This window comes from Actinokineospora inagensis DSM 44258, assembly GCF_000482865.1.
Lineage (GTDB): Bacteria > Actinomycetota > Actinomycetes > Mycobacteriales > Pseudonocardiaceae > Actinokineospora > Actinokineospora inagensis.
This window is the reverse complement of record NZ_AXWW01000061.1, coordinates 1-44,019: the sequence shown is the minus strand read 5'-3', so window position 1 is coordinate 44,019 and position 44,019 is coordinate 1. Positions and strand designations below refer to the sequence as shown.

40 protein-coding genes are annotated in these 44,019 nt (G+C 71.3%); 16 read left to right on the top strand and 24 right to left on the bottom strand.

Features of this window, described 5'->3' with window-relative positions; genetic code table 11:
* Positions 1 to 488: 488 nt before the first annotated feature.
* Positions 489 to 1,751 carry a hypothetical protein gene (locus H504_RS0121905; protein ID WP_035305288.1) on the bottom strand — a complete coding sequence of 421 codons (1,263 nt, stop codon included), beginning with the start codon at positions 1,749 to 1,751 and terminating at the stop codon, positions 489 to 491.
* Positions 1,752 to 2,003: 252 nt separating this feature from the next.
* Here H504_RS0121905 and H504_RS0121900 point away from each other — a divergent pair, with 252 nt between their 5' ends.
* A complete protein-coding gene (locus tag H504_RS0121900) occupies positions 2,004 to 3,110 on the top strand; it encodes an adenosine deaminase (protein WP_026424527.1) in 1,107 nt (368 codons plus the stop codon).
* Positions 3,111 to 3,174: 64 nt separating this feature from the next.
* On the opposite strand, the gene H504_RS0121895 is transcribed toward H504_RS0121900, so the two are convergent.
* Entirely contained in the window at positions 3,175 to 4,470 is a 1,296-nt protein-coding gene (locus tag H504_RS0121895; RefSeq protein WP_026424526.1) for a hypothetical protein, read from the bottom strand.
* A 442-nt stretch (positions 4,471 to 4,912) separates the two neighbouring features.
* Between H504_RS0121895 and H504_RS0121890 the strand changes: the two genes are divergently transcribed.
* On the top strand, positions 4,913 to 5,506 hold the full coding sequence (locus tag H504_RS0121890) for a Panacea domain-containing protein (RefSeq protein WP_026424525.1): 594 nt from the start codon (positions 4,913 to 4,915) through the stop codon (positions 5,504 to 5,506).
* A gap of 101 nt (positions 5,507 to 5,607) precedes the next feature.
* Positions 5,608 to 6,186 (top strand): Fic/DOC family protein, encoded by a 579-nt coding sequence (locus tag H504_RS0121885; RefSeq protein ID WP_026424524.1) that lies wholly within the window; start codon positions 5,608 to 5,610, stop codon positions 6,184 to 6,186.
* Positions 6,187 to 6,292: 106 nt separating this feature from the next.
* On the opposite strand, the gene H504_RS0121880 is transcribed toward H504_RS0121885, so the two are convergent.
* The 6 genes from H504_RS0121880 to H504_RS0121850 all read right to left on the bottom strand — a co-directional run bounded on the left by H504_RS0121880 (position 6,293) and on the right by H504_RS0121850 (position 14,105).
* Positions 6,293 to 7,213: a dioxygenase family protein gene (locus H504_RS0121880; protein ID WP_051386118.1), complete on the bottom strand. Its 921-nt coding sequence runs from the start codon at positions 7,211 to 7,213 to the stop codon at positions 6,293 to 6,295.
* A gap of 143 nt (positions 7,214 to 7,356) precedes the next feature.
* Positions 7,357 to 8,253, bottom strand: coding sequence for a helix-turn-helix transcriptional regulator (locus tag H504_RS0121875; protein WP_026424522.1), 897 nt, complete (start codon positions 8,251 to 8,253; stop codon positions 7,357 to 7,359).
* 108 nt (positions 8,254 to 8,361) lie between these two features.
* The gene (locus H504_RS0121870) at positions 8,362 to 9,228 is read right to left on the bottom strand and encodes an aldehyde dehydrogenase family protein (RefSeq protein WP_026424521.1); all 867 of its coding nucleotides are present in this window, start codon (positions 9,226 to 9,228) and stop codon (positions 8,362 to 8,364) included.
* Positions 9,221 to 10,651: an aldehyde dehydrogenase family protein gene (locus H504_RS0121865; protein ID WP_026424520.1), complete on the bottom strand. Its 1,431-nt coding sequence runs from the start codon at positions 10,649 to 10,651 to the stop codon at positions 9,221 to 9,223. The genes H504_RS0121870 and H504_RS0121865 overlap by 8 nt, the downstream gene beginning before the upstream one ends.
* Before the next feature lie 22 nt (positions 10,652 to 10,673).
* Positions 10,674 to 11,609, bottom strand: coding sequence for a deoxyribose-phosphate aldolase (deoC, locus tag H504_RS0121860; RefSeq protein ID WP_026424519.1), 936 nt, complete (start codon positions 11,607 to 11,609; stop codon positions 10,674 to 10,676).
* Between the two features lie 717 nt (positions 11,610 to 12,326).
* Positions 12,327 to 14,105 (bottom strand): glycerol-3-phosphate dehydrogenase/oxidase, encoded by a 1,779-nt coding sequence (locus H504_RS0121850; RefSeq protein WP_084468002.1) that lies wholly within the window; start codon positions 14,103 to 14,105, stop codon positions 12,327 to 12,329.
* A gap of 196 nt (positions 14,106 to 14,301) precedes the next feature.
* On the opposite strand from H504_RS0121850, the gene H504_RS0121845 reads away from it, so the two are divergent.
* Together H504_RS0121845 and glpK are read left to right on the top strand one after the other, a co-directional pair.
* On the top strand, positions 14,302 to 15,042 hold the full coding sequence (locus tag H504_RS0121845; protein WP_026424517.1) for an MIP/aquaporin family protein: 741 nt from the start codon (positions 14,302 to 14,304) through the stop codon (positions 15,040 to 15,042).
* A gap of 15 nt (positions 15,043 to 15,057) precedes the next feature.
* Positions 15,058 to 16,578 (top strand): glycerol kinase GlpK, encoded by a 1,521-nt coding sequence (glpK, locus tag H504_RS0121840; protein WP_026424516.1) that lies wholly within the window; start codon positions 15,058 to 15,060, stop codon positions 16,576 to 16,578.
* Between the two features lie 21 nt (positions 16,579 to 16,599).
* Here glpK and H504_RS0121835 read toward each other — a convergent pair whose 3' ends face one another.
* The 3 genes from H504_RS0121835 to H504_RS0121830 all read right to left on the bottom strand — a co-directional run bounded on the left by H504_RS0121835 (position 16,600) and on the right by H504_RS0121830 (position 18,991).
* Positions 16,600 to 17,106, bottom strand: coding sequence for a DUF4190 domain-containing protein (locus H504_RS0121835; RefSeq protein ID WP_157440557.1), 507 nt, complete (start codon positions 17,104 to 17,106; stop codon positions 16,600 to 16,602).
* A gap of 96 nt (positions 17,107 to 17,202) precedes the next feature.
* Positions 17,203 to 17,361, bottom strand: a complete 159-nt coding sequence (locus tag H504_RS41490) for a hypothetical protein (protein WP_157440556.1) — start codon at positions 17,359 to 17,361, stop codon at positions 17,203 to 17,205.
* Positions 17,362 to 17,590: 229 nt separating this feature from the next.
* Positions 17,591 to 18,991: an NAD(P)H-quinone dehydrogenase gene (locus H504_RS0121830; protein ID WP_026424514.1), complete on the bottom strand. Its 1,401-nt coding sequence runs from the start codon at positions 18,989 to 18,991 to the stop codon at positions 17,591 to 17,593.
* A gap of 139 nt (positions 18,992 to 19,130) precedes the next feature.
* On the opposite strand from H504_RS0121830, the gene H504_RS0121825 reads away from it, so the two are divergent.
* The 3 genes from H504_RS0121825 to H504_RS0121815 all read left to right on the top strand — a co-directional run bounded on the left by H504_RS0121825 (position 19,131) and on the right by H504_RS0121815 (position 20,778).
* Entirely contained in the window at positions 19,131 to 19,592 is a 462-nt protein-coding gene (locus tag H504_RS0121825) for a gamma-glutamylcyclotransferase (RefSeq protein WP_084468006.1), read from the top strand.
* A gap of 95 nt (positions 19,593 to 19,687) precedes the next feature.
* Entirely contained in the window at positions 19,688 to 20,227 is a 540-nt protein-coding gene (locus H504_RS0121820) for an AMIN-like domain-containing (lipo)protein (RefSeq protein ID WP_026424512.1), read from the top strand.
* A gap of 14 nt (positions 20,228 to 20,241) precedes the next feature.
* Complete coding sequence (locus H504_RS0121815; protein WP_026424511.1) at positions 20,242 to 20,778, top strand: AMIN-like domain-containing (lipo)protein; 537 nt, start codon at positions 20,242 to 20,244, stop codon at positions 20,776 to 20,778.
* Between the two features lie 676 nt (positions 20,779 to 21,454).
* Here H504_RS0121815 and H504_RS0121810 read toward each other — a convergent pair.
* From H504_RS0121810 to H504_RS0121790, 5 genes are all read right to left on the bottom strand, one after another.
* Complete coding sequence (locus tag H504_RS0121810) at positions 21,455 to 22,768, bottom strand: M20 family metallopeptidase (RefSeq protein ID WP_026424510.1); 1,314 nt, start codon at positions 22,766 to 22,768, stop codon at positions 21,455 to 21,457.
* Positions 22,769 to 22,954: 186 nt separating this feature from the next.
* Positions 22,955 to 23,296 carry a hypothetical protein gene (locus H504_RS0121805; RefSeq protein ID WP_157440555.1) on the bottom strand — a complete coding sequence of 114 codons (342 nt, stop codon included), beginning with the start codon at positions 23,294 to 23,296 and terminating at the stop codon, positions 22,955 to 22,957.
* A gap of 75 nt (positions 23,297 to 23,371) precedes the next feature.
* Positions 23,372 to 24,370 carry a methylmalonyl Co-A mutase-associated GTPase MeaB gene (meaB, locus tag H504_RS0121800; protein WP_026424508.1) on the bottom strand — a complete coding sequence of 333 codons (999 nt, stop codon included), beginning with the start codon at positions 24,368 to 24,370 and terminating at the stop codon, positions 23,372 to 23,374.
* The gene (scpA, locus tag H504_RS0121795) at positions 24,363 to 26,543 is read right to left on the bottom strand and encodes a methylmalonyl-CoA mutase (protein WP_026424507.1); all 2,181 of its coding nucleotides are present in this window, start codon (positions 26,541 to 26,543) and stop codon (positions 24,363 to 24,365) included. The genes meaB and scpA overlap by 8 nt, the downstream gene beginning before the upstream one ends.
* Positions 26,540 to 28,369 carry a methylmalonyl-CoA mutase family protein gene (locus H504_RS0121790; RefSeq protein ID WP_026424506.1) on the bottom strand — a complete coding sequence of 610 codons (1,830 nt, stop codon included), beginning with the start codon at positions 28,367 to 28,369 and terminating at the stop codon, positions 26,540 to 26,542. Before H504_RS0121790 ends, scpA begins: the two co-directional genes overlap by 4 nt.
* A 140-nt stretch (positions 28,370 to 28,509) precedes the next feature.
* Between H504_RS0121790 and H504_RS0121785 the strand changes: the two genes are divergently transcribed.
* Positions 28,510 to 30,186 carry a serine/threonine-protein kinase gene (locus H504_RS0121785; protein WP_425394069.1) on the top strand — a complete coding sequence of 559 codons (1,677 nt, stop codon included), beginning with the start codon at positions 28,510 to 28,512 and terminating at the stop codon, positions 30,184 to 30,186.
* On the opposite strand, the gene H504_RS36300 is transcribed toward H504_RS0121785, so the two are convergent.
* A complete protein-coding gene (locus tag H504_RS36300) occupies positions 30,139 to 30,813 on the bottom strand; it encodes a MerR family transcriptional regulator (RefSeq protein ID WP_051386115.1) in 675 nt (224 codons plus the stop codon). The two genes, H504_RS0121785 and H504_RS36300, sit on opposite strands and share 48 nt — an antisense overlap.
* A 96-nt stretch (positions 30,814 to 30,909) precedes the next feature.
* On the opposite strand from H504_RS36300, the gene H504_RS0121775 reads away from it, so the two are divergent.
* The 5 genes from H504_RS0121775 to H504_RS38900 all read left to right on the top strand — a co-directional run bounded on the left by H504_RS0121775 (position 30,910) and on the right by H504_RS38900 (position 36,473).
* Positions 30,910 to 31,812 (top strand): hypothetical protein, encoded by a 903-nt coding sequence (locus H504_RS0121775; protein WP_051386114.1) that lies wholly within the window; start codon positions 30,910 to 30,912, stop codon positions 31,810 to 31,812.
* Positions 31,809 to 32,255, top strand: a complete 447-nt coding sequence (locus H504_RS0121770) for an ABA4-like family protein (RefSeq protein ID WP_026424503.1) — start codon at positions 31,809 to 31,811, stop codon at positions 32,253 to 32,255. The genes H504_RS0121775 and H504_RS0121770 overlap by 4 nt, the downstream gene beginning before the upstream one ends.
* Positions 32,252 to 33,064, top strand: a complete 813-nt coding sequence (locus H504_RS0121765) for a purine-nucleoside phosphorylase (RefSeq protein WP_026424502.1) — start codon at positions 32,252 to 32,254, stop codon at positions 33,062 to 33,064. Before H504_RS0121770 ends, H504_RS0121765 begins: the two co-directional genes overlap by 4 nt.
* On the top strand, positions 33,061 to 34,683 hold the full coding sequence (locus H504_RS0121760; protein WP_026424501.1) for a phospho-sugar mutase: 1,623 nt from the start codon (positions 33,061 to 33,063) through the stop codon (positions 34,681 to 34,683). The genes H504_RS0121765 and H504_RS0121760 overlap by 4 nt, the downstream gene beginning before the upstream one ends.
* A gap of 254 nt (positions 34,684 to 34,937) precedes the next feature.
* Positions 34,938 to 36,473, top strand: a complete 1,536-nt coding sequence (locus tag H504_RS38900) for an FG-GAP-like repeat-containing protein (RefSeq protein WP_051386113.1) — start codon at positions 34,938 to 34,940, stop codon at positions 36,471 to 36,473.
* Between the two features lie 106 nt (positions 36,474 to 36,579).
* Here the strand turns inward: H504_RS38900 and H504_RS0121750 are convergent, their stop codons facing one another.
* From H504_RS0121750 to H504_RS0121740, 3 genes are read right to left on the bottom strand one after another with little or no spacing between them, the layout of a single operon-like run.
* Entirely contained in the window at positions 36,580 to 37,581 is a 1,002-nt protein-coding gene (locus H504_RS0121750; RefSeq protein ID WP_026424500.1) for an aldo/keto reductase, read from the bottom strand.
* A gap of 15 nt (positions 37,582 to 37,596) precedes the next feature.
* Positions 37,597 to 38,577 carry an aldo/keto reductase gene (locus H504_RS0121745; RefSeq protein ID WP_026424499.1) on the bottom strand — a complete coding sequence of 327 codons (981 nt, stop codon included), beginning with the start codon at positions 38,575 to 38,577 and terminating at the stop codon, positions 37,597 to 37,599.
* Positions 38,574 to 38,957 carry a MerR family transcriptional regulator gene (locus H504_RS0121740; RefSeq protein WP_026424498.1) on the bottom strand — a complete coding sequence of 128 codons (384 nt, stop codon included), beginning with the start codon at positions 38,955 to 38,957 and terminating at the stop codon, positions 38,574 to 38,576. Before H504_RS0121740 ends, H504_RS0121745 begins: the two co-directional genes overlap by 4 nt.
* A gap of 135 nt (positions 38,958 to 39,092) precedes the next feature.
* Here H504_RS0121740 and H504_RS36290 point away from each other — a divergent pair, with 135 nt between their 5' ends.
* The gene (locus H504_RS36290; protein WP_051386112.1) at positions 39,093 to 39,728 is read left to right on the top strand and encodes a TetR/AcrR family transcriptional regulator; all 636 of its coding nucleotides are present in this window, start codon (positions 39,093 to 39,095) and stop codon (positions 39,726 to 39,728) included.
* Here H504_RS36290 and upp read toward each other — a convergent pair.
* The gene (upp, locus tag H504_RS0121730) at positions 39,725 to 40,348 is read right to left on the bottom strand and encodes a uracil phosphoribosyltransferase (RefSeq protein ID WP_026424497.1); all 624 of its coding nucleotides are present in this window, start codon (positions 40,346 to 40,348) and stop codon (positions 39,725 to 39,727) included. The genes H504_RS36290 and upp overlap by 4 nt on opposite strands.
* A gap of 93 nt (positions 40,349 to 40,441) precedes the next feature.
* Here upp and H504_RS0121725 point away from each other — a divergent pair, with 93 nt between their 5' ends.
* Complete coding sequence (locus H504_RS0121725; protein ID WP_035305278.1) at positions 40,442 to 41,113, top strand: DUF1707 SHOCT-like domain-containing protein; 672 nt, start codon at positions 40,442 to 40,444, stop codon at positions 41,111 to 41,113.
* 59 nt (positions 41,114 to 41,172) lie between these two features.
* Here H504_RS0121725 and H504_RS38895 read toward each other — a convergent pair whose 3' ends face one another.
* From H504_RS38895 to H504_RS0121710, 3 genes are all read right to left on the bottom strand, one after another.
* Complete coding sequence (locus H504_RS38895) at positions 41,173 to 42,531, bottom strand: PPE domain-containing protein (protein WP_026424495.1); 1,359 nt, start codon at positions 42,529 to 42,531, stop codon at positions 41,173 to 41,175.
* A complete protein-coding gene (locus H504_RS36280) occupies positions 42,528 to 42,905 on the bottom strand; it encodes a transcriptional regulator (protein WP_157440554.1) in 378 nt (125 codons plus the stop codon). The genes H504_RS38895 and H504_RS36280 overlap by 4 nt, the downstream gene beginning before the upstream one ends.
* A 159-nt stretch (positions 42,906 to 43,064) precedes the next feature.
* Positions 43,065 to 43,601 (bottom strand): GNAT family N-acetyltransferase, encoded by a 537-nt coding sequence (locus tag H504_RS0121710; RefSeq protein WP_026424494.1) that lies wholly within the window; start codon positions 43,599 to 43,601, stop codon positions 43,065 to 43,067.
* Positions 43,602 to 44,019: the final 418 nt, after the last annotated feature.

Below are 44,019 nucleotides of genomic sequence, written 5' to 3'. Positions count from 1 at the left end.
CTCGCTGCGCTCGGGTTTCGGCCTTGTCGCCTTCGGCGACGCCGGCCCCGGGCGCCAGATTAAAGCTGAAGTGCCCGTTGTGGTGAAGTTGTTTTGTTTGGGGCCCCTAGCGGCAGCCTGGGTAAGGCAAAAAGGCGGGGCCACTGGAAAGCGTGGCCTTACCCGCCCGCCGGCTTAGGCCACCGCTCCCCCCAAACAAAACAACTCCACCACAACGGGCAGTTGGCATCGGCGGGTCCCGAGGCGCGCGGGGCGAGAGTGTTGTGGTGCTTTGGCCCGGCAGGCGGTGGGTGTCGGTGGGTTTCGAGGCGCGCGGGGCGAGAATGGCGCTTCGTCGATATGGGGGTTGGTTTCGAGGTGCGTGGTGCGGGAGTGGGGCTTTGTCGATGAGGGGTGTTGGGAGCTGTTTCTATTGGCGTCAAGTAGTTGAGATAGGGGAAACCCCGCCTTCCTGGTGGGAGGGCGGGGCTTCGGCGGTACAGGTGGTGTTAGGCGCCTGCGGCGATGTCGGAGTCTTCGGGGTTGTCGTCGCGGGACTTGTCTGAGGACTGGGGGGCCGTTTTGGTGGTCGGGCGGCGGCGGGTGCCCTGGCGGGGGAGGGTGGTGGGTGGGGGCGGGGTGGGCTGGGAGCCGCCGAGCATGAGTTCGGCGAAGGTGGCCATGGCCTCGTCCAGGTGGCCGCCGATGCGGCGGACGGACTCGTCGTTGCTGCGGCGGACCAACGTTTCCACCGAGTCGGAGTCGGGGCGGTTGGAGAGGGTGCCTTCGACCTTGTTCAGGCCGCGTTCGAGTGAGCCGCCGAGGTCGGCGAGGCGGGCGGTGAAGCCGTCCTCCACCGTGTCGAGGCGGGTGGCCATCTCGTCGAGGCGGGTGGTGACCTTCTCCAGGCGCTGCGCCAGGGACTCCAGGCGGTCGCTGGCGTCGACCGTTTCCTTGGTCTCGCGCAGGGCGTCCTGCAGGGCGTCGGTGGCCTCGTCGAGGCGGCTGTAAACGGCGTCGCGGGAGTCGTTGACGGCGGTCTTGACCTCGGACAGGGTGCTGGAGGCGGTGTCGTGCTTGGCGTGCAGGGCGTCCGAGGTTTCGGTCAACCGGCCGTGCAGGGCGTTGGTCGACTCGGTGAGCACGCCGCGGACGGCGTCGGTGGCCTCGCCGACGGTGCGGGCCAGGGTGTCCTTGGTGCCGTCGAGGTGCTCGTGCACGCCCTCGTCGACCTCGTCGATGCGGCCGCGCAGGGCGGTCTCCAGGATCTCGATGCGCTCGCGGACCGGGCCGTGCACCGAGCCGGGCACCTGCTCGATCTTGTTGTCCTGCTTGTCCAGGTGGCCGTCGAGCTCGTCGATGCGGCGGTGGATGCTGGCCAGCTTGTCCTCCAGGCCGTCCATCCGGCCCGCGACACCCTCGAACCGGCCCGCCACCCCGTCCAGGCGGCCGTCGAGCTGGGCGAACGGGGTGGCGAGCTTGTCCACGATGCTCTCCACCGCGCGGCCGATGGCGGCGATCGCGGCGTCCTGCGCGTCCAGCTTGGTCATCGCCGCGTCCAGCCGCTCGGCCAGCACGCCGACCTCGGTGCGGTCGGGCATCTCGGAGAGCCGCTTGCGCACCGAGCCGATGGACTCCAGCGGGGACAGCCGCGCGTGGATCTCGTCCAGGGCGTCGAAGATCTGCTGCTGTTCGCTCTCACGGATCTCGGCCGCGCGGGTGAGCATGTTGCGCATCCGGTCGAACGACACCGTGGGGTTGTTTTCGTTCACGGAGGTGACCTTCGTCCTGGGGGAGGGAGAGTGAGCGGGGACGGGAAGAGACGTTGGGGCGGACGCAGGGGAGCCTAGCCAGTCCCAGAAGGCGTCCATACACCACCCGTTGGTCGTACGTCGGGCTCGACCCGCGGGTTTAACCCGTTTGGTCGACGGCCATCCAGCGGTATCCGGACGGTTGGACACACCTTACGTGACCAGTCGGCTACCTGATCGGGTGGCGCCGAGGGGGTCGGTACCGTGACCGGCATGGCCACGCCAACCCCCGCGCCGCTGACCGCCGAGACCCTGCGCGCGGCGCCGAAAGTGCTGCTGCACGACCACCTCGACGGCGGGCTGCGGCCCGCGACGGTGGTCGACCTCGCCGCTCGGACGGGGTACGACGCGCTGCCCACCACCGACCCGGACGCGCTCGGCCGGTGGTTCCGGGACGCGGCCGACTCCGGGTCACTGGTCCGGTACCTGGAGACCTTCGCGCACACCTGCGGTGTCATGCAGGACCAAGAAGCACTCGTTCGGGTGGCAGCCGAATGCGCGGAGGACCTTGCTGCGGATGGAGTCGTGTACGCCGAGGTGCGGTACGCGCCCGAGCTGTTCACCGAACGCGGACTGGACCTCGACACCATCGTGGCGGCCGTGCAGGCCGGGTTCCGCGAGGGCGAGCGGCGGGCCGCCGCAGCGGGTCGGGTGATCCGGGTCGGCACCCTGCTGTGCGCCATGCGGCAGAACGCGCGGTCGCTGGAAATCGCCGAACTCGCCGTGCGCCACCGGGACACCGGGGTCGTCGGGTTCGACATCGCCGGGCCGGAGGCCGGGTTCCCGCCCACCCGCAACCTCGACGCGTTCGAGTACCTCCGGCAGCAGAACGCGCACTTCACCATCCACGCGGGCGAGGCGTTCGGGCTGCCGTCGATCTGGGAGGCCATCCAGCACTGCGGCGCCGAGCGGCTCGGCCACGGGGTGCGCATCGTGGACGACATCTCGGTCGACCCGGACGGCACCGTCCGGCTCGGACCGCTGGCGTCCTACGTGCGCGACCGGCGCATCCCGCTGGAGCTGTGCCCCACGTCGAACCTGCAGACCGGGGCGGCGGCCTCGATCGCCGAGCACCCCATCGGGTTGCTGACCGAGCTGCGCTTCCGGGTGACGGTCAACACGGACAACCGGCTGATGAGCGGGTGCACGGTGAGCAGCGAGCTGGCGGCGCTGGTCAAGGCGTTCGGCTACGGCTGGGCCGACCTGCGCTGGTTCACCATCAACGCGATGAAGTCGGCGTTCCTCGACTTCGAACACCGCCTGGAGATCATCGACACGGTGATCAAACCGGGTTACGCCAGGCTGCTCGGCGCGGGCTGACCGTCCACAAGGGCCACCCGGACGGGTGGCCCTCGCGCGTGATCCGGTGGTCAGTATCCGGCGGTCAGTGGGTGACGAGCCGGTCCTCGAAGTCCTGCACCAACTGGTTCCACGACGCCGACTCGGCGGTGAACGGCGCGCTCGGCGCCATCCGGGTCGGGTCCGGGGCCAGGATGAAGCTGACCAGCCAGCCCAGCGCCTCGGACTGGTTGAACGCCTCGGCCACCTTGTCGTCGCCCGCCCAGTCGGCGGCGTCGGTGAGCAGTTCGACGGCCAGGTCCAACTGCACCGGGTCGACCGCGTCCACGCCCTCGCCCAGGTCGTCGCCGAGGCCCTGCAGCACGTAGGTGTTGTCGGTGTCGACGGTGATCTCCAGGCTGCCGTCGTTCGCCTTGTTCGACACCTCGTCCCAGGTGGAGACCTCGGCCAGGTCGTTGTCGGCCAGGTCGGCGGTGGCCAGGTACTTGGCCAGCGCGCGCGGCGTGGTCGCCACGTCGATCTTGCCGTCGGTGCCGAGGAAGACCGGCTCGTCGTCGAGGTAGCAGCGCAGCGTGTAGTACTCGCTGCCGTCGCTGATGATCTTGATGGGGTCGATGCCGACCTCGGCCCAGAACCCGACCGGCTCGTCCTCGACCTCCTCGGCGTCTTCGCTGCCCTCGGCGTCCACGGCCGCGGTGTTGTCCGCGGTGTCTGTGTCGTCCTCGGTGTCCTCGACCGGCTCGATGTCGTCCTCGTCGGCGGCGGCCTCGGCGGCCTCCGCGTGGAACGCGACCAGCTCCTCGGCACTCTTCTCCAGCGCGGTCTCGTCCACGTCCGGCACGGTCACCACCGAGTCCAGCGCGTCGAGCACCTCGTCCCAGCGCTCGGAGATGGTCTCCGCCAGGTCGGTCCACAGCCGCTCGCCGTCGCGGCCGGTGAACGGGAACGTGCCCTGCTCCAGCACGGCGAACCCGTCGGCGGCGTTGAGGACCTCGTGCACCTCGTCCAGCTCGCACACGTCGGCCAGCGCGCGCACGATCCCGATGATGTCGGCCAGCTCGCCGATGGTCCAGGTGTCCGGCTCCTCCGCCACCAGCTCCGGCACGCCGACCAGGTCGAACTGGTGCGCCTCGTCGGGCATCAGCTCGGCCACCGACAGCGCGGGCACCAGGTGCCAGGCCGGGTGGTCGGACAGGTCGTGCTCCTCGGTGGTCCGCACGAACGCGGCCAGGTGCGCGGCGTCCGGGAAGGCGTAGAGGTCGTCCTCGTGGCCGAGGAACGCCTCCCACTCCTCACCGTCTTCCCGCCACCGCGGCGCCCACAGCGTGACGACGTCACCCTGCGGCAACCCCAGCTCGATCGGGACGATGTCCTGGGCCATTGGAGGTCCTCCTGGTCGCGCAGCCATCGGCGTACGGTGCGCGCGCGAAAACCGCGCGACGCGTCGGCAGCCTACGGGGTGCGGATCACCGATCGGAACATAGGGAGTGCAGGTCGAACGGGAGCGGGTTCACCGGGGTGAAACCGCCGTCGACCCCGACCGCCCCGCCGCCCGGTCCGCACCCGCCCGGGTGCCCGCGTCGACCGCCGGATGTGCTTGTCCGCCAATGGTTCCCGCATCCCGTTCGGACTGTCCACTCGAGCCCGTGGCCGGGTCGGGAGCGATCCCGGTTCACGTGCATCCGCTCATCCGCCGCCGCCGGGGCGTCCCCTGCCGGGCCCGGCAGGGGACAAACCACCGATTCGGGGGCGAAGTCGGGCCCATCCCCTGGTCGGAGCCGATATCATGGTGGGGTACCGGCTCGGGGCAGTGAGGAGTGGACGTGGCGTCAGTGCACGACGTGGTGGCCGCGATCCTGGACCGCACCGGCCCGGAGTCGCCGATGAAGCTGCAGAAACTGCTCTACTACACCCAGGGCTGGCACCTGGGCGGCACCGGCGAGCCGCTGTTCCCGGACGCCATCGAGGCGTGGACGGCCGGACCGGTGGTCCCGGCGGTCTACCGCAGGCACGAGGGCACCCGCGAGGTCGGGTGTTGGCCGGAGGGCGACGGCGGCAGGTTGACCGCCGAGGACGCGAAACTGGTTGACACCGTGGTGGGTCGCTATGGCAAGTTCGACCGGCACCAGCTCAGCGCCATGACGCACGAGGAAGAACCCTGGCGGGCCGCCCGCGGCGACCTGCCGGACTCGGCCCCGAGCACCGCGCGGCTGTCCGAGTCGGTGATGGCCCGGTTCTTCGGTCGGATGATCAGCGACCCGGCCACCGCGGTCGCCGAGGCCGCGGCCAGCGTCCACCTGGAGGGGATGGCGGTCTCCGAGTGCGCGGTCGCCGCCGCGGGCGCGGTCGCCGAGGGGGAGACCAGCACCGACGAGGCCGTCCGGCGGCGGTTGCGCCACCTGCTCGACGCCAGGTAGTCCACAGCCGGGCAGCCCACAGCACTCCACAACAGCAGTCCACAACAGCACAAGGAAGTTCCCCGGGTGTTATCCCACCCGCGCGCGTCCGGGCGGCGCCCGTGACCGATCCGTACGTCGACCCCGACACCGGGGTGCTGCGCAACATCCACGGTTTCACCGATCCCGTGTCCCTCGCCGAGGCCGAGCGCGATGTCGCCTTCCTGCGCGACGAGGAGCTCAAGCGGTTCCCGCTACCCGGCTCTTACGACACCGCGCACCTGTTCGCGTTCCACCGCCACCTGTTCGGCGACATCTATCCCTGGGCCGGGCGACCGCGGCAGGTGGACTTGTTCCGCGGCGGTTCCCCTTTCGCGCACTGGCGGCATGTGGAACCGGCGTTGGAAGACCTCTTCGCGAAGCTGCGCGCGGAGCAGTTCCTCGGTTCGGCGGACCGCGTGGAATTCCTCGAGCGCTTCACCTATTACTTCGCCGAAGTAAACGTCGTGCACCCTTTCCGCGAGGGCAATGGCCGCGCGCAAAGGGCGTTCTTCCGCCAGTTGGCCCTGTTCGCGGGCTGGCGGGTGGACTTCGCCAGGGTGGACCGCGAGCGCTACCTGGTCGGCTGCGTCGCGGCCATGGTCGGCCACCTCGACCCGCTCGCCGACCAGTTCGCCGCGGCCTTGGTCGGACCCGCCTAGCCACCGGCCGCTGAACACACGGATGCCCCGGTAGCAGGCCTACCGGGGCATCCGCGTCACGTCCTCAGCACAGGGCTACCGGGGACGAGGGGTGGAACGTGGGGACTCAGCCGACGCGCCACAGGGCGGGCACGTTCGGCGGCTCCCAACCGGCCTGGGCCAGGTGGCCCTGCAGGCAGGTGTAGCTGACGCCGCCGTAGGTCACCTTGGCGCCCGCCGCGTAGTTGGTGCCCGCCGCCCAGGTGCCCCCGGGGGCCGTGGTGGTGGTCGTCGGGTTGCTGGTGCTGCTGGTGGGCTTGGTGGTGGTGGTGTTGGTCGGCCGGGTGGTCGTGGTGGTGGGCGGGGTGCCGACCACGTTGAGCACGAAGTCGTACGACCCGGTCTTGCCGTTGCCCACGGTCTGCACGTTCATCAGCAGCCGGGGGTCGTAGATGGTGTCGGTGTTGTTGCGCGGCTCACCGGGGAAGTAGAGCTGGGTGGTGACCACGCGGCCGCCGGGGTTCTGCAGCTTGACGTGGATGTGCCGGGTGCGGCCGGGGTAGAGGCCGGGCACGATCGTGGTCAGGGAGAACTTGCCCGACGCGTCGGTGTACTGGTGGCCGCGGTAGCGGTAGGTGGTGTTGTCGTAGTTGCCACCGTTGTCGGCCTGCCAGAAGTCCATCAGCACGTTGGCCAGCGGCTGGCAGTTCCGGCCGAACACGTAGCCGCTGACGACCAGCGCGGTGCCCGGGTAGCCCTGCTCCACGATGTTGGTGCGCTCGGGCGAACCGGGCTTGAAGTACGGGCCCTCGGTCTGCTCGATGGTCGGCGAGTCGCCGTCGTTGCAGTCGGGGGTCAGTTCCAGCAGCGCGCCGTTGGCGGCGTCCTCGGACCGGGTGCGCGCGAGGGCGGGAACGCCGACGAGCGCGATGGGGGCGGCGACACCGGCGGCGAGCGCCGCGCGGAGCACCGCTTTCCGGCTGACCTGCTTGCCCGCCGGGGGTTGTACCTCGTTCGTGCTGTCGTCGCCGTGCAGGGGCGCGTCCATGCCTAGCTCCTTTGGGTGGGGGCGCCGGGGAATGAACACGAACCTACGTACCCGGTCGGACCGCGACGATGGACTGGCGCGGTCGGACGTGGTGTATCCGAGGGTGTCTGTTACCACTGTTGACGATATTCACATGTTGGTCGTTAACGGGACTCGCCGTTTCTCCGGAAATCGCCGGGACTGACCCCGGCCTCCCGTCGGAAGAAGCGGCAGAAATAGGCGGCGTCGGCGAATCCGACCCGGCCCGCCACTTGACGGACGGTCAGATCTGTGCGGGCCAACAACCGTTTCGCCTCGGCCGCGCGGGCCTGCCGGACCAGTTCCGACGGGGTTCGCCCGGTTGCCGCCTTGACCGCCTCGGTGAGGTAGCCGGGGGTGACGCCGATGTGCTCGGCGTAGGCGCGCACCGACCACAGGTCGAGGTCCACCCGGTTGGTGAGCTGGGTGAACTCCTCGGCGACGGAGCCCGCGCGGGCTGGCGCGGGCGGCGCGGCGGCGGGGGTCTCCGGCAGCCGACCGGCGCGCACCACCAGGACGTGCAGCAGTGCCCGCAGGGTGGTGTGCGCGCCGTCGCCGCCGGAGCGGTACTCGTCGACCAGTTCGGCGAGCAGCCGCTCGGTCTGCCCGTGCGCGCGGGGGTCGAGGGTGGACCACGGCCGATCGGCGAGCCTGCGCAGCCGGTCCCGGTCGGCCGGGTGGTCGAGCAGGAAGTCGTCGGTGAACAGCACGACGGTGCCGTTGAGGTCGTGCGCGTCCGCCCAGTGGTGCACCTGGCCGGGGGTGATCACGCCGAGGTGCGGTGGCCGCACCTCCCAGTGCGCCAGGTCGACGACGTGGGTGCCGCTGCCCGCGGTGATGTGCACGATCTCGTAGAAGGTGTGCCGGTGCGGGAACGCGGCCCGGGAGAGCGGGCCGACCTGGTCGAACGTGCCGACCACGAACGGCGGGGCGTTGTCCGGCACCTCCAGCCGGTGCATCGGCAGCTCACCCGACCGCGGCCGCAGGTCGGGTGTTCCCGGTAAGACAGTGGTCCCGCGCACGTCCCGATCCCCTCGCTCACCCGGACATAGGTCCAGACCAATGATCGCGAGTGACACCATGGCACGCCCCGCGCCCGCGTGGAACCGACCCGGACATCCCAGCCGGTACTAGACACCCATGGGATGCCACACGGTTTTCGTCTCCAGCAGTGGTCGCAACCGGCGGATGTCCGGCCGCTCCTGCCAATCCGGTTCGGTCGACGGCGCGCGCAGCACCCGCTTCACCGTGCCCGCCGCCGCCCGCTCCAGGTCCGCCCGCAGCTCGGCGGGCGCCCCGGTCAGGTCGAGCGCGTTGACGTCGGCGTGCGCGGCCAGCCACGGCGCCAACTCGGCGGTGTGGCCGGTCAGCAGGTTCACCACGCCGCCGGGCACGTCCGAGGTGGCCAGCACCTCGGACAGCGTGATCGCGGGCAGCGGTCGGTCCTGGCTGGTCACCACCACCGCCGTCGCGCCGACGGCGAGCACCGGCGCCAGCACGCTGACCAGGCCCAACAGCGACGAGCGCTGCGGCGCCAGCACCCCGACCACCCCGGTCGGCTCCGGCACCGAGAACGAGAAGTACGGCCCGGCGACCGGGTTCGCCCCGCCCAGCACGGCGGCGATCTTGTCCGTCCAGCCCGCGTACCAGACCAGCCGGTCCACCGCTGTGTCCACAAGGGACTCCGCGCGCCTGCTCGGCACGCCCTCGCCCGCGGCCACCTCGGCGGCGAACTGCTCCCGCCTGCCCTCCAGCAGCTCGGCCACCCGGTAGATCACCTGGCCGCGGTTGTACGCGGTCGCGCCGGACCACCCGCCGAACGCCCCGCGCGCGGCGACCACCGCGTCCCGCAGGTCCTTGCGGGAGCCCTGTGCCGCGTTGGCCAGGAACCGGCCCTTCGCGTCGGACACCGGGTAGGTGCGGCCGGACTCCGAGCGGGGGAACGCCCCGCCCAGGTACAGCTTGTAGGTCTTGGACACCGGCACGCGGTCAGACATCGAGGTACGCCTCCAGCCCGGCGCGGCCGCCCTCGCGGCCGAAGCCCGACTCCTGGTAGCCGCCGAACGGGGCGGTCGGGTCGAAGCGGTTGAACGTGTTGGCCCACACCACGCCCGCGCGCAGCTTGTCGGCCAGCCACAGGATGCGCGAGCCCTTCTCCGTCCACACCCCGGCGGAGAGCCCGTACGGGGTGTTGTTGGCCTTGGCCAGCGCCTCCTCCGGGGTGCGGAAGGTGAGCACGGACAGCACCGGCCCGAAGATCTCCTCCCGGGCGATCCGCATGGACTGGGTGACGCCGGCGAACACGGTCGGCGCGAAGTAGAAGCCCTTGTCCGGCAGCGGGCACGGGCTGGTCCACCGCTGCGCGCCCTCCTGCTCGCCCGCCGCGACCAGCTCGGTGATCTTGGTGAGCTGCTCGCGGGAGTTGATCGCGCCGATGTCGGTGTTCTTGTCCAGCGGGTCGCCCAGCCGCAGCGTGCTCACCCTGGCGCGCAGCCGGTCCAGCAGCTCCTCGGCGATCGACTCCTGCACCAGCAGCCGGGACCCGGCGCAGCACACGTGGCCCTGGTTGAAGAAGATGCCGTTGACGATCCCCTCGACGGCCTGGTCGAGCGGGGCGTCGTCGAACACGATGTTCGCCGCCTTGCCGCCCAGCTCCAGGGTCAGCTTCTTCCCGGTGCCCGCCAGCGACGCCTGGATGACCTTGCCGACCTCGGTGGACCCGGTGAACGCCACCTTGTTCACCCCGGGGTGGTTCACCAGCTCCGCGCCGACGTCGCCCGCCCCCGGGATGATGTTGACCACGCCCGGCGGCAGCTCGGCCTGCTGGATGATCTCGGCCAGCACCAGCGCGGTCAGCGGGGTCGTCTCGGCTGGCTTGAGCACCACGGTGTTCCCGCAGGCCAGCGCGGGCGCGATCTTCCACGCCGCCATCAGCAGCGGGAAGTTCCACGGGATCACCTGGCCCGCCACGCCGAGCGGCCTCGGGTCGGGGCCGTAGCCCGCGTACTCCAGCTTGTCGGCCCAGCCCGCGTGGTAGAAGAAGTGCGCGGCGGCGGTGGGCACGTCGGTGTCCCGCGACTCCCGGATCGGCTTGCCGTTGTCCAGGCTCTCCAGCACCGCCAGCTCGCGCGCCCGCTCCGCGATCATCCGGGCGATCCGGAAGATGTACTTGGCCCGCTCGGCGCCCGGCATCCGCCCCCACGTCTTGTCGTAGGCGCGGTGCGCGGCCTTCACCGCCTTGTCGACATCGGCCGCGCTCGCCGTGCTGACCTCGGCCAACACCTCCTCGGTGGCCGGGTTGACGCTCTTGAGCGGCTCGCCGGTGCCGTCGACGAACTCGCCGTCGACGAACATCCGGTAACCCGGCTTGAGGTTGGCGATGGCCCGCGACTCCGGCGCGGGCGCGTACTCCCAGGTCATCGGCGCGTGCTCCCTGGTCATCTCAGTCCACCGTCACGTAGTCCGGGCCGCTGTAGTGGCCGTCGAGTTGGGTCCGCCGCTGCATGAGCAGGTCGTTGAGCAGGCTGGACGCGCCGAAGCGGAACAGGTCCGGGGTCAGCCACTCCGGTCCGGCGACCTCGTTGACCGCGACCAGGTGCCGGATGGCGTCCTTCGTCGTGCGGATGCCGCCCGCGGGTTTGACGCCGCGGAGCTCGCCGGTGACGCCGTGCCAGTCGCGCACGGCCTGGAGCATCACGTTGGTCACCGGGAGCGTCGCGGCGGGGGAGACCTTGCCGGTGGAGGTCTTGATGAAGTCGCCACCGGCGAGCAGCGCCAGCCAGGACGCGCGGCGCACGTTGTCGTAGGTCGCGAGCTCACCGGTCTCCAGGATGACCTTGAGGTGCGCGCTCCCCGCCGCCGCCTTGACCGCCTGGATCTCCTCGAAGACCTGGCCGTAGCGGCCGGACAGGAACGCGCCCCGGTCGATCACCATGTCCACCTCGGTCGCGCCCTGGGCCACCGCGAACTCCGTGTCGGCGAGCTTCACCTGCCTGCTCGACCGCCCGGACGGGAACGCCGTCGCCACACTCGCGATCCGCACCGGCGCCCCATCGAGGGCTTCCTTCGCCGTCGCCACCAGATCCGGGTAGACACAGACAGCGGCAACGTGCGAAACCCCCGCTTCGGGCCGCTTCGCCTTGGCGCACAGGGAGCGGATCTTGCCGTGCGTGTCCGCGCCCTCAAGGGTGGTCAGATCGACCATGGAGATGGCCAACTCGATCGCCCGCAGCTTGCTGGCCTTCTTGATGCTGCGGGTGGCGAGCCCGGCACTGCGCTGCTCGATCCCCACCGCGTCCACCCCGGGCAGCCCGTGCAGGAACCGCCGCAACGCCCCCTCATCCCGCGTGACGTCGGTCAGCTCTGTCGTCCCGGCCATGCCCAGGAGTCTATGCCTGAAGCAGTCGCTGCCCTACCCGACGGTAAGGGCGCCACAGCCGCACGGCGAGGACGACCAGCCACACCGACCAGAGGATGTAGCCGACGAAGTTGACGAGGGTGGGCATCCCCAGTGGCGCGAAGACGCCAGTGGCGATGAGGGTGGCGGCGGCCAGGTGGCGGTGAGGGCGTAGTTGGGGGTTTCGCCGATGGCAGTACCGAGCACTGTGGACAGTGCCGTGAACGTGCCGGGATCGTGCACGAAGGGGACCTCGACCAGTACCCCTGACCAGCCAAACCCTCGCCACCGCGGCCACTTGCAACACCGAAGACCAATTCCGCTGGTCCCTGCACACCCTGCACACCCTGCTCAACCGCCGCGTCGGCTGACCGTCGCTCGATCGAGTGAAAGGGCTGTCGAACCGGTGGCGCGCAGCAGAACCGCCCGGCGCTGCTGGGGGAACGGCTCCCAGCGGGTACATCCCCGTCCCTGTTCTTCCCCGTGCTGCGGCTGCTCGCCCGGCAGAACCCGACGGGCCTGCTGGACCACGACAACGCGCGGAACCTGCGGTACGTCGAGCCCGCCACTGCACGACGCGCTGGACATCGAGGCGCACGACCACAACATCGCCGTGCCGGCCCCGTTCTTCGCGTTCCTCGGCACCAGTGAGCGGACCACCGACCCGATCATGGACAAGGGGAAGGAACGCGACCTCGGCTAGCCGGGCAGCAGCGGCTCGATCAGGTGTGGTCGGGCTTCTGGGGCGTCTGCGCGGGTGGTGTCGGCGGCTGTGTCGTCCGGTTTGGTCTGGGAGGAGCGTTCGGCGTTGACGCGGGACTGGTAGGTGGTGATCTCGTGGGTGATCCGGTCGGCGTCCCAGGAGAGGACTTCGGCCATCAACGCCGCGACCTGGTCGGCGCAGGCGGTGCCGCGGTGGGGGTATTCGATGGAGATGCGGGTGCGGCGGGTCAGCGCGTCTTCCAGGTGCAGGGCGCCTTCGGCGGCGGCGGCGTACACGATCTCGACCTGGAGGTAGTCCGGGGCGGCGTCGAGGGGTTTGAGCAGGTCCGGGCGGGTGGCGTGGGCGAGGACCTCGTGCACCAGGGAGCCGTAGCGGTCGAGGAGGTGGCGGACGCGGTAGGGGTGCAGACCCCAGCGGGCGCCCAGCAGGTCGGCCTGGTTCACCAAGGCGTGGTAGCCGTCCGCGCCCAGGAGGGGGACTTGGTCCGTAATGGACGGTTGTAGTCGTCCGGGCAGGTCGACCCCGGCGGCGTCGACCGCGTCCGCCGCCATCACCCGGTAGGTCGTGTACTTGCCGCCCGCGATCGCGACCAGGCCGGGGGCGACCCGGGCGACGGCGTGTTCCCGGGACAGCTTCGAGGATTCCTCGCTCTCGCCGGCCAGCAGCGGTCGCAGACCCGCGTACACGCCTTCGATGTCGGCGTGCGTCAACGGCGTCGCCAGCACCGAGTTGACGTGGTCGAGGATGTAGTCGATGTCCTTTTCGGTCGCCGACGGGTGGGCGAGGTCCAGGTGCCAGTCCGTGTCGGTGGTGCCGATGATCCAGTGGTTGCGCCACGGGATGACGAACAGGACCGACTTCTCGGTGCGCAGGATCAGGCCGCTCTCCGCCACGATCCGGTCGCGCGGGACGACGATGTGCACGCCTTTGCTGGCGCGGACCCGGAACCGGCCGCGGCTGCCGGACAGCCGCTGCAGCTCGTCGGTCCACACCCCGGTGCAGTTGATCACCACATCGGCCCGGACGTCCACCTCCGCGCCGGTCTCGGCGTCGCGCACCCGCACGCCGCTGACCCGGTCCGCCTCGCGGTGGAACCGGACGACCTGGGTCGACGTGCGGACCACGGCGCCGTAGTGCGCGGCGGTGCGGGCGACGGTCATGGTGTGCCGGGCGTCGTCGGACTGCGCGTCGTAGTAGCGGATCCCGCCGATGAGCGCCGACCGGCGCAGGGCCGGGACCATCCGCAGGGCGCCGGCGCGGGTCAGGTGCTTCTGGCCGGGGACCGAGCGCGCGCCGCCCATCGTGTCGTAGAGCAGCAGACCGGACGCGGTGTAGGGCCGTTCCCAGAACCGGTGCCGCAGCGGGTAGAGGAAGCTCACCGGCTTGACCAGGTGCGGCGCGAGCCGGGTGAGCATCAGCTCCCGTTCCCGCAGCGCCTCCCGGACCAGCCCGAACTCCAGTTGCTCCAGGTAGCGCAGGCCGCCGTGGAACAGCTTGCTGGACCGGCTGGACGTGCCGGACGCCAGGTCGCGCGCCTCGACCAGGGCGACCCGCAGGCCCCGGGTGGCCGCGTCCAGGGCGACCCCGGCGCCGACCACGCCGCCGCCGACGACCACCACGTCGAACGGCTCGGCGGCCAGCCGCGCCCAGGTCCGGTCCCGGTCGGCCGGTCCGAGCACACCGCCAGAAGCGTCCGATGTGGACTGTGCGATCGATGGGGTCGATGGGGTCCGGCCGGGTCTGCGGCTGGTCATGGCTCGCCTCCCTGCGGTGCGCCGAAGGTCCTCACCCACGCTACCCGGCCGCGGCGACTCGGGCAGGCGACCCGTGGACAGTCGAGCGAACCGGCGGTAACGTCCAGGATCACTCAGGGTGGGCACCGCCGCCGAATCCCCGTCCCCCAGGCCCCGGGCGCCTACCCCTCGCCACCGGCACCGCGAGGGAGGCACCATGGGCTTCTGGTCGATCGTGCTCTGGGAACTGCTCGGCACCGCGACCCTGATCCTGCTCGGCACCGGCGTGGTGGCCAACACGACGCTGCGCGGCTCGCTCGGCCAGGGCGGCGGCTGGCTGCTGGTCAACATCGGCTGGGGGTTCGCGGTCTTCGTCGGCGCCAGCATCGCCGCGCCCAGCAAGGCCCACCTCAACCCGGCCGTCACCATCGGCCTGCTCACCGCGGGCGAACTGCCCTGGGCCGACGTGCCCGCGTACCTGCTCGGCCAGTTCACCGGCGCCTTCCTCGGCGCCGTGCTGTGCTGGCTGACCTACAAACTCCAGTTCGACGACCACGACGAACCGGAGAACACGCTGGGGATCTTCGCCACCGGCCCGGTGCACCGGAACCTGCCGTGGAACCTGGTCACCGAGGTCATCGGCACGTTCGTGCTGGTCTTCTGGGTCCTGGTCAGCCCGGGTGCCGAGGTCGACGGCAGCGGCGTCCCGCAGTTCGGCAACGCCGCGCTCGGCTACGCGGCGGTGGCGTTCGTGGTGATCAGCGTCGGCGCCTCGCTCGGCGGCCCGACCGGCTACGCGATCAACCCGGCCCGCGACCTCGGCCCCCGGCTGGCCTACGCGGTGCTGCCCATCCGCGGCAAGGGCAGCGCCGACTGGGGCTACTCCTGGGTGCCCATCGCCGGTCCGCTGCTCGGCGCGCTCGCCGCCGGTCTGCTCACCCGCGTCCTGCCCGCCTAGAAGGAGATCCCCTCGATGACTTCCGAGTATGTCGCCGCCGTTGACCAGGGCACGACCTCCACCCGCTGCATGGTGTTCAGCCACGCGGGCGAGGTGGTCGCCGTGGACCAGCGGGAGCACGAGCAGATCCTGCCGCGCGCGGGCTGGGTGGAGCACGACCCGAAGGAGATCTGGGACAACACCCGGTCGGTGGTGGCGGGCGCGTTGGCCAAGGCCGATCTGCACACCTCCGACATCGTCGCGGTCGGGATCACCAACCAGCGCGAGACGGCGGTCGTGTGGGATCGCCGGACCGGTGAACCGGTGTACAACGCGATCGTCTGGCAGGACACCAGAACCGACCGGATCGCCACCGAGCTCGGCGACCTCGGCGGCGGGCAGGAGCGGTACCGGGCCAAGACCGGCCTGCCGCTGGCCACCTACTTCTCCGGCCCGAAGGTCCGCTGGATACTGGACAACGTCGACGGCGCACGCGCGAAGGCCGAGGCCGGTGACCTGCTGTTCGGCACCGTGGACACCTGGCTGCTGTGGAACATGACCGGCGGGGTCGACGGCGGTGTGCACGCCACCGACCCGACCAACGCCTCGCGCACCCTGCTGATGGATCTGTCCACACTGGACTGGGACGCGGACGTCGCGGCGGAGATGGGCATCCCGCTGTCCATGCTGCCCCGGATCGGGTCGTCCTCGGCGGAGCTGGGCCGGGTCCGTGAACGCGGCGCGCTCGCCGGGGTCCCGATCGCGGGCGTCCTCGGCGACCAGCAGGCGGCCACGTTCGGCCAGGCCTGCCTGTCCCCCGGGGAGGCCAAGAACACTTACGGCACCGGCAACTTCGTGTTGCTGAACACCGGCACCGAACCCGTGATGAGCGAGAACGGCCTGCTCACCACCGTGTGCTACCGGATCGGTGACCAAGACCCGGTGTTCGCGCTGGAGGGGTCCATCGCGGTCACCGGGTCGCTGGTGCAGTGGATCCGGGACAACCTCGGCCTGATCTCGTCCGCCGCCGAGATCGAGGAGCACGCCCGCGCTGTCGAGGACAACGGCGGCTGCTACTTCGTCCCCGCCTTCTCCGGCCTGTTCGCCCCGCACTGGCGGTCCGACGCCCGCGGCGCGATCGTCGGGCTGACCCGGTTCGTCACCAAGGGCCACCTGGCCCGCGCCGTGCTGGAGGCCACCGCCTTCCAGACCCGCGAGGTCATCGAGGCGATGAACGCCGACTCCGGCGTCCCGCTCACCGCGCTCAAAGTGGACGGTGGGATGGTGGGCAACGAGCTGCTGATGCAGTTCCAGGCGGACATCCTGGACGTCCCGGTGATCCGCCCGGTCGTCGCCGAGACCACCGCCCTCGGCGCCGCCTACGCCGCGGGCCTCGCGGTCGGCTACTGGGGTGGCCTCGACGACGTGCGCGCGAACTGGGCCAAGGACAAGGAATGGACTCCCGGGATGCCCGCCGACACCAGGGAACGGGTGTACCGCCAGTGGAAGAAGGCGGTCACCCGCACCCTGGACTGGGTCGACGACGACACGGCATGATCCGGTCCGAAGTGGACTTGATCAGAGCACCGACGCGGCGGCGACGAGCAGGATCACCCACAGCGCCAACGCGATCGTGCCGCAGGTGAGGCCCGCGATGGCCAGACCCTTGTTGTTGGCCTCGCCGCGCTTGGCCTTGGCGATGCCCACCCCGGACAGCGCCACGCCGAGGATGGACAGCACGATCCCGGCGATCGGCACCCACACGAAGATCAGACCGAGCAGACCCGTGACGAAACCGCCGGTACCGGCGCCGTTCTGCGGCGCGGGCCCGTACTGGGCGACCATGACCGGCTGACCAGGCACGGGGAACCCCTGCGGCGCCTGGGGATGCGGGTAGGGCACCGGCTGCGGCCCGGTCTGCTGGTAACCCACCTGCTGCGGGTACGGCTGCTGCTGGGGGTACTGCGGTAGCGCGGGGTTGGTGCCGTACCGGTCCGGTTGCGACGACATGCTCGCGATTCCTGCCTCTCGACTGGGGAACTCGCCCCAGGGGTCGTCGGGTGTACGGACCGCGTTATCCCGCATGACCCGACCGTAATGCGTACGGGGGACCCGCCCCGGGACGCGCCGCTCGGGTCACCCGCGCCTCCACGGATGACCCGAGCGGACCGGACTCGCCGATCAGGACGCGGTTCTGTCCCGGTGGTGCGGTGCGCGCGAACCCGCCGTCCACACCAGGCGCGGGACCTGCCCGATGCCGCCGCAGCGTGGGCAGAAGTCCTTGCGGTTGGGGGCGAGTCCAGAGCCCAGGCATTCCGGGCACTCGGTCCGACGTGGCATGTCAGCCTCCGTACGTAACGGTTCGGTTCCCCAGGGGTACCGGCTCGGTAGGTCTATCGAAAGAGCGGCCGCAGAGTTTCACCCGTTCTCGTGGAAAATCCGTAACGGAGAAGTGAGCCCTGCCGGTCAGACTATGCACGATGGTGTGAATGCAGCAGCTCAAACCCGCGAACTGGGCGAATTTCCGTCGAAGCGGCCCCCGGCCAGGCGGTTAGTCCAAGTCCGTCAGTCAGTCCAGGTCGTCGTGCCGCATCAACTGGCGCCCGGCCTCGGTGATGGATCCCGACAGCGACGGGTAGACCGAGAAGGTCAGCGCCAGGTCCTCCACCGTCAACTGGTTCTGCACGGCCAGCGCGATGGGCAGGATCAGCTCGCTCGCGCTCGGCGCCACGATCACCCCGCCGATGACCACCCCGGTCGCGGGCCTGCAGAACAGCTTCACGAACCCGCGGCGCAGGCCCTCCATCTTGGCCCTGGCGTTCGTGGCCAGCGGCAACGTGACGGTGCGCGCGGGCACCTCACCGGCGTCGATCGCGTGCTGGCTGATGCCGACCGTGGCGATCTCCGGGTGGGTGAACACGTTCGCCGCCACCGTCTTCAGCTTGATCGGCGCCACGCCCTCGCCCAGCGCGTGCCACATCGCGATCCGACCCTGCATCGCGGCCACCGAGGCCAGCATCAGCACCCCGGTGCAGTCGCCCGCCGCGTACACACCGGCCACGTTCGTGCGGGAAACCCGGTCCACCGGGATGAAACCACCCGGCCCCAGCTCGATCCCGACCTTCTCCAGGCCGATCCCGTGCGTGTTGGGCACCGACCCGACCGTCATCAGCGCATGACTGGCCCGCACCGTCTCACCGCCGCGCAGGTACACCGTGACGCCGGTGTCGTCCCGATCGATCTTGTCCGCGCGGGCGTGCTTGACCAGGGTCGTGCCGCGCTCGGCGAACACCTCCTCCAGCACCGCCGCCGCGTCCGCGTCCTCGTGCGGCAGCACCCGGTCCCGGCTGGAGATCACGGTGACCTTGACGCCCATCTCGATGAACGCCGACGCGAACTCCGCGCCGGTCACCCCGGACCCGACCACCACCAGGTGCTCCGGCAGCTCGGGCAGGTCGTAGATCTGCCGCCAGTCCAGCACCCGCACCCCGTCCGGCTCCGCGCCCGGGATCACCCGCGGCGTCGCCCCGGTCGCGACCAGCACGACCTCGGCGGAGAGCACCTCGGTGGTGCCGTCGGCGTCGACCGCGATCCGGTGCGCCGCCATGCCGGTCCGGTCGTCGCAGAACCGGGCGATGCCGGTGACGACCTTGACCCCCTCGCGCTGCACCCGGTTGCGGATGTCGGACGACTGGGCCAGCGCCAGCCCGCGCACCCGGCCGCGCACCACGGGCAGGTGCACCGTCGAGTCGACGTCGTCGGTGCCGATGCCCAGCTCGTCGGCGTCGCGGAACGCGCTGCGCGCCCCGGCCGACGCGATGAACGTCTTCGACGGGACGCAGTCGTAGAGCACGCAGGCGCCGCCGAGACCATCCCGCTCGACCACCGTCACATCGGCCCCGTGCTGGGCCGCGACCAGCGCCGCCTCGTACCCGGCGGGCCCGCCACCGATGATCACGATCCGGGTCACCTGGTCCTCCACTTCACCCGCGCGCGTCCGGGTCCAACGGTAGCCCGGGTATCCCGACCGGGTCTGGGGTGGCCGCGAAAAGGTGATCCCACCGCGCGGCTGCCTGCTGACACCGCACGGTGTGGCTAGGCTGTCCGGCGTGCCGCTCTATGCCGCTTACGGGTCGAACATGGATCCAGGCCAAATGATGCAGCGAGCCCCGCATTCGCCGATGGCCGGGACGGGGTGGCTCGTCGGCTGGCGGCTGACCTTCGGGGGTGAAGACCTCGGGTGGGAAGGCGCGCTGGCCACCATCGTCGAGGAGGCCGAGTCGCAGGTGTTCGTCGTGCTCTACGACGTCACCGACGACGAGCCCAACCTGGACCGGTGGGAGGGCTCCGAGCTCGGCCTGCACTCCAAGATCAGACTCCGGGTGCAGACCCTGGAGGGCTCCGTGCTCGCCTGGCTCTACGTGCTCGACGCGTACGAGGGCGGCCTCCCGTCGGCCCGCTACCTGGGGGTCGTCGCCGACGCCGCCGAGGCGGCCGGAGCACCCGCCGACTACGCGGAGGACCTGCGCACTAGGCCGTGCAGTGGAATCGGGCCCGCCACCGCCAGCTAGACACAACTCGGAGGTGTGTCGCACGTCTCCTCGAACATGGCCAAACCGGCCATACCGCTCGCCGGACCAGTCCGGCTGGTGCGAGGAGAACGGACATGGCTCATCGAAGATCATGGCGGACCGCCCTCATCACGCTGACCGCGGCGCTCGCGGCCGTCCTGGTGACGGCCCCGACCGCCAACGCCGCCCCGTACTGCGGGATCACCTGGGGATCCCTGGACAAGACCGACTACTCGATGATCGGCGGCTACCTCACCGGGGTCCGCGCGGGCAGGCATGACTGCTACGACCGACTGGTGTTCGACGCGGGCGGCGCCGGGGTCCTGGGCTACGCCGCCTACTACGTCCCCACAGTCATCGATCCCGCCAACAACCGGGCCCTACCCACCCGCGGCGGCGCCTACCTGTGGGTCGAGGTCCCGGTGTACGTCGAGAACGCGGGGGTGCCGACCTACACCACCCCCAACCCGGCCGAGGCCGTCAACGTCACCGGGTACCGCACCTTCCGGCAGGTCCGCCACGTCGGCGGCATGACCACCTTCCGCCAGTTCGCCATCGGCGTCCGCGCACGCCTGCCCTTCCGCGTCATCAACCTCGGCGACCGCCTAGTGGTGGACGTCGCACACCAGTGGTGAGAGGAGCCACCGAAATGAAACGCGTCATCGCCGCCGTCCTGCTGGCACTGTCCACCCTGGTGGCGGTCCCGGCCGCCGCCACCGCCACCACCTGCGACACCCCGTGGGGTTCACTGCCCAAGCAGGCGGGCCTCAACGGCCAAGGCCCCCTCACCGACATCCGCGGCGGCCAACACGACTGCTACGACCGCCTGGTCATCGACCTGGTTGGCCAGAACGACCACGGCTACGCGGCGTCCTATGTGGACGAGATCCAGAGCATCGGCAGCGGAGAGGTCATCCCGACCCGGGGCGCGGCCAAGCTCCTGGTCTCCGCGTTCGGCCCCGCCTACACCGACGACGGCCAGTTGACCTACCACCCGGCCAACTGGCGTGAACTCGTCGACGTCACCGGGTACCGCACCTTCCGCCAGGTCGTGTTCGCGGGCAGCTTCGAAGGCAGCTCCGACATCGGCATCGGCCTGCGCGCCCGCCTCCCCTTCCGCATCTTCACCCTCCCCCGCGACGGCGGCGGGACGCGGATCGTTGTTGACGTGGCACACACCTGGTAGCGGGTCGTGTGGGTCGGGGCGGGCCAGGCTTGCCCCGAACCCCGCTGAGCAGCCCCCAAATCCAGCCTAGCCACCAAACACACCCGCGCGACGGCTGGAAGTTCAGCCTGTGCACAACCCAGACCACTGTGGACCGAGTCCCGGTACCCGCAGCCCCCAGTACCACCCACCTAGCCCAAGAACACCAGCACCGAACGCCACCGCGGACATCGACTCCAGGTTGAGTTGTCCACAATGCTCACCGCCGTCCACAGACCGGGCGCCCACCCGTTTTTCTGGCCCCACCTCGGTAAACTGGCATCGAGGGCTGCCCCCGGGAGGGTGGGGGCCGCCCGTAGGGTGGTGGGGGTGGCTTGTCAAGAGGGGATTGGGCGCGCGGAAGGGTTTCTGGGGATCGAACGAGGCCCGGCGTCGACAGCGACCGCCGCCAGCGCTGCAGGCGAGTGCAGCACACCCCGCGCATCTCGCGGGTAGGTGGCCCGGCCGAAATAAGCGGAAGGGGGATCGGCGGCGGGAGGCGGTGGGTGGTCCACAGTGGTCTGGGTTGTCCACAGCCGGAACTTCCAGCCGTCGCGCGGGTGTGTTTGGTGGCTAGGCTGGATTTGGGGGCTGCTCAGCGCGGGTGTGAAAAACCGGGGGTCCGCGTTCTGCACGCGGACCCCCGGGAGTCTTGCCGTCAGGCCAGTGCGGCCAGTGCGGTGTGGGTCATGACCCGGATGCCCGCCAGCAGGGCGCGTTCGTCCAGTTGGAACGTTGGCTGGTGCAGGTCGCGCATGGGGCCTTCGCCGGGCCAGACGCCTAGGCGCATGAAGGAGCCGGGGACGTGTTCGAGGTACCAGCCGAAGTCTTCGCCGCCTGCGGATTGTTTGGTGCCGACCAGGGCGTCTTCGCCCAGGGCCGACTCGATGGCGGTGCGCAGGAACTGGGTGCTTTCCCGCTCGTTGATGACGGGGGGGACGCCGCGGCGGTGGTGGAGTTCGTAGCCGACGCCGGTGGGGGCGAGCAGGGACTGGACCAGGCCCTCGACGAGGGGTTCCAGGTCGGCCCAGACGTCGTGGTCGCCGGTGCGGAGGGTGCCGCGGAGCAGGCCGTCTTGGGGGACGGCGTTGGGGGCCTCGCCCGCGTGCACGGCTCCCCACACCAGGACGGTGCCCGATCGGGGGTCCACCCGGCGGGAGAGCAGGGCGGGGAGGCCGGTGATCAGGGTGCCCAGGGCGTGCACCAGGTCCGCGGTCAGGTGCGGGCGGGAGGTGTGGCCGCCGGGGGAGGTGAGGCGCAGTTCCAGCAGGTCGGTGGCCGAGGTGATGGCGCCGACGCGGGTGCCGACCTTGCCGACCTCGGTGCGCGGGTCGCAGTGCAGGCCGAAGATGCGTTCGACGCCGTCCAGGCCGCCCGCCTCGATGACCTCCAGGGCGCCGCCGGGCATGACTTCCTCGGCGGGCTGGAAGACCAGCCGGACCCGGCCGGGCAGCGACGGCGCGGACGCCAAGGCGATGCCGGTGGCCAGCAGGATCGTGGTGTGCGCGTCGTGGCCGCAGGCGTGCGCGGCGTCGGCGGTGTTCGAGGCGTACGGCAGGTCGGTGGTCTCGGTCATCGGGAGGGCGTCCATGTCCGCGCGGAGCGCCACGCAGCGGTCGCCGGTGCCGACGTCGCAGATGAGGCCGGTGCCGCCGGGGAGCAGTTCCGGCTGCAGGCCGAACGACTTGAGCAGACCGGCCACCAGTTCGGTGGTGGCGAACTCCTGCCGGGACAGCTCGGGGTGGGCGTGGATGTGCCGGAACCAGGCCAGCACGTCCGCGGCGTTGGCCGCCAGCCAGTGGTCCAGCCAGTCGGGGCCGCGTCCCGCGCCGAGATCCTCCACAGGGGGCATAGTGACCCCGCTGGGGGTGATCAGCACGGCGGACTCCGTCGACTCCAGTCCCGTTTTCGCCGCCCGGGTGCCCCGGCCGCTGTCGAACGGCAGGTCAGGCCGCGAATCCAACACAGTCACGCGACCCCTCCGGCGATGGACTCGATCGTGGTTGCGGTTTCCATTTGCCACGATCCTGCCCTATGGCGGGGGTCACTCAGCGCCGATTCGGGCGCCGTACGGTCCGCGGTAGCGCGGCTGCGACCAACGGTCGGCGGGGTTTCGTCCGCACTGGTTAGTTGATCAAGATGACCGGTGGTCCAGCGGTCAGCCCTTCTTCCGCCGCTTGGCCCGCACCCGGTTCCCGTAGATCACGATCGCGAGCAGCACGACCGCGACCACGCCCACGACGAGCTTGTTCTTCGCCTTGTCCTTGTCGTTCTGCGTCGGCGCGGGGGTGATGTCGACCGACGGCGCGGTCGGCTGCAGCGCCACCGCACCCACCCCCGCACTCACGCCGGTGGCCGCGACCGGCTGGGCGAGCGCGCCGGGAGCCGTGGCGATCCCGGCGCCCAGCGCCAGCAGGACGCCCAGGAACAACGCGGGCAGCAACCGAGACGGACGGACGGACACGTGGCGGCCCTCCAGGTCGGGGAGCGGATCGGTCACCAGGTTAGTCGGCCCGGTCACTGTCCGCGAAGGCCGAACGGGGTGCGCTCCGGTCGACCGGTGGTGGTACCCGCCTCACCCGGTCGGGTCGGGGTCGGCGAAGGCCGCCAGGATGCGCTCAGCGGCCAGGGTGGCGGTGAGGGTGCCCGCGCGGACCTCGCGCTCCAGGTCGGGGGTCAGCGCGCGGACCGCCGGGTGGTCGTGCAGCCGGGACAGCAGGGTGTCCCTGACCATCGCCCAGGTCCAGTCCACCTGCTGCTGCCTGCGCTTCTCGGCCAGCTCACCGGTGGCCGACAGCGCGTCGTGGTGCCGGTTGACCTGGTCCCACAGCTCGTCGAGGCCGGTGCCCTGCTGCCCGCTACAGGTCAGCACCGGCGGCTGCCAGGTCGCGTCCGGGTTGCGCAGCAGCCGCAGCGCGCCTGCGAGTTCACGGGCGGCCTTGCCCGCCTCGATCGCGTGGTCGCCGTCGGCCTTGTTGACCGCGATGACGTCCGCCAGCTCCAGGACGCCCTTCTTGATCCCCTGCAGTTGGTCACCCGTTCGGGCCAAGGTGAGGAACAGGAAGCAGTCGACCATGTTGGCGACGGTCGTCTCGGACTGGCCGACGCCGACCGTCTCGACCAGCACCGTGTCGTAGCCCGCGGCCTCCATCAGCACGATGGTCTCCCGGGTGGCCCTGGCGACCCCGCCGAGGGTGCCGGACGTCGGCGACGGCCGGATGAAGGCCGCCGGGTCGACGGCCAGGCGGGACATCCGGGTCTTGTCGCCGAGGATGCTGCCGCCGGTGCGGGTGGACGACGGGTCGACCGCGAGGACCGCGACCCGGTGGCCTGCCGCGGTCAGGGTGGTGCCGAGGGCGTCGATGAAGGTCGACTTGCCCACCCCCGGCACCCCGGTGACGCCGACCCGGTGCGCGCCGCCCGCGTGCGGCAGCAGCTCGACCAGCAGGCGCTGGGCGAGCTCCCGGTGGTCCGGGCGGCGCGACTCGACGAGGGTGATCGCGCGCGAGAGCAGGCCGCGGTCGGCGGCGAGCACGCCCTCGGCGTAGGCGTCGATGTCGACCGCTTTAGCCAAGCCGGTGTCCGTGCTGGTCGGCCAGGGTGCGCAGCAGCTCGGTGGCGGCGTCGGCGATCACGGTGCCGGGCGGGAAGATCGCGGCGGCCCCGGCGGCGCGCAGCTCGGCGAAGTCCTGCGGCGGGATGACGCCACCGACGACGATCATGATGTCGTCCCGGCCCAGCTCGGCCAGTTCCGCGCGCAGCGCGGGCACCAGGGTCAGGTGACCGGCGGCCAGCGAGTTGACCCCGACGATGTGCACGTCGGCCTCGACGGCCTGCCGGGCGACCTCGCCCGGGGTGGAGAACAGCGGGCCGACGTCGACGTCGAAGCCGAGGTCGGCGAACGCGGTGGCGATCACCTTCTGGCCGCGGTCGTGCCCGTCCTGGCCCATCTTGGCGACCAGGATCCGCGGCCGCCGCCCGTCGGCGTCGGCGAACGCGGCCACCACGGCCCGCGCTTGCTCCACATTGGACACCTGACCGACCTCGTCCCGGTACACCCCGGAGATGGTACGGATCTGCGCCGAGTGCCGACCCCAGACCTTGCCCAGCGCCTCGGAGATCTCGCCGACCGTCGCCTTCGCCCGCGCCGCGTCGATGGCCAGCTCCAGCAGGTTCCCGTCGGCGCCCGCGGCCCGGGTCAGCGCGTCGAGCTTGGCGTTCACCACCTCGCTGTCGCGTTCGGCGCGCAGCCGCGCCAGCTTGGCCAACTGCTGCGCCCGGACACCGGCGTTGTCGACCTTGAGCACGTCGATCTGCTCGTCGTCGGTCAGCCGGTACTTGTTGACCCCGATCACCGGCTGCCGACCGGAGTCGATCCTGGCCTGGGTGCGCGCGGCCGCCTCTTCGATGCGCAGCTTCGGGATGCCCGCGTCGATCGCCTTGGCCATCCCGCCCGCGGCCTCGACCTCGGCGATGTGCCCCCAGGCTTTGTGCGCCAGCTCGTGGGTGAGCCGTTCGACGAAGGCGCTGCCGCCCCACGGGTCGATCACCCTGGTGGTGCCGGATTCCTGCTGCAGCAGCAGTTGCGTGTTGCGGGCGATCCGCGCGGAGAAGTCGGTCGGCAGCGCCAGCGCCTCGTCCAGCGCGTTGGTGTGCAGCGACTGGGTGTGGCCCTGGGTGGCGGCCATCGCCTCGACGCAGGTGCGGATCACGTTGTTGTAGACGTCCTGCGCGGTCAGCGACCAGCCGGAGGTCTGGCAGTGCGTGCGCAGGCTCAGCGACTTCTGGTCGGCCGGGTCGAAGCCCTTCACCAGCTTGGCCCAGAGCAGCCGGGCCGCGCGCAGCTTGGCGACCTCCATGAAGAAGTTCATCCCGATCGCCCAGAAGAACGACAGCCGCGGCGCGAACCGGTCCACGTCCAGCCCGGCGTCGCGGCCCGCCCGCAGGTACTCGACCCCGTCGGCCAGCGTGTACGCCAGTTCCAGGTCGGCGGTCGCCCCGGCCTCCTGCATGTGGTAGCCGGAGATCGAGATCGAGTTGTACTTGGGCATGTGCCGCGAGGTGAACGCGAAGATGTCGGAGATGATCCGCATCGACGGGCCCGGCGGGTAGATGTAGGTGTTGCGGACCATGAACTCCTTGAGGATGTCGTTCTGGATGGTCCCCGCCAACTGTCCCGGCGCCACCCCCTGCTCCTCGGCGGCCACCACGTAGAGCGCGAGCACCGGCAGCACCGCGCCGTTCATCGTCATCGACACGCTCATCTTGTCCAGCGGGATGCCGTCGAACAGTTGCCGCATGTCGTAGATGGAGTCGATCGCCACGCCCGCCATGCCGACGTCACCGGCCACGCGCGGGTGGTCGGAGTCGTAGCCGCGGTGGGTGGCCAGGTCGAACGCGACCGAGAGCCCCTTCTGGCCCGCGGCGAGGTTGCGGCGGTAGAAGGCGTTGGACTCCTCGGCGGTGGAGAACCCGGCGTACTGGCGGATCGTCCACGGCTGGTTCACGTACATCGTCGGGTACGGCCCGCGCAGGTAGGGCGCGATCCCCGGGTAGGTGCCGAGGAAGTCGAGCCCGGCGGTGTCCTCGGCCGAGTAGACCGGCTTGATCCCGATGCCCTCGGGCGTCTCCCAGGTGAGGGCGTCGGCGTCCTTCCCGGTCTCGGCCCGCAGCGCGGCCCGCCAGTCCGCGGCGGAGACCGGACCGGGAGAGCCGAGGTCGACGGTGCTGAAGTCGGGGATGCTCATGCCGGGACTCCCAGGGTCCGCAGGGTGTCGCGCAGGACGGCGAGCGCGTCGCAGCCGGTGAACACGAATCCGTCCACTTCGGACAGTTCGCGGGCTGGTCCCGCCAACAGCACCCGCGTCGCGCCCGCGGCCCTCAGCGCCCGCGCGACCGGTTCGGCCAGCTCGGCGTAGGACTTCTCCGAGCCGCACAGGCAGACCACGGCCGCGCCGCTCTCGGCGAACCGGGCGACGGCGGTCTCGGCGTCGGTGAGCACGCCGCCGGTGGGCGTCTCGATCCCGCCCGCCTGGAACAGGTTCGCCGCGAACGACGCCCGCGCGGTGTGCGCGGCGACCGGGCCGAGCGTGGCGAGGAAGACCCGGGGCCGGGCGCCGGTGTCGGCGAGCACCCGGTCGGACCGGTCGCGCAGGTCCTCATACGCCTCGGCGTAGCGGTGCGCCGGGAGGCCGCCGCCCGCGCGCTCGGGCGGCGCCGGGCGGACCGGCGCGCGCTCGGCCAGGTTGGGGAACTCGCTGACGCCGGTGATCGGGTCGGTCCGGGTGGCCAGGTTCGCGCCGCGCCGTTCCCAGGTGGCGGCGAGCCGGTCGGCCACCAGACCGGACGCCAGCGCCGCCGCAGTCCCGCCCGCGCGCTCGATGTCCTGGAACCACGACCACGCCGCCCGCGCCAACTCCTCGGTCCGCGTCTCGACGTACCAGGACCCGCCCGCCGGGTCGATCACGCCCGCCAGTTTGGACTCCTCCAGCAGCACCGCCTGGGTGTTGCGGGCGATCCGGCGGGCGAACGCGTCCGGCAGGCCGATCGCGGAGTCGAACGGCAGCACGGTCACCGCGTCCGCCCCGCCGACCCCGGCGGCGAAACACGCCAGCGTCGTGCGCAGCATGTTCACCCAGGGATCGCGCGCGGTGATCATCGCGGGCGAGGTCACCGCGTGCTGGACCTGGCCGACCGGTCGCGCTCCCACCACCTCGGTCACCCGCGACCACAGCCTGCGCGCCGCGCGGAACTTGGCGATCGTGCCGAACTGGTCGGCGGTCGCGGCGAACCGGAACTCCAGTTGCCCCACCGCGGTGTCGACGTCGAACCCGGCGTCGGTCAGCGCGCGCAGGTAGGCGACGGCGGCGGCCAGCGCGGCACCCAGTTCCTCGGCGTCCGACCCGCCCGCCCGGTGGTAGGGCAGGCCGTCCACCACGAACGTCCGCAACCTGGGATAACGGGTGTTAACCAGCTCGGTGGCGGCGGCCAGGTCGACCGGCAGACCCGTCCGCGCCTGCCAGCCAAGGGGATCGGCGCCCAGGTTGCCGCGGACCTCGCCGTCCGGAATGCCCTTCTCGGCGTGCAGCCGCAGGAACTCGTCGGCGGCGGCGCGGAAATCGGCCCCGGCTTCCAGGGTCACCGGGGCGAGGTCGAGGTAGACGTCGTGCAGGACCGTGCCGAGGTCGCCGATCGGGATGCCCTCGGCGCCCGCCACCAGCCACAGCGACGTGACGCCGTGCTCCAGGTCGGACAGCAGCACCTGGCCGGTGGTCGCGGGATCGGCGTGCCGCTGCCGGACGTCCCAGCCCGCGGCGACGTGACCGTCCGGTCGGGACCCCCGGGTGAACGGCGGCAGCCCAGGGAACGTCGTCGGCGCTTCAGCGGAGGTATAGAGCGGCTTCAGCGTCAGACCGTCGTAAGTGCCGGTCGAGAGCAGGTCCTCGACCGGTCCGAGGTGGTCTTGCGGGACCGCGTCCGCGCGGCGCAGCACCCGCTCGACCAGCTCCTGCCAGCGGAAATGGTCGGCGGCGGGGAACTCGCCTGCCAGGACCAGCTCGTCGGGGGCCGTCATACCCTGCGATGCTACGGAAACCGCGCGTGCGCACCAGGTGGCCCCGGTGTGAGGCACGTCGCGGTTACCGGTGGGTACGCCGATGGCCACCTTCGGGTTTTCACCCGTGCCGAACCCCCGGGTGGGTGACAATGCACCCCGTGCCGTCCGAGTCCGCCCCCGAACCCGAGCCGCGCCTGGTCGCCGGGCGCTACCGGCTGCGCAAGCAGCTCGGCCAGGGCTCGATGGGCACGGTCTGGGAGGCCCACGACGAGCTGCTGCGCCGCCCGGTCGCGGTGAAGCAGGTCCGGCTGCCCGCCGACGACACCGAGATCGAGGAGCTGCGCGAGCGGACCCTGCGCGAGGCGCGGGCGATCGCCGTCGTGTCCCACCCCAACGTGATCATCCTGCACGACGTCGCCCGCGAGGGGGACGAGCCGTTCGTGGTCATGGAGTACATGATCGCGACCAGCCTGGCCGACCTGGTCACCGCCAACGGGCCGCTCGACGTCGAGCAGGCCGCCGTGGTCGGGCACGCGGTCGCCGCCGGGCTCACCGCCGCGCACGCCGCCGGGGTGGTGCACCGGGACGTGAAGCCGGGCAACGTGCTGGTCGGCCCGGACGGGCAGGTCAAGCTCACCGACTTCGGCATCGCCCGCAACGTCTCCGAGCGGACGCTGACCAGCACCGGCATCATGCTCGGCTCGCCCTGCTACATCGCCCCGGAGATCGCCTCCGGCGGCCAGGTCACCCCGCAGGCCGACCTGTGGGGCCTGGGCGCCACCCTGTTCGCCGCCGTCGAGGGCCACGCCCCGTACGACGTGGACGCCCCGGCGATGGAGATTGTCAACGAGGTGGTCAACGGCGAGGTCCCACTGCCCGCGCACGACGGCCCGCTGCGCGCGGTGATCACCGGGCTGATGGTGAAGGATCCCACCGCCCGGATGACCCTGCGCGAGGTCCGCGACCACCTGTACCCGCTGATGCCCGCCCCCGGCAGCCCGGTCTACGAGAGCTTCCGGCTCGACCCGGAACCCGACGCCGAGCGCACCGTCATCACCCGACCGGCCGTTTCCCTCGACGCGCCAACGGAAACCGGCACCCCGCTGGCCGCCGCCCCCGGCCCGCTCCCGTTCGCCCCGGTGGTGGCCCGGCGCGGTCCACTTGAGATGGTCGGCCTCGGCGCGGCCGCGGTCGTGCTGTTCATCGTGGCCGTGGTCGGCGGGTTCGCCCTGACCCGAGCGGTCGGCGGTCAACCCCTGCTGCCGTTCGGCGCACCGGCCCCGTCCGTCCAGGCCGCCGCGCCGCTGCGCGACCTGGTGCCGCGCACCGGCGACGCGGCCACGCTGGCGGGCGAGCAGGGCGGCGGGTTCACCATCCCGGTCCCCGGTGACTGGGTGAAGTTCGTCGAGCAGCGCACCGCCAAGACCGTGCCGAACAGCACCCGCGTGCACTGGGTGTCCCCGGACGGCACCTCGGAGGTCGTGGTCGAGCGGTTCCCGAACTTCTACCCGAAGTACACCGTCGAGCAGTACCTGCGCGTCCTCGCCGGACGGACGCCGAAGTACCGGGTCGTCGGGTCGATGCAGTTGGACACCGGCCAACCGGGCGCCGGGGCGGCCGAGCCGGGCACGCAGTTGACCTACCGCAGCGTGGACACCGCCCCCGCCGGGTCGTCCGGCAGCGACGTGAACCGGACGTCGATAGCGAACGTGCTGCCCATCGACAAGGACCTGTGGGTGGTCAGCGTGACGGTGCCGATCGACCAGGAGGACACCGGCAGGCGCGGCCTATTCGTCCGGATCGCACCCGACTTCCACGTCCTCGGCCGCGGCTAGCCGCGGGTAGCGCTTGGCGGACTCGTTGGTCTGGGCGAGGCGGCGCAGGGCGAGCAGGGCGGAGTCGCCGAGCACGGTGCCGACGACGACGCTCTCCAGGACCTGGTCGAGTTCGGTGTGCCCGGCGAGGTAGTCGAGGTCGACCACGCCGATCGTCTCCATGATGGCGGCGTAGCGGCGGACGTGGTCGAGGAACCTGGTGTGCCCCAGGGTCTGCGCGGTCACCAGCAGCGCGCCGAGCGCGGTCACCGCGGGGTGGCGGCCCTCGTGCCGCCAGCCGAGGTCGCGGATCATGGCGAGGATCTCCTGCTCGGCGGCATCCTGCATCTCCGGGTGGGTCGACACGGGCAGGGCGGGCAGCACGGCCCGCTGCATGGCGCCGAGCCGTTTGTCGATGTCGTCGTCGGGGGAGTCGACGGTGGCCAGGATCTCCTGCACCTTGGCCACCGACAGGCCGCCGACGTCGATCAGGGCGCGGACCAGGCGCAGCCGCTGGACGTGGCCGTCGTCGTAGCGGGCCTGGTTGGGGCTGGTGCGTTCGCCCGGGGGGAGCAGGCCCTCGCGCAGGTAGTACTTGATGGTCGGTACCGCCACCCCGGTCCGCTTGCTCAACTCGCCGATCCGCAACGGCCCTCCAGTTCGCCAAACCCCTCGACAACGACGCCTGGATAGGGTACCTATCGATAGCAGCAAGTACTACTATCCATAATCCGAGGGGCGACCGTGCGAACCTGGTACCGACCGTTATTGCTGTTCACCGCGCTGATGGCGGCCACCGGGGTGGCCTCGCTGATCGGGCTGCTCGTCGACGACCGGGTGCTGCTCGGCGCGCCGATCTGGCTCAAGCCGCTGAAGTTCAGCATCTCGTTCGTCGCCTTCGGGCTCAGTTGGGCCTGGCTGCTGTCCCTGCCCGAGCGGCTCTCGCGCAGGCTGCGGGTGACCACCGGCGTGCTCATCGGGGGCGCGCTGCTGGAGATGGTGATCATCATCGGGCAGGTGGTCCGCGGCAGGCAGAGCCACTTCAACGCCACCACCCCGCTCGACGGCATGCTCTACAACATCATGGGCGGCACCGTGGTCGTGCTGCTGGTGGCCACCCTGCTGCTCACCATCCGGATCGCCGCGCTCAAGGAGGGCAGCAGGCCGGAACGGCTCGCCATCCGGTTCGGCATGGTCATCTCGCTGGTCGGCATGGCCGTCGGCATCCTGATGACCACCGCGAGCAGCGGGGTGCACGGCATCGTCGGCGCGCACAGCGTCGGCGTCCGCGACGGCGGCCCCGGTCTGCCGCTCACCGGCTGGAGCGTCGACGGCGGCGACCTGCGCATCGGCCACTTCATCGGCATGCACGCGCTGCAGGCGCTGCCGCTGCTGGCCATCGCCCTGCGCGGCCGGGCCGAGCGGGCCGGTGTCCGGATCGTGTGGACGGCGAGCCTGGCCTACCTCGGGGTGGTCGTCCTGGTCACCTGGCAGGCGCTGCGCGGACAGTCGATCATCCACCCGGACTGGCAGACCGGTCTCGCGGCGGGGGTGATCGCCGTCGGCGTGCTGCTCGGCCTGCTCTCCGCCCGCACCAGGAAGTCGGACCCCGCGCCGACCCCGACCAAGGAGCCGATCCCGGCATGAGCACCCTGTTCAGCCTCGCGTTCGCCGTCGCCGCCCCGTTCTGGCTGTTGATGATCGTCGCACCCACCTGGACCTGGACCCGGCGGATCGCCGGGTCGCCGCTGATCGTGCTGCCCGGCCTGGTCGTCTGGGCGATCGCCGCGATCCCGGTGTTCGGCACCCTCGTGGCCGACGTCACCAACCCCGACCTCGCGAAGTGGCTCGACTTCCTGCGCGACGACAACGCGGTGACGCTGGTGTGGGCGCAGGTGTTGGCGTGGGACCTGTTCATCGGTCGGTGGATCTACCTGGACAGCCGCGAACGCGGCGTCCACCCGCTGCTGATGGCACCGGTCCTGGTGTTGACGATCCTGCTGTCGCCGATCGGACTGCCGGTGTACCTGCTGGTGCGCCTGGGATTCCGCGCGCCGGGTACGCGGTCACGCGTAGGCTCCGGTGCGTGACCGCACTCGACGTTGACACCGACCCGCGCCACGCCGCCGACGAGGCGGCCAAGGCGATCGCCGACCGGACCGGGGCCGAGCAGCACGACATCGCGCTGGTCCTCGGCTCCGGCTGGCGGCCCGCGGTCGACCAGCTCGGCACACCCGAGGCCGAGGTGCCGATGGCCGAGCTGCCCGGGTTCCTGGTGCCCACCGTCCAGGGGCACGGCGGCACGCTGCGGTCGATCCGGGTGGGGGACAAGCGGGTGTTGGTCCTTTTGGGCCGCACCCACCTGTACGAGGGCCACGGGGTCGCCCGCGCCGTCCACGGTGTCCGCACGGCCGCGTCCACCGGCGTCAAGGCGGTGGTGCTGACCAACGCCGCCGGGTGCCTGATGGAGGGTGTCCGGGTCGGACAGCCGGTGCTGATCAGCGACCACCTGAACCTGACCGCGCGGTCCCCGCTGGTCGGCGCCGAGTTCGTCGACCTCACGGACCTGTACTCGCCGCGGCTGCGTGCGATCGCCCGGGAGATCGACCCGACGCTCGTCGAAGCCGTCTACGCCGGGTTGCCCGGCCCGCACTTCGAGACCCCCGCCGAGATCGCCATGCTGCGGGTGCTGGGCGCGGGCCTGGTCGGCATGTCGACCGTGCTGGAGGCCATCGCCGCCCGCGCCGCCGGGGTCGAGGTGTTCGGGCTGTCCCTGGTCACCAACCTCGCCGCGGGCATCACCGGCGAACCGCTCAACCACCTGGAGGTCCTGGAGGCGGGCCGGATCGCCGCCCAGGGCATGGGCGGTCTGCTGCGCGAGCTGGTCGTGCGGGCATGACCCGGCTCACCCCGGACCTGCGCGACCGCGCCTTCCGCTGGATCGCCGACGACGTCGACCCGGACTCCCGGGCCGAGCTGCAGCAGGTGGTGGCGGGCGCGATGGGCGGCGTGCCGGGGGCGGTCGACGACCTGGCCGACCGGATGGGCGGCCCGCTGACCTTCGGCACCGCCGGACTGCGCGGCCCGGTGCGGGCCGGACCCAACGGGATGAACCGGGCCGTCGTGGTCCGGACCACCGCCGGTGTGGCGGAGTGGCTTGTGCGGCAAGGTCATGCGGGCGGGGTCGTGGTGGTCGGCCGCGACGCCCGGCACGGCTCGGAGGCGTTCAGCCGGGACGCTGCCGGGGTGTTGGCGGCGGCCGGGTTCGATGTTCGGGTGCTGGCCCAACCGTTGCCGACGCCGGTGTTGGCGTTCGCCGTCCGTTCGTTGGGCGCGGTGGCCGGGGTGCAGATCACCGCGTCGCACAACCCGCCGCAGGACAACGGGTACAAGCTCTACCTGGACGGCGGCGCGCAGATCGTTCCGCCCGCCGACCGGGAGATCGAGGCCGCCATCGCCGCCGCCTTCCCGGCCGTCTCGGTGCCACTGGCGTCCGGATGGACCACCGCGGACCTCTTGCAGTCCTATTTGGACACCGTGGTCGCCGTGCCGCGCGGCACCGCCAGGGTGTTGAAGGTCGCCGCGACCGCCCTGCACGGTGTGGGTGCCGGTCCGCTGTCGATGGCCCTGCACGAGGCGGGTTTCACCGACGTCAACCTGGTGGCCGAGCAGTCCGTGCCCGACCCGGACTTCCCCACCGTCGGCTTCCCCAACCCCGAGGAACCCGGCGCCACCGACCTGCTGCTGGCCAAAGCGTCCGAAGTGGACGCCGACATCGCCGTCGCCCTCGACCCGGACGCCGACCGCTGCGCCGTGGGCGTGCCCACCCCGTCCGGCTGGCGGATGCTCACCGGCGACGAGACCGGCGCCCTCCTCGCCGAGCACATCCTGTCAACGACCACCGCGGTCAACCCGTTGGTCGCCAACACCATCGTCTCGTCGTCGCTGCTGGAGTCGATCGCCACCGCCCACGGCGCCCGTTACGCCGCCACTCTCACCGGCTTCAAGTGGCTGGTCCGCGCGGGCGACGGCCTGGTCTACGCCTATGAAGAAGCTCTCGGCCACTGCGTCGACCCCACCCACGTCACCGACAAAGACGGCATCTCCGCAGCGGTCCTGTTGTGCGACCTCGCCGCCACCCTCCGCGCCCAGGACCACACCCTCCTCGACGCCCTGGACGCCCTCTACACCCGCCACGGCGTCCACCTCACCCGCCAAATCTCCCTCCGCGTCTCGGACCTGGCGGCCATTCCCGCCCTGATGCGCGGACTCCGCGCCACCCCACCACCTTCCTTCGCGGGTATCCCGGTCACCGCCGAAGACCTGCTGCCCGCTGCCGACGTCCTCCGCTACACCGGCGAGGGCGTTCGGGTCCTGGTCCGCCCGTCCGGCACCGAGCCGAAGATCAAGGCGTACCTGGAAACCTCGGCTACCGGTGACCTGTCCACCGCGCGCACCACCGCGTCGGACCGGTTGGACCGAGTGGCCGAAGAGATCACCGCTCTGTTCGGGGCCTGACCGGTCGGGTTGTGCGGTCCATCACGAACCGGACGGGCCGCGTCCGCTGTGGTGGTTCATGGTGAACCGGTCAAGAAGGACCTGGAACCGTGCTGGGAGCAGGGCCCCGCCCACCCCGGCCCGGCCGGTCACTGTCCGAATCGGACGTGATACGTAGCGAGGTAACCGGGAAAACGGCGAAACGGCCCGCCCGCCGCAAGCGATGCGGCGGTCATACGGCTCGAGAAGGTGGCCGTCTGAGGAGGTAAACATCCATGACGGCTCGTTCCCGGGCGCTCGGTGTGGTCGCCGTGGCGGCGACGACGCTGACCTTGGCCGTTGTTCCCGCGGCGGCGGCGAACCCGATCACTTTCGCACCGCGTGTGGACTATTCGACCGGTAACCACCCGGAAGCGGTCATCGACGCTGACCTGAACGGTGACGGCAAGCCCGACCTGGTCACCGCCGACCGCTACGAGTGGAAGCTGTCGATCCTGCTCGGCACCGGCAACGGCGCGTTCGGCACCCGCACCACCGTGTACCCGGGTGACGAGCCGACCGGCCTTGCCGCGGCGGACTTCAACGGCGACGGGAAGGTCGACCTCGCGGTCACCACCGCGGGCGCCGTGTCGATCCTGCTGGGCAACGGCGACGGCACCTTCCAGACCCGCGTGCTGTACCCGGTTCTCCCCGGCGCCGAGGGCATCGCCGCGGGTGATGTCAACGGGGACAAGAAAGCGGACGTTGTCATCAGCCGCCCCGAGGGCATCAGCGTCCTCCTGGGCAAGGGCGACGGCACCCTGGGCACCCCGACCGACATCCTGGCGGGCGGCTACTCCCGCGGCGTCGTGCTCGCCGACTTCAACGGCGACAAGAAGACCGACATCGCGATCGGCGGGTTCTTCACCGGCGCCGTCTCGGTGTTCCTCGGCAAGGGCGACGGCACCTTCGCCGCCCCGGCCGTGTTCCCGGACAGCCTGAACCCGATCGACATCGACACGGCCGACTTCAACCACGACGGCAAGCTGGACCTGGCCACCGCCGACTACGGCCAGGGCACCGTCTCGGTCCTGCTCGGCAACGGCGACGGCACCTTCGGCGCCCCCACCGCGAAGGCGATCGGCCCCAACCCGTTCGGCGTCGCGGTGGCCGACCTCGACCTCGACGGTGACCCCGACCTGGCCGTGTCCCTGTCCAGCGCGGACAGCGTGACCGTGCTCAACAACGGCAACGGCACCTTCGACCAGGCCGCCAGCCTGGGCACCGGTACCGGCACCACCCCGACCGAGGTGCACGCGGGTGACCTCGACGTCGACGGCCGCGCCGACCTGGTCACCACCAACCGCTACGGCGACGGCGTGTCGGTGTTCCTCAACCGCACCACCAAGCCGGTCCCGCCGACCAGCGACCTCGCGGTGTCCCTGCAGGCCTCGCCGAAGTTCGGCATCCTGGTCCCGGCCCTGTCCTACGCGGTGACCGTCAAGAACAACGGCCCGGCCGCCCTCACCTCGGGCACCGTGACCGCGACGCTGCCGTCGCCGCTGCTGCCCGTCGCGGGCCCCGGCTGCACCGTCACCGGCGCCACCGTGTCCTGCGAGGTCGGCCCGCTGGCCGTCGGCGCGTCGACCGTGAAGACCTTCACCGCGCCGCTGAAGCTGCTGACCATCGGCACCTTCACCGTCACCGCCAAGCGCACCGCGAGCGCGCCCGCCGACCCCAACCCGGCCAACGACGTCTCCAGCCCGGCCACCTGCTCGACCCTCGGCTACATCGTGGCCCTGTGCTACCCCGGAAACCCCGGGGCGCAGTAAGAAATCTCTGCGTCCGCCGTCTCCCTCCTGCGGCGGACGCAGAGAAACGAACGGTGTTCCGCCGCAGCGATGCCCCCACTGCGGCGGACGCCGTTCTTTTTCGTCCCTACCTTGTCGGTGTGACGCCGCCGATCTGGCTCATCCCGGCTTCCGGGTACCGCTCGCCCGCCGCGCCCGTCGCGGGCACGACCTCGCCGATCCGGCGAAGGTCCTCTTCGGACAGTTCGATGTCCAGGGCGCCGATGTTCTCCACCAGGTACTCGCGCCGCTTGGTGCCCGGGATCGGCACGACGTCCGCGCCCTGGTGCTGCACCCAGGCCAGCGCCAACTGCCCGGCGGTGACCCCGCGCTCGTCGGCCAGCGCGCGCAGCGCGTCGACGATCGCCAGGTTCTGGCGCAGGTTCTCCTCCTGGAACCGGGGCTGCCCGACGGCCCGGAAGTCGCCGTCGTCGAGGTCCGAAGTGGACTGGTAGCGGCCGGTGAGGAAACCGCGGCCGAGCGGCGAGTACGGCACGATGCCGATGCCCAGTTCGCGCGCGGTCGGCACGATCTCGGTCTCGATGTCGCGCGACCACAGCGACCACTCGCTCTGCAGCGCGGCGATCGGGTGCACCGCGGCGGCCCGGCGCAGCGTGTCCGCCCCCGCCTCGGACAGCCCCAGGTACCGGACCTTGCCCTCGGCGACCAGCTCGGCCATCGCGCCGACGGTCTCCTCGATCGGCGTGTTCTGGTCGACCCGGTGCTGGTAGTACAGGTCGATGTGGTCGACACCCAGGCGCCGCAGCGAGCCCTCCACGGCCTGCTTGACGTAGGCGGCGTCGCCCCGGATGGTGCGGTTGGCCGGGTTGTCCGGGTCGCGGACGACGGCGAACTTGGTGGCGATGGCCACCTGGTCGCGGCGGTCCTTGACGGCCCGGCCGACCAGCTCCTCGTTGGTCCCGCTGCCGTACATGTCCGAGGTGTCCAGCAGCGTCACGCCGCGGTCGAGCGCCTCGTGGATGGTGGCGACCGACTCCGCGTCGTCGCGGCCCGCGTAGAACTCGCTCATGCCCATGCAGCCGAGGCCCTGGGCGCCGACGATGAGCCCGCCGATGGTGCGTGTGTCCATTCTGGTCTTCTTCTCCTACTTGCCGACCGCGCGCATCATCCCGGCGGCGTAGCGGTCACCCGCGAACGCGTCGGCCGGTGCGGCGGCCTCGATGGCTGCGATGTCCGAATCGGACAGTTCGATGGTCGCGGCGGCCACGTTCTCCTCGAGGTAGCCGCGCCGCTTGGTGCCGGGGATGGGGACGACGTCGTCGCCCCGGGACTGGACCCAGGCCAGCGCCAACTGCCCCGCGGTGACCCCGCGCTCGGCGGCCAACGCCTCCAGCGCGGCGACGATGGCCCGGTTGTGCTCGAAGTTCTCGCCGCCGAACCGGGGCATCTTGGTCCGCAGGTCGGCGTCGGCGTCCGGCGAGGCGTTCAGCTTGCCGGTGAGGAAACCGCGGCCGAGCGGGGAGAACGGGACGATGCCGATGCCCAGTTCACGGCAGGTCGGCAGCACCTCGTCCTCGATGCCGCGGGTCCACAGCGACCACTCGCTCTGCAGCGCGGTGATCGGGTGCACCGCGTGCGCCCGCCGGATGGACGCCGCGCTCGCCTCGGACAGACCCAGGTAGCGGACCTTGCCCGCGGTGACGAGCTCGGCCATGGCGCCCACGGTCTCCTCGACCGGGACGTTCGGGTCGACCCGGTGCGCGTAGTACAGGTCGACGTGGTCCAGACCGAGGCGGCCGAGCGACAGGTCGATCTGCTCGCGCACGTAGGCGGCGTCACCGCGGATGGTGGGGCCGTCGGGGCTCTGCGCGGCGATGCCGAACTTGGTCGCCAGCACCACCCCGTCCCGCCGCCCCTTGACGGCCCGGCCGACCAGCTCCTCGTTGGCTCCACGGCCGTAGACGTTCGCCGTGTCCAGCAGGGTCACCCCGAGGTCGAGCGCCCGGTGCACGGTGGCGATGGACTCGGTCTCGTCGCCCGCGCCGTAGCCCTGGCTCATGCCCATGCAGCCCAGGCCCTGGGCGCTGACGGTGAGGGCGCCGATCCGGCGGGTGGGGATGGTCATGCGGTGGCCTCCTGCACGTCGATACCGGTGATCCGGTCGTAGTTCTCGATCTTGTAGTCCAGGATGCCGAGGCAGGCGCGCAGCTCGTCGATCCGGGCCCGGACGTCGTCGCGGTGCTGCTGCAGGATCCGCTTGCGCTGCCCGACCGAAGCGATCCCCTGCCCCCGGAGCCGGGCGTACTCGCGCATCAGCTTGATCGGCATGCCGGTGGTGCGCAGCCGGGTCAGGAAGCCCAACCAGGCCAGGTCGTCGTCGGAGTAAGCGCGCCTGCCGCTGGAGTCGCGGGCGGGCGGGTCGATCAGTTCGATGCGTTCGTAGTACCGGAGGGTGTCGATCGACAGCCCACTGCGGTGGGCTGCCTCGGCGATCGCGTAGGTCACGGGTCGACGGTAGAAGCTGGAGCGCGCTCCAGGTCAACCGGATTGGGCGCATTTTCCGACGTCAGCCATTCGGGACGGGTCCCCGGGCGCCGCGATCTGATTGAAGACAGTGTTATGGATCGGTAGACTCCCGCAATGCCCAGACCCAAGACGCACGACCTCGCGCTGCGGGTGCGCCTGCTCGACCGGGCGGGCGAACTCCTCTCCGGGGAGGGCGCGGCCGCGCTCAGCCTGCGTCGACTCGCCGCCGACGTCGGCACCTCCACCACCGCCGTCTACTCCCTCTTCGGCGGCAAGCCCGCGCTGGTCCGCGAGCTGTACGTGGAGGCGTTCCAGCGGCTCGGCAAGCGCTTGCGCGCGGTCGTCCCGACCGGCGACCCCGCCGACGACCTCGTCCGGCTCGGCATCGCCTACCGGGACAGCGCCCTGGCCGACCCGCACCTCTACTCGGTGATGTTCGGCGCCACCGTCCCCGGCTTCGAGCCCGACGACACCGCCACCGCCCAGTCCCGCGCCGCGCTGGCCCCGCTGCTCGACGTCATCCGCGCGGGCACCGAGTCGGGCGTGTTCACCGACGCCGGGGGCACCATGGCGATGGCCTGCTGGGGCCTCGTGCACGGCCTGGTGTCCCTCGAACTGTGCGGCAACCTCCCGCCCGACCTCGACGTCGCCACGACCTACGAACACGCCCTCCGGGCCAACACGGCAGGCTGGACCCGCCGCCAGTCCACTGTGGTCGATCAGGTCGTTCCGGCCGATCGGGTCGACTAGACCGCCCCGTACTGCCGGTCGCCCGCGTCGCCGAGGCCGGGCACGATGAAACCCGAGTCGTTGAGCCGCTCGTCCACGCTCGCGGTCACCAACCGGACGGGGAGACCCGAAGTGGACAGCAGCTCGATGCCCTCGGGCGCGGCCAGCGCGCAGATCGCGGTGACATCGGTCGCACCCCGGTCGGCCAGCAGTCGAATTGTGTGGACCATCGAACCACCGGTGGCCAACATCGGGTCCAACACGAACACCGGCCGCCCGGAAAGGTCCTCCGGCAGCGACTCCAGGTACGGGGTCGGCCGCAGCGTCCGCTCGTCCCTGGCCAGGCCGACGAACCCCATCTGCGCGTCCGGGATCAGCTTGTGCGCCTGGTCGGCCATCCCCAGGCCCGCGCGCAGGACCGGCACCAGCAGCGGCGGGTTCGCCAGCCAGTAGCCCTCGGTCCGGGCGACCGGGGTGTGGATCCGCTCGACCCGCAGCGGCGCCGACCGGGTCGCCTCGTAGATCAGCATGACCGTCAACTCGTGCAGGGCGGCCCGGAACACGGCGCTGTCGGTCCTGGCGTCGCGCATGACGGTGAGCCTGGCCTTGGCCAGCGGGTGGTCCACGGTGAGCACGTCCATGGCCGGACACGGTAGCGCCCGGATCGTGGTCCGCTTGGCCGCCGTCGCGCAGCGTTGCCCAATCGTGCGGCCGGTCGCGCTACCCTCATCCGCGTGAGTGAGCAGTCCAACATCCCCGGTCCGCACGAGATGCGCGCGTCGGACGCCGACCGGGAGCGGTTCGCCAAGGTGCTGCACGACGCGATGGCCGAGGGCAGGCTCACCGTGCCGGAGTTGGAACAGCGCCTGGACGACGTCTACGCGGCCAAGACCTTCGGCGAGCTCGAGCCGCTGGTCCGCGACCTGCCCAACCAGCAGGTGATCGCCTACCAGCGCCCGGCCCCGCCGCAGGCGGCCGCGGACACCACCCCGGTCGACCGGGTCGGCGGCCGGGGCACCTCGTCCGGCGCCGTCGCGGTTCTCTCGGGCGCCGAGCGGAAGGGGCCGTGGACGGTCCCACCGACCTTCAACGCCTTCGCCATGATGGGCGGCGTCGAGATCGACCTGACGCACGCCCGGTTCGAGTCGCGGGAAACCGTGATCCAGGCGGTCGCCCTGATGGGCGGCATCGAGATCGTCGTGCCGCCGGACGTCACCGTGTACGTCACCGGCACCGGTTTCCTGGGCGGGTTCGCCAACTCCGTGCGCCACCAGGGTCCGCCGGGGTCGCCGGTCGTCCGCGTCACCGGCGTGGCCATCATGGGCGGGGTCGACGTGTCGACGACCAAGCAGCCCAAACCGAAGAAACTCAAGAAATCCGACGAGCAGAAGCAGATCGACGGCTAGCCCGTCTGTCCACAAACGACTGTGGCCCCGGCTTCCGCCGGGGCCACAGGGGTTCCTGGTCAGCCGCCGATGACGCCGGGCGGTACCTGGTGGTCGTCGCCGTAGATGGTGACCGACTCGGTCACCGGCTCGCTCTCCCGGCTCAGCTCCCGCCGCCGCCCGCTCAACGCCCGGCCGGACGAGGACGTGGTCGACTCGCCGCCGGAAGTCGGGTCACCCGGGTCGCCGAACCACTGGCTCGACCCCACCGCGTCGTTGCCGAAGCGCCGTACGGCCGGCTTGTCGCCGCCCACCGGGGCACCCGCCCCGCCACCGGCTCCCGGCGCCATCGGCCCCGCACCCGCCGGGTTCGCGGCCATCCCCGGCGTCGATGACGACGACGAGTTGCCCTCGCTGCCCGTCGTGCTGCCGCCCGCGCTGGTCCCCGCCGGGTTACCGCCGCCGCCGTTGCCATTGCCATTGCCATTGCCATTGCCGTTGCCACCGCCGCCGTAAGAGCCCCGGCCGCCGGACGAGTTGGCCGCCCGCCTGCTGCCGCGGTCGTCGGTGGACGTCGAGTCGCCCGTGCCGATGCCAATGCCGATGACCGGGCCGTCCCCGGTGATCGGTCCCGCGCCGCTGAACACCCCGGGCGCGATCGGTCGCCGGGTGAACTGCGCGGGTTCACCCGCCGGTGCCCACGACGGGGTGACGTGCTCCCCACCGCCGCCCCAGCGGTGCTCGCCGCCGTCACCCGGGCCGAACCCGTGGAACGACGGGGTCCGCTGCTGCGGGTGGTCGGTGCCGACCCCGGCGGGCGGCGTCGACAGGTGCACGCCCGCGAACGACGTGTAGGTCGCGCTGTCCACCCCGCCGCCCCGGCTGGTGTGGAACCCGAACGACCCGGTGCCCCCGCCCGGCTTGCCGACCCCGTGCCGTCCACCCAGGTTGACCCGGGTGTTCTGCTCGTAGGCCGCCATGACCTCGTACGCCTTCTGCGCGCCTGCCGAAGACGCGGTCTCCACGGGCTCCGCATCGGTCTGCAGGGCCGCGACCTGCAGCGCGGGCGGCACGGCCGGGTCCGGCGTCTGCGCGGGGGCGTCCTCCGGTGCGGGCATCTCGGCGCGAGCGGTCGCGATGTGGTCGGCCTGGTTGTCCACGGCCGTGCGCATGCCCGCCGCTTCGTCGGCCGCGGACTGCGCCCACGTCACGAGCGGCGTCAGCCGGTCCTTCGCCGCCGACGCGCCCCGCCCGGCCCACAGCGACGCCGAACCGTCGAGCTTGGTGGTCAGGTCCTGGTTGATCTCGGTGAGCGCCGCCGTCACCGCCGCCCACCGCCGGGACGGTTCCGTGGACGCCTGCGCGCCCGGACCGTCGTGCAGCATCCGGTAGAGGTCCTTGTGGCTGAACCCGCGCCACCGGGTGATCTGCTCGGTCATCCCCCGTAGCCTCCCTCGGAACCGCGCTGGGTGACGGTCGCCTCGTTGTCCTCTTCAAGCAGGCGGTACTGCTCGGCGACCTGGTCGAGGGTGTGCACGGCGGTGTCCAACTGCGCCCGGTAGGTCGTCAACGCGTCCAGCACCGCCCGGTCACCACCCGCCGTGAGCCGGTTGACCCCGTCGGCGGCCACCAGGCTCACCGGGTCCTGCGCCCACGGCTCGACCAGCAGCCCGGTCGTCCCCAACGCCAACTGCTGGTCAACCCGGTCACGCGCGTCGGCGAACGCCGCCCGCAACGTCGGCACCGCCTCCGGCGCGACGTCAAGCAGCCCTTCGGTGTCCCCTGGTCCGTGTCCGCGGTGTCCTGGTGCCACGTTTCGCCTCCCCGCCCCCGGCCCCTTCACTACCTGTTGGTGCCCGCTCACTCTATCGAGTCATCACGATCGGTTTCGACCATTGCCCCGTGTTCCCTAGACGTCCACCGGATCGGTCAGGTTCCGTTCTGCACCAGCCACACACCGTCTACCCACGCCCTACCCAACGACCGGATCCACCCCCGCGTTACGCAACTCCAGCAACACGAAGTCGTCCCGGTCGTCACCCACCGGGGAAAACCCCAACTTCGCCGCCACCCGCGCCGACGCCACATTCCCCGGCGAGTACCGGTACAGGATCCGCCGCAACCCCAGCGCGTCGAACCCGAACCGCACCACAGCCCCCAGGGCCTGCGTCGTCATCCCCTTCCCCCGCGCGTCCGGATGCGCCCACACCCCCGCCTCCGCCGTCCCGCTGACGAGGTCCACCTCCTTGAGCAGCACCTCGCCCAACATCACCCCCGTCACCGGATCCGCCACCGCCCACGAATACCGCCGGTCCGCCACCCAGTCCTCAGCCCGCCGAGCGATGTACCCCCGAGCCGCCGCCAGGTCCCCCACCCGAATGTGCGGCAACCACCGAACAAACTCCGGATCCGCAAACCCCTCCACGATCCGCCGCCGGTCGTCCACCCGCCCGTCATCCCGCATCACCCGCAGGTAATACCCACCCGCGTTGATCTCCACCGCCTCCACACCCCGCACGCTATCGCGCCCCACCCCACCCCGGGGAACGACAACCGCCCCCACCCCACACGCCCCACAACAACCGGCCTACATCACAACCGGCCTACATCGACGAAGGGCCACCCCCAACCCCACGCGCCCCCAAAAGCCACCCCATATCGACGAAGCACCACCCCCGCACCGCGCCCCCCAAAAAAAGAACCCACCCCATGTCGACGAAGCCCCACTCCCGCACCGCGCGCCTCGAAACCCACGCTCCATCGACGAAGCGCCACCCCCGGCACCGCGCACCTCAAAACCCGCCCCACATCGACAAAGCCCACCGACCGGCGCCGCGCGCCTCGGGACCCGCCGACACCAACCGCCCGTTGTGGTGGAGTTGTTTTGTTTGGGGGGAGCGGTGGCCTAAGCCGGCCGGCGGGTAAGG

What these genes read in the sequence shown, in the direction of transcription:
- H504_RS0121900 (WP_026424527.1), top strand. Translation starts at nt 2,004, where the DNA reads ATGGCCACGCCAACCCCCGCGCCGCTGACCGCCGAGACCCTGCGCGCG.
- H504_RS0121895 (WP_026424526.1), bottom strand. Translation starts at nt 4,470, where the DNA reads ATGGCCCAGGACATCGTCCCGATCGAGCTGGGGTTGCCGCAGGGTGAC.
- H504_RS0121880 (WP_051386118.1), bottom strand. Translation starts at nt 7,213, where the DNA reads ATGGACGCGCCCCTGCACGGCGACGACAGCACGAACGAGGTACAACCC.
- H504_RS0121870 (WP_026424521.1), bottom strand. Translation starts at nt 9,228, where the DNA reads ATGTCTGACCGCGTGCCGGTGTCCAAGACCTACAAGCTGTACCTGGGC.
- H504_RS0121865 (WP_026424520.1), bottom strand. Translation starts at nt 10,651, where the DNA reads ATGACCTGGGAGTACGCGCCCGCGCCGGAGTCGCGGGCCATCGCCAAC.
- deoC (WP_026424519.1), bottom strand. Translation starts at nt 11,609, where the DNA reads ATGGCCGGGACGACAGAGCTGACCGACGTCACGCGGGATGAGGGGGCG.
- H504_RS0121850 (WP_084468002.1), bottom strand. Translation starts at nt 14,105, where the DNA reads ATGACCAGCCGCAGACCCGGCCGGACCCCATCGACCCCATCGATCGCA.
- H504_RS0121845 (WP_026424517.1), top strand. Translation starts at nt 14,302, where the DNA reads ATGGGCTTCTGGTCGATCGTGCTCTGGGAACTGCTCGGCACCGCGACC.
- glpK (WP_026424516.1), top strand. Translation starts at nt 15,058, where the DNA reads ATGACTTCCGAGTATGTCGCCGCCGTTGACCAGGGCACGACCTCCACC.
- H504_RS0121835 (WP_157440557.1), bottom strand. Translation starts at nt 17,106, where the DNA reads ATGCGGGATAACGCGGTCCGTACACCCGACGACCCCTGGGGCGAGTTC.
- H504_RS41490 (WP_157440556.1), bottom strand. Translation starts at nt 17,361, where the DNA reads ATGCCACGTCGGACCGAGTGCCCGGAATGCCTGGGCTCTGGACTCGCC.
- H504_RS0121820 (WP_026424512.1), top strand. Translation starts at nt 19,688, where the DNA reads ATGGCTCATCGAAGATCATGGCGGACCGCCCTCATCACGCTGACCGCG.
- H504_RS0121815 (WP_026424511.1), top strand. Translation starts at nt 20,242, where the DNA reads ATGAAACGCGTCATCGCCGCCGTCCTGCTGGCACTGTCCACCCTGGTG.
- scpA (WP_026424507.1), bottom strand. Translation starts at nt 26,543, where the DNA reads ATGAGCATCCCCGACTTCAGCACCGTCGACCTCGGCTCTCCCGGTCCG.
- H504_RS0121790 (WP_026424506.1), bottom strand. Translation starts at nt 28,369, where the DNA reads ATGACGGCCCCCGACGAGCTGGTCCTGGCAGGCGAGTTCCCCGCCGCC.
- H504_RS0121770 (WP_026424503.1), top strand. Translation starts at nt 31,809, where the DNA reads ATGAGCACCCTGTTCAGCCTCGCGTTCGCCGTCGCCGCCCCGTTCTGG.
- H504_RS0121760 (WP_026424501.1), top strand. Translation starts at nt 33,061, where the DNA reads ATGACCCGGCTCACCCCGGACCTGCGCGACCGCGCCTTCCGCTGGATC.
- H504_RS38900 (WP_051386113.1), top strand. Translation starts at nt 34,938, where the DNA reads ATGACGGCTCGTTCCCGGGCGCTCGGTGTGGTCGCCGTGGCGGCGACG.
- H504_RS0121750 (WP_026424500.1), bottom strand. Translation starts at nt 37,581, where the DNA reads ATGGACACACGCACCATCGGCGGGCTCATCGTCGGCGCCCAGGGCCTC.
- H504_RS0121745 (WP_026424499.1), bottom strand. Translation starts at nt 38,577, where the DNA reads ATGACCATCCCCACCCGCCGGATCGGCGCCCTCACCGTCAGCGCCCAG.
- H504_RS36290 (WP_051386112.1), top strand. Translation starts at nt 39,093, where the DNA reads ATGCCCAGACCCAAGACGCACGACCTCGCGCTGCGGGTGCGCCTGCTC.
- upp (WP_026424497.1), bottom strand. Translation starts at nt 40,348, where the DNA reads ATGGACGTGCTCACCGTGGACCACCCGCTGGCCAAGGCCAGGCTCACC.
- H504_RS38895 (WP_026424495.1), bottom strand. Translation starts at nt 42,531, where the DNA reads ATGACCGAGCAGATCACCCGGTGGCGCGGGTTCAGCCACAAGGACCTC.